Annotated in this window: 55 protein-coding genes (2 of these 55 only partly in view); 24 read left to right on the top strand and 31 right to left on the bottom strand. The window is 61.1% G+C overall.

Annotated elements, in window-relative coordinates; genetic code table 11:
* Window positions 1-211, top strand: the 3' portion of a protein-coding gene (locus D8U61_RS24905; RefSeq protein ID WP_016773071.1) for a histone deacetylase. 710 nt of this gene lie to the left of the window's left edge; the window shows 211 of its 921 coding nt (coding positions 711-921); the start codon falls outside the window, past its left edge; its stop codon occupies window positions 209-211.
* Window positions 212-504: 293 nt separating this feature from the next.
* Window positions 505-1,746: a TIGR03862 family flavoprotein gene (locus D8U61_RS24900; protein ID WP_130902268.1), complete on the top strand. Its 1,242-nt coding sequence runs from the start codon at window positions 505-507 to the stop codon at window positions 1,744-1,746.
* 203 nt (window positions 1,747-1,949) lie between these two features.
* On the opposite strand, the gene D8U61_RS24895 is transcribed toward D8U61_RS24900, so the two are convergent.
* Window positions 1,950-3,290: a DEAD/DEAH box helicase gene (locus D8U61_RS24895; protein ID WP_024014423.1), complete on the bottom strand. Its 1,341-nt coding sequence runs from the start codon at window positions 3,288-3,290 to the stop codon at window positions 1,950-1,952.
* A gap of 52 nt (window positions 3,291-3,342) precedes the next feature.
* A complete protein-coding gene (gene yedA / locus D8U61_RS24890) occupies window positions 3,343-4,278 on the bottom strand; it encodes a drug/metabolite exporter YedA (protein ID WP_130927850.1) in 936 nt (311 codons plus the stop codon).
* Between the two features lie 162 nt (window positions 4,279-4,440).
* Here yedA and D8U61_RS24885 point away from each other — a divergent pair, with 162 nt between their 5' ends.
* Window positions 4,441-4,902, top strand: a complete 462-nt coding sequence (locus D8U61_RS24885; protein WP_016773068.1) for an Lrp/AsnC family transcriptional regulator — start codon at window positions 4,441-4,443, stop codon at window positions 4,900-4,902.
* A gap of 39 nt (window positions 4,903-4,941) precedes the next feature.
* Here the strand turns inward: D8U61_RS24885 and D8U61_RS24880 are convergent, their stop codons facing one another.
* The 5 genes from D8U61_RS24880 to D8U61_RS24855 form a co-directional block, all read right to left on the bottom strand.
* Window positions 4,942-5,583, bottom strand: coding sequence for a hypothetical protein (locus D8U61_RS24880; RefSeq protein ID WP_016773067.1), 642 nt, complete (start codon window positions 5,581-5,583; stop codon window positions 4,942-4,944).
* A 17-nt stretch (window positions 5,584-5,600) separates the two neighbouring features.
* Window positions 5,601-6,983 (bottom strand): AAA family ATPase, encoded by a 1,383-nt coding sequence (locus D8U61_RS24875; RefSeq protein WP_130927849.1) that lies wholly within the window; start codon window positions 6,981-6,983, stop codon window positions 5,601-5,603.
* A 141-nt stretch (window positions 6,984-7,124) separates the two neighbouring features.
* Window positions 7,125-7,736 (bottom strand): 3'-5' exonuclease, encoded by a 612-nt coding sequence (locus tag D8U61_RS24870; protein ID WP_130927848.1) that lies wholly within the window; start codon window positions 7,734-7,736, stop codon window positions 7,125-7,127.
* Between the two features lie 35 nt (window positions 7,737-7,771).
* Window positions 7,772-8,251, bottom strand: coding sequence for an NYN domain-containing protein (locus tag D8U61_RS24865; protein ID WP_056790604.1), 480 nt, complete (start codon window positions 8,249-8,251; stop codon window positions 7,772-7,774).
* A gap of 272 nt (window positions 8,252-8,523) precedes the next feature.
* Window positions 8,524-9,285: a DUF2076 domain-containing protein gene (locus D8U61_RS24855; protein WP_130927880.1), complete on the bottom strand. Its 762-nt coding sequence runs from the start codon at window positions 9,283-9,285 to the stop codon at window positions 8,524-8,526.
* 177 nt (window positions 9,286-9,462) lie between these two features.
* Between D8U61_RS24855 and D8U61_RS24850 the strand changes: the two genes are divergently transcribed.
* Together D8U61_RS24850 and D8U61_RS24845 are read left to right on the top strand one after the other, a co-directional pair.
* The gene (locus tag D8U61_RS24850) at window positions 9,463-10,137 is read left to right on the top strand and encodes a YciC family protein (protein ID WP_016773061.1); all 675 of its coding nucleotides are present in this window, start codon (window positions 9,463-9,465) and stop codon (window positions 10,135-10,137) included.
* 75 nt (window positions 10,138-10,212) lie between these two features.
* A complete protein-coding gene (locus tag D8U61_RS24845) occupies window positions 10,213-11,292 on the top strand; it encodes an endonuclease/exonuclease/phosphatase family protein (protein WP_130927847.1) in 1,080 nt (359 codons plus the stop codon).
* A gap of 11 nt (window positions 11,293-11,303) precedes the next feature.
* Here D8U61_RS24845 and D8U61_RS24840 read toward each other — a convergent pair whose 3' ends face one another.
* The 3 genes from D8U61_RS24840 to hrpB all read right to left on the bottom strand — a co-directional run bounded on the left by D8U61_RS24840 (window position 11,304) and on the right by hrpB (window position 14,964).
* Window positions 11,304-11,729, bottom strand: a complete 426-nt coding sequence (locus D8U61_RS24840) for a hypothetical protein (RefSeq protein ID WP_071173678.1) — start codon at window positions 11,727-11,729, stop codon at window positions 11,304-11,306.
* Window positions 11,730-11,742: 13 nt separating this feature from the next.
* Window positions 11,743-12,315 carry a hypothetical protein gene (locus D8U61_RS24835; RefSeq protein WP_130927846.1) on the bottom strand — a complete coding sequence of 191 codons (573 nt, stop codon included), beginning with the start codon at window positions 12,313-12,315 and terminating at the stop codon, window positions 11,743-11,745.
* Between the two features lie 129 nt (window positions 12,316-12,444).
* A complete protein-coding gene (gene hrpB, locus D8U61_RS24830; RefSeq protein WP_130927845.1) occupies window positions 12,445-14,964 on the bottom strand; it encodes an ATP-dependent helicase HrpB in 2,520 nt (839 codons plus the stop codon).
* Window positions 14,965-15,074: 110 nt separating this feature from the next.
* Here hrpB and D8U61_RS24825 point away from each other — a divergent pair, with 110 nt between their 5' ends.
* Window positions 15,075-15,494 (top strand): hypothetical protein, encoded by a 420-nt coding sequence (locus D8U61_RS24825; RefSeq protein WP_016773056.1) that lies wholly within the window; start codon window positions 15,075-15,077, stop codon window positions 15,492-15,494.
* A 13-nt stretch (window positions 15,495-15,507) separates the two neighbouring features.
* Window positions 15,508-16,404 (top strand): cation diffusion facilitator family transporter, encoded by an 897-nt coding sequence (locus D8U61_RS24820; RefSeq protein WP_110602883.1) that lies wholly within the window; start codon window positions 15,508-15,510, stop codon window positions 16,402-16,404.
* On the opposite strand, the gene D8U61_RS24815 is transcribed toward D8U61_RS24820, so the two are convergent.
* Entirely contained in the window at window positions 16,398-17,336 is a 939-nt protein-coding gene (locus D8U61_RS24815) for a DUF6515 family protein (protein ID WP_130927844.1), read from the bottom strand. The genes D8U61_RS24820 and D8U61_RS24815 overlap by 7 nt on opposite strands.
* Window positions 17,337-17,785: 449 nt before the next feature.
* On the opposite strand from D8U61_RS24815, the gene D8U61_RS24810 reads away from it, so the two are divergent.
* Together D8U61_RS24810 and D8U61_RS24805 are read left to right on the top strand one after the other, a co-directional pair.
* Window positions 17,786-18,265 (top strand): Lrp/AsnC family transcriptional regulator, encoded by a 480-nt coding sequence (locus D8U61_RS24810; protein WP_007909658.1) that lies wholly within the window; start codon window positions 17,786-17,788, stop codon window positions 18,263-18,265.
* Window positions 18,266-18,434: 169 nt separating this feature from the next.
* A complete protein-coding gene (locus tag D8U61_RS24805; protein WP_016773053.1) occupies window positions 18,435-18,644 on the top strand; it encodes a DUF2788 domain-containing protein in 210 nt (69 codons plus the stop codon).
* On the opposite strand, the gene D8U61_RS24800 is transcribed toward D8U61_RS24805, so the two are convergent.
* From D8U61_RS24800 to D8U61_RS24785, 4 genes are all read right to left on the bottom strand, one after another.
* Window positions 18,639-19,274, bottom strand: coding sequence for a pseudouridine synthase (locus tag D8U61_RS24800; protein ID WP_130927843.1), 636 nt, complete (start codon window positions 19,272-19,274; stop codon window positions 18,639-18,641). The genes D8U61_RS24805 and D8U61_RS24800 overlap by 6 nt on opposite strands.
* 72 nt (window positions 19,275-19,346) lie before the next feature.
* Window positions 19,347-20,846, bottom strand: a complete 1,500-nt coding sequence (gene amn / locus D8U61_RS24795; RefSeq protein ID WP_016773051.1) for an AMP nucleosidase — start codon at window positions 20,844-20,846, stop codon at window positions 19,347-19,349.
* A gap of 183 nt (window positions 20,847-21,029) precedes the next feature.
* Window positions 21,030-22,679, bottom strand: coding sequence for an acyl-CoA dehydrogenase family protein (locus D8U61_RS24790; protein WP_130927842.1), 1,650 nt, complete (start codon window positions 22,677-22,679; stop codon window positions 21,030-21,032).
* Window positions 22,680-22,774: 95 nt separating this feature from the next.
* A complete protein-coding gene (locus tag D8U61_RS24785) occupies window positions 22,775-25,126 on the bottom strand; it encodes a hybrid sensor histidine kinase/response regulator (protein ID WP_130927841.1) in 2,352 nt (783 codons plus the stop codon).
* Between the two features lie 301 nt (window positions 25,127-25,427).
* Between D8U61_RS24785 and D8U61_RS24780 the strand changes: the two genes are divergently transcribed.
* From D8U61_RS24780 to D8U61_RS24765, 4 genes are all read left to right on the top strand, one after another.
* On the top strand, window positions 25,428-26,225 hold the full coding sequence (locus tag D8U61_RS24780; RefSeq protein ID WP_007909650.1) for a hydroxymethylpyrimidine/phosphomethylpyrimidine kinase: 798 nt from the start codon (window positions 25,428-25,430) through the stop codon (window positions 26,223-26,225).
* 18 nt (window positions 26,226-26,243) lie between these two features.
* Window positions 26,244-26,867, top strand: a complete 624-nt coding sequence (gene thiE / locus D8U61_RS24775) for a thiamine phosphate synthase (RefSeq protein WP_076564266.1) — start codon at window positions 26,244-26,246, stop codon at window positions 26,865-26,867.
* A gap of 15 nt (window positions 26,868-26,882) precedes the next feature.
* Window positions 26,883-28,166, top strand: a complete 1,284-nt coding sequence (gene hemL / locus D8U61_RS24770) for a glutamate-1-semialdehyde 2,1-aminomutase (protein WP_016773047.1) — start codon at window positions 26,883-26,885, stop codon at window positions 28,164-28,166.
* A gap of 224 nt (window positions 28,167-28,390) precedes the next feature.
* Window positions 28,391-28,945 carry a tetratricopeptide repeat protein gene (locus tag D8U61_RS24765; protein WP_016773046.1) on the top strand — a complete coding sequence of 185 codons (555 nt, stop codon included), beginning with the start codon at window positions 28,391-28,393 and terminating at the stop codon, window positions 28,943-28,945.
* A 175-nt stretch (window positions 28,946-29,120) separates the two neighbouring features.
* Here the strand turns inward: D8U61_RS24765 and D8U61_RS24760 are convergent, their stop codons facing one another.
* On the bottom strand, window positions 29,121-29,450 hold the full coding sequence (locus D8U61_RS24760) for a DUF1820 family protein (protein ID WP_016773045.1): 330 nt from the start codon (window positions 29,448-29,450) through the stop codon (window positions 29,121-29,123).
* A 132-nt stretch (window positions 29,451-29,582) separates the two neighbouring features.
* Between D8U61_RS24760 and miaB the strand changes: the two genes are divergently transcribed.
* The 5 genes from miaB (at window position 29,583) to lnt (ending at window position 34,988) form a co-directional block, all read left to right on the top strand.
* On the top strand, window positions 29,583-30,911 hold the full coding sequence (miaB, locus tag D8U61_RS24755; RefSeq protein ID WP_016773044.1) for a tRNA (N6-isopentenyl adenosine(37)-C2)-methylthiotransferase MiaB: 1,329 nt from the start codon (window positions 29,583-29,585) through the stop codon (window positions 30,909-30,911).
* A gap of 214 nt (window positions 30,912-31,125) precedes the next feature.
* Window positions 31,126-32,118 (top strand): PhoH family protein, encoded by a 993-nt coding sequence (locus D8U61_RS24750; RefSeq protein ID WP_016773043.1) that lies wholly within the window; start codon window positions 31,126-31,128, stop codon window positions 32,116-32,118.
* Window positions 32,111-32,605 carry an rRNA maturation RNase YbeY gene (gene ybeY, locus D8U61_RS24745; RefSeq protein WP_016773042.1) on the top strand — a complete coding sequence of 165 codons (495 nt, stop codon included), beginning with the start codon at window positions 32,111-32,113 and terminating at the stop codon, window positions 32,603-32,605. Before D8U61_RS24750 ends, ybeY begins: the two co-directional genes overlap by 8 nt.
* Window positions 32,606-32,610: 5 nt before the next feature.
* Window positions 32,611-33,450 (top strand): HlyC/CorC family transporter, encoded by an 840-nt coding sequence (locus tag D8U61_RS24740; protein WP_024014438.1) that lies wholly within the window; start codon window positions 32,611-32,613, stop codon window positions 33,448-33,450.
* A 14-nt stretch (window positions 33,451-33,464) separates the two neighbouring features.
* Window positions 33,465-34,988 (top strand): apolipoprotein N-acyltransferase, encoded by a 1,524-nt coding sequence (gene lnt, locus D8U61_RS24735; protein WP_130927840.1) that lies wholly within the window; start codon window positions 33,465-33,467, stop codon window positions 34,986-34,988.
* Between the two features lie 116 nt (window positions 34,989-35,104).
* Here the strand turns inward: lnt and D8U61_RS24730 are convergent, their stop codons facing one another.
* Window positions 35,105-35,866 (bottom strand): YdcF family protein, encoded by a 762-nt coding sequence (locus tag D8U61_RS24730; protein WP_130927839.1) that lies wholly within the window; start codon window positions 35,864-35,866, stop codon window positions 35,105-35,107.
* 104 nt (window positions 35,867-35,970) lie between these two features.
* The gene (locus D8U61_RS24725; protein WP_024014441.1) at window positions 35,971-36,294 is read right to left on the bottom strand and encodes a hypothetical protein; all 324 of its coding nucleotides are present in this window, start codon (window positions 36,292-36,294) and stop codon (window positions 35,971-35,973) included.
* Between the two features lie 255 nt (window positions 36,295-36,549).
* On the opposite strand from D8U61_RS24725, the gene leuS reads away from it, so the two are divergent.
* From leuS to D8U61_RS24700, 5 genes are all read left to right on the top strand, one after another.
* Window positions 36,550-39,156 (top strand): leucine--tRNA ligase, encoded by a 2,607-nt coding sequence (gene leuS, locus D8U61_RS24720; protein ID WP_123443276.1) that lies wholly within the window; start codon window positions 36,550-36,552, stop codon window positions 39,154-39,156.
* 88 nt (window positions 39,157-39,244) lie between these two features.
* Window positions 39,245-39,850 (top strand): LPS assembly lipoprotein LptE, encoded by a 606-nt coding sequence (lptE, locus tag D8U61_RS24715; RefSeq protein WP_130927838.1) that lies wholly within the window; start codon window positions 39,245-39,247, stop codon window positions 39,848-39,850.
* A gap of 39 nt (window positions 39,851-39,889) precedes the next feature.
* On the top strand, window positions 39,890-40,927 hold the full coding sequence (gene holA, locus D8U61_RS24710) for a DNA polymerase III subunit delta (protein WP_016773036.1): 1,038 nt from the start codon (window positions 39,890-39,892) through the stop codon (window positions 40,925-40,927).
* Window positions 40,928-41,109: 182 nt separating this feature from the next.
* Window positions 41,110-41,274, top strand: a complete 165-nt coding sequence (gene arfA / locus D8U61_RS24705) for an alternative ribosome rescue factor ArfA (RefSeq protein ID WP_016773035.1) — start codon at window positions 41,110-41,112, stop codon at window positions 41,272-41,274.
* A 60-nt stretch (window positions 41,275-41,334) separates the two neighbouring features.
* Complete coding sequence (locus D8U61_RS24700; protein WP_016773034.1) at window positions 41,335-42,657, top strand: lytic murein transglycosylase; 1,323 nt, start codon at window positions 41,335-41,337, stop codon at window positions 42,655-42,657.
* A gap of 48 nt (window positions 42,658-42,705) precedes the next feature.
* On the opposite strand, the gene D8U61_RS24695 is transcribed toward D8U61_RS24700, so the two are convergent.
* The 13 genes from D8U61_RS24695 to D8U61_RS24635 all read right to left on the bottom strand — a co-directional run bounded on the left by D8U61_RS24695 (window position 42,706) and on the right by D8U61_RS24635 (window position 55,252).
* A complete protein-coding gene (locus tag D8U61_RS24695; protein WP_130927837.1) occupies window positions 42,706-43,656 on the bottom strand; it encodes an LD-carboxypeptidase in 951 nt (316 codons plus the stop codon).
* A gap of 132 nt (window positions 43,657-43,788) precedes the next feature.
* The gene (gene lipA / locus D8U61_RS24690) at window positions 43,789-44,787 is read right to left on the bottom strand and encodes a lipoyl synthase (RefSeq protein ID WP_160768663.1); all 999 of its coding nucleotides are present in this window, start codon (window positions 44,785-44,787) and stop codon (window positions 43,789-43,791) included.
* 25 nt (window positions 44,788-44,812) lie between these two features.
* On the bottom strand, window positions 44,813-45,460 hold the full coding sequence (gene lipB / locus D8U61_RS24685; RefSeq protein WP_024014445.1) for a lipoyl(octanoyl) transferase LipB: 648 nt from the start codon (window positions 45,458-45,460) through the stop codon (window positions 44,813-44,815).
* A complete protein-coding gene (locus D8U61_RS24680; RefSeq protein ID WP_024014446.1) occupies window positions 45,460-45,735 on the bottom strand; it encodes a DUF493 domain-containing protein in 276 nt (91 codons plus the stop codon). Before D8U61_RS24680 ends, lipB begins: the two co-directional genes overlap by 1 nt.
* 86 nt (window positions 45,736-45,821) lie before the next feature.
* On the bottom strand, window positions 45,822-46,979 hold the full coding sequence (locus D8U61_RS24675; protein WP_016773028.1) for a D-alanyl-D-alanine carboxypeptidase family protein: 1,158 nt from the start codon (window positions 46,977-46,979) through the stop codon (window positions 45,822-45,824).
* 187 nt (window positions 46,980-47,166) lie between these two features.
* Window positions 47,167-48,177, bottom strand: coding sequence for a septal ring lytic transglycosylase RlpA family protein (locus tag D8U61_RS24670; RefSeq protein WP_016773027.1), 1,011 nt, complete (start codon window positions 48,175-48,177; stop codon window positions 47,167-47,169).
* A complete protein-coding gene (gene mltB / locus D8U61_RS24665; RefSeq protein ID WP_130927836.1) occupies window positions 48,177-49,187 on the bottom strand; it encodes a lytic murein transglycosylase B in 1,011 nt (336 codons plus the stop codon). Before mltB ends, D8U61_RS24670 begins: the two co-directional genes overlap by 1 nt.
* Before the next feature lie 17 nt (window positions 49,188-49,204).
* Window positions 49,205-50,308 carry a rod shape-determining protein RodA gene (gene rodA / locus D8U61_RS24660; RefSeq protein ID WP_051600793.1) on the bottom strand — a complete coding sequence of 368 codons (1,104 nt, stop codon included), beginning with the start codon at window positions 50,306-50,308 and terminating at the stop codon, window positions 49,205-49,207.
* Between the two features lie 31 nt (window positions 50,309-50,339).
* Window positions 50,340-52,235 carry a penicillin-binding protein 2 gene (gene mrdA / locus D8U61_RS24655; protein ID WP_071173699.1) on the bottom strand — a complete coding sequence of 632 codons (1,896 nt, stop codon included), beginning with the start codon at window positions 52,233-52,235 and terminating at the stop codon, window positions 50,340-50,342.
* Window positions 52,236-52,245: 10 nt separating this feature from the next.
* Window positions 52,246-52,713, bottom strand: a complete 468-nt coding sequence (gene rlmH / locus D8U61_RS24650) for a 23S rRNA (pseudouridine(1915)-N(3))-methyltransferase RlmH (RefSeq protein ID WP_011063671.1) — start codon at window positions 52,711-52,713, stop codon at window positions 52,246-52,248.
* 9 nt (window positions 52,714-52,722) lie between these two features.
* The gene (rsfS, locus tag D8U61_RS24645) at window positions 52,723-53,217 is read right to left on the bottom strand and encodes a ribosome silencing factor (RefSeq protein ID WP_016773024.1); all 495 of its coding nucleotides are present in this window, start codon (window positions 53,215-53,217) and stop codon (window positions 52,723-52,725) included.
* A 72-nt stretch (window positions 53,218-53,289) separates the two neighbouring features.
* Window positions 53,290-53,979: a nicotinate-nucleotide adenylyltransferase gene (gene nadD / locus D8U61_RS24640; protein WP_016773023.1), complete on the bottom strand. Its 690-nt coding sequence runs from the start codon at window positions 53,977-53,979 to the stop codon at window positions 53,290-53,292.
* 1 nt (window position 53,980) lies between these two features.
* Window positions 53,981-55,252, bottom strand: coding sequence for a glutamate-5-semialdehyde dehydrogenase (locus D8U61_RS24635; RefSeq protein WP_125925937.1), 1,272 nt, complete (start codon window positions 55,250-55,252; stop codon window positions 53,981-53,983).
* Between the two features lie 177 nt (window positions 55,253-55,429).
* On the opposite strand from D8U61_RS24635, the gene D8U61_RS24630 reads away from it, so the two are divergent.
* On the top strand, window positions 55,430-55,909 hold the 5' portion of the coding sequence (locus D8U61_RS24630; RefSeq protein WP_130888570.1) for a DNA-3-methyladenine glycosylase. 246 nt of this gene lie beyond the right edge of the window; 480 of the gene's 726 nt are visible here — the first part of the coding sequence; the start codon lies at window positions 55,430-55,432; its stop codon lies off the right edge, out of view.

Here is a 55,909-nt window from a genome sequence, read left to right as displayed (position 1 = left end):
CAAGGACGATGCCCTTGGTTATCTGCAACTGACCGACGAGGGCGTAGCCGAGCGCGATGAACGGGTGATGCGCCATTGCCTGGGCCGCGACATTCCGGTGGTCGGGGTGATCGGCGGCGGCTACAGCAAGGACCGCCACGCCCTCGCCCGCCGCCACGGCATCCTCCATCACAGCGCGCAACGAGTGTGGGATTCACACGGCTGTCATTGAAACGTGCTGCGTTACCCACAATCGCTGTGGAACTGCCTGTGGATAACCTGAGTGAAAGGGACTGCAGGCCATGCTGCCCAAGGCGCCCAGCGCACTGTTTATTTTTTAACCAGCCTCGAAATACACCGCAGCCCCGGTGGGAGCGAGCCTGCTCGCGAAAGCTTTAGCACCCACAACATCTAATTGACTGACAGACCGCGTTCGCGAGCAGGCTCGCTCCCACATGGTGTCTCCCACAGGGTTCAGCGCTGTTAGAATGCGCGCCTTGTCCCGCCATACCGCAGCGCACGCCCATGACCCAGAATTCCGCCCCCGCCAACACCCACGTCGCCATCATCGGCGGTGGCCCCGCCGGCCTGATGGCCGCCGAAGTGCTGAGCCAAGCCGGAATCCGCGTCGACGTGTACGACGGCATGCCCTCGGTCGGGCGCAAGTTCCTGCTGGCCGGGGTCGGCGGCATGAACATCACCCATTCCGAAGCCTACCCGGCATTCCTCTCCCGCTACGCTGAGCGCGCACCGCAGATCGCCCCGCTGCTGCGCGCATTCGATGCCGATGCGCTGTGCCAGTGGATTCATGAACTGGGCATCGAAACCTTCATCGGCAGCTCCGGCCGCGTGTTCCCCACCGACATGAAAGCCGCCCCGCTGTTACGCGCCTGGCTCAAGCGCCTGCGCGACAGCGGCGTAGTTATCCACACCCGCCATCGCTGGCTCGGCTGGGACGCAAGCGGTGCACTGCGCATCGCCAGCCCGGAAGGCGAAATCAGCGTAAACCCCGACGCCACCCTGCTCGCCCTCGGCGGCGGCAGTTGGTCGCGCCTGGGCTCGGATGGCGCGTGGATGTTGCCGCTGGAGCAGCGCGGCGTGGATCTGGCACCGTTGCAGCCAAGCAATTGCGGCTTCGAGGTGCAGGCCTGGAGCGAGCTGATGGTGAGCAAATTCGCCGGCGCACCGCTGAAAAACATTGCCATCGGTTTGAACGACGACATCCCGCGCTTGGGCGAATGCGTGATCACCGCGACCGGCATTGAAGGCAGCCTGATCTATGCGCTGTCGGCGCCGATACGCGAGGGAATCAATCGCTACGGCGCAGCGGTTATCCACATCGACCTGCTGCCCGGCCGGCCTGTGGATAAATTACAGGCAGCGCTGAGCAAACCACGTGGCTCGCGCTCGATGGCCAAGCATCTGCACAGTCAGGTGGGGATTGATGGAGTTAAGGCAGCGTTGTTGCGCGAGCTGACCGACGCCGAAACGTTCGCCGATCCGGCGCTGTTGGCGCGAGCGATCAAAGCGTTGCCGCTCACACTGGTGAAAACCCGTCCGCTGGATGAAGCGATCAGCAGTGCTGGTGGCGTGAGATTCGAAGCGATGGATGAGCGCTTGATGCTCAAGGCCCTGCCGGGGGTGTTTTGTGCGGGCGAGATGCTTGATTGGGAAGCGCCGACGGGAGGGTATTTGCTGACTGGGTGTTTTGCCAGTGGGCGGGCGGCTGGGTTGGGGATGTTGAGCTGGTTAGGGCGCGGGAACTGAGTCGCCCTCGCCCCCTCACCCCAGCCCTCTCCCCCAGGAGAGGGAGCCGACCGAGGTGTCTGACGTCATGCACGACCTGAACGATCGTGTCGATTAGGCATTCACAACTGATATATCACGTCGACGTAACTCTCAAGCATTCCCCAATCAGTCCCCTCTCCCTCCGGGAGAGGGTTAGGGTGAGGGGCTTTTGATCTTTGATCTCAAGGCTTGCGCTTGCGCGGTCCAGTATTGAACACCGGCACTTTGCGCACCGGCTTGATCGATGGCTCCGGTGCCGAGGTCTCGCCGCTGTCGACCCACTTGCCCAGATTGCGCTTACCACCGCCACCGCCCGACGCTTTCGGCTTCTTCGGTTTCTTCGGCTTCTTGATCACCTGACCGCTGGCATCGGTGTCCGGCACGCGGTGCTCGGGTTCGAAATCCGGTTCGTTCTGGCGCTTCAGGTTCTGCCGCGTCAGCATCTCGATTGCCGACAACATGTTCACTTCATCGGCACACACCAGCGAAATCGCCTCACCGGTGGCACCCGCGCGACCAGTGCGGCCGATGCGGTGAATGTAATCCTCGGCGACGATCGGCAGATCGAAGTTGACCACCAGCGGCAGATCTTCGATGTCCAAACCACGGGCGGCAACGTCGGTCGCGACCAGAATCTGCACTTCGCTGAGCTTGAACCGGTCCAGCGCGCGCTGGCGCGTAGCCTGCGGTTTGTCGCCATGGATGCCGTCAGCATTCACACCGAGGCCCTGAAGTTTTTCCACCAGCGCATCGACGCCATTGCGGGTCTTGGCGAACACCAGCACCTGCTTCCACTTGTTCTTGCGCATCAAGTGCACGAACAGTTCAGCCTTGCGCTTCTTGTCGACGGTGACGATCCACTGCTTGACCGTGTTGGCGGCGACGTTGCGCGGGCTGACTTCGACACTCAGCGGATCATTGAGCATCTGCCCGGCGAGCAGGCGGATGTCATCGGAGAAGGTCGCGGAGAACAGCAGGGTCTGGCGCTTTTTCGGCAGCATGCGGTAAATGTTCGCCAGTTCTTCGGAGAAGCCCAGGTCGAGCATACGGTCGGCTTCATCCAGCACCAGCGTTTGCAGCTGATTGAGTTTCAGCGCGTTCTGGCGGAACAGGTCGATCAAGCGACCGGGTGTGGCGACCAGCACATCGACGCCGCCGCGCAGCTTCATCATCTGCGGGTTGATGCTGACGCCGCCATACACGGCGTAAGTACGCAGCGGCAGGTTTTCCGCGTACTGGCGCACGGCTTCGTGGACCTGCTCGGCCAGTTCGCGGGTCGGCACCAGAATCAGCGCACGCGCCGAGTTGGCGGTGACTTTCGGCCCTTCCATGGCCAGCAACTGCAACAGCGGCAAGGCGAAACCGGCAGTTTTACCGGTGCCGGTCTGGGCCGCTGCCATCAGGTCGCGACCGGCCAGCACCGCCGGAATGGCTTGCGCCTGCACCGGCGTCGGGGTCTGGTAGCCGAGCGTCTCGAGGGAGCGCAGCAAGGGTTCGATCAGGCCAAGGGAGGCGAAAGTCATGGGAGTACCGTAGGAAAAAATGACGCGGGGATGCAATGCCGCGCAGTTTACCCTAATTCGTACGCGCTTCCGTCGGAACGGCTTTCGCCTCTTCCATGGGTGGCTGCGCAGGTCGACGCCACTGCGGCAGGCTGATCAGCAGCACCGCGCTGATGATCACCAGCATCGCCAGCGCTTCTTCGATGCCGATGGTCTCGCCGACAAACACCACGCCGAGCAACACCGCCACCGCCGGATTGACGTAGGCATAACTGGTCGCTGCCGCCGGGCGCACGTGTTTGAGCAGATACATGTAGGAATTGAAGGCGATGATCGAGCCAAAGAAAATCAGATAGGCCAGCGCCAGCCACCCTTCGAGCGGCGGCATGGCTTGCAGGTGCTCGCCACTCAGCGCACTGCCGATCAGCAAGACCACGCCGCCGACGAGCATTTCCACCGCACTGGCCATCGCCCCTGCTGGCAGCGGCAGATGCTTGCTCCACACCGAACCGAACGCCCAGCTCGCCGCCGCGAAAATCAGCAACATCGCACCGAGCGGGCTCGATTGCAGGTTGGAACCCATGTTGAGCATGGCGATGCCAATAATCCCCAACGCGACACCCGCCCACTCCAGCCGCGTATTGCGCGCGCCCCAGAAGTAGCCGAACAACAAGGTGAACAGTGGCACCGTCGCCACCGCCAGCGCAGCAACGCCGGAAGCCACGCCAGTGTGCTCCGCCACGCTCACAGCGCCATTCCCAAAACTGAGCAGCAGAATGCCGACCAGCCCCGCCGCTTTCCACTGCGCCCAGGTCGGCGCAGGAGCACCGCGCCAGCGCAGCCAGGCGTACATCAAGCTGCCGGCAATGACGAAGCGCACCCCGGCCAGCAACAGCGGCGGCCAGTATTCGACGCCAATGCGAATCACCAGATAGGTCGACCCCCAGATCACGTACAACGCAAAAAACGCAGCGATCAACGGCAGGGAAAAACGGCGCAAGGCAGGCATGGGCAGCTCGACAGTCAGGCTCGGTGGATGGATTATTCTAGAAAGGCGCAAGAGCAAAAATAAGTTACAAAACCTGTTTTTAGCGCCGGTACACTTTGGAAAACACGGAGATCGCCGAGTTAAGCCGCGATTTCTAAAGTCTGGCCATTTCAGGAGTTCGCCTTGGACAAATACGACCGCATGCTGCTCGGCGCACTTCTGGAAAACGGCCGCGCGTCTTACGCTGATCTGGCGCGCAAGATTAACCTCTCAGCCCCCGCCGTCGCCGAACGCGTGGCCAAACTAGAAGCGGCCGGAGTGATCACCGGTTATCAAGCAAAAATCGATATGGCGAAAATCGGCCTGCCGATCCAGTGCGTGATCGAACTGCGCCTGAACCAGCACGGCAACCAGAAGGCCTACGATGAACTGATCAAAATCCCGCAGATCACCGAATGCCATCGGGTCACCGGCGACCCGTGCGTGATCATGCAAGCGGCGGTGGCCTCGATGCCGAAGCTGGAAGAGTTGATCGATCGGGTGGCGAAGTTCGGGTTCAGCAAGACGTCGATTGTGCTTTCAAGCGCAGTCGAAAAGCGTGTGCCGTTGGAATGGCTGGTACAACATCTCAATGAAAACGATTAACTGCTCCATACTGTGTCAGGTGAAGCAGCGCCACCCAAGCTAAATATTGAGAATACCCTGAGACACCGATGTTATTTTTCGACGAAAACTTTGATAGGACGCTAAACCCCGGACAGGCCCGTCAGGATTTAAGTCAATCGTTAACCTAGCGCGCATTTCTGAAAACCGTTTTTTAAACTTAGCCAAACGAACGCCCTGTGTCTCACTGGCCTCACAAAGCGCCTCCAACAACAACTGCTTAGTATCACGCACAGATTCAAGCCGACGTAATGCGGGAATACAACCCAGACCGCCACGATAGCTCGAATTACCAGCTACCAACTTAATTGCTTCAACATCTGCCAACAACCAAGTCTCGAGCATGGTAACTGGAATGACTGGTACGATTCTAGAAAAATCAAAAACCCCATCGCTCGCCGCTTCAATCTCCTGCTCTCGAACGATAGAACCGGCGCCATCAGCATCGCGATGAACAAAGATCAAATCAACATGAGGGTAATATTTAATCAACGCTCTAAGCTTCTCTTGTACTGAGCGACCCACAGGAGGCGAAAACATACCTAAATCCGGGACTTCACCACTTACTTCGGAAAAACCCTCGCCAATCAGAATCGTCTGTATATGCTCAACCAAGCGAAGATCGGATGAGCCTTCCCCCGTTAGAATAAACCTTATTTTCATAGATGGCGTCCCTTAAATTACTCGTCAAATTCCATTGATATCTGACTGTCCGGCGGAAGGGCGAGATAGGCGATAATCGACCCTTTATCAATGCATTCAGAACCAGACTTAAATCTCCAGCTTTCCCGCAAACTTTTGCATCTAATAGTTGAAGCAGGCACCCCATCCGGGCCACGAACCTTTACAACATCCGCATAAATAAGATCATCGGGCGATTCTAGCTTAACTAAAACTGGAGAGTGCGTCGCAATCAAAATTTGGCGCATAGGATTATCCTCGCCTACAGGATAATTTGTATCGACCGCAAGTTCCTTCAGCAACGACAACATAGCGCCCATTTTAGCTGGATGAATACCATTTTCAGGTTCCTCAAAACAAAGTAACCCTTTGAAATCTGGATCTTCAGCCATGATGCATAATGCCATGAATCGCAGCGTACCATCTGAAAGAGCTCGGGCTGGCAAGAACGCACCAGAACGCTCCTTAACTTCAACTGTGAGCAGTTGCCTCACTTGATCAACATCAACCCTGACATCTGAAGTCGGAACAATTTCTGAAAGCCTACTGGCAATACGCGAGTAGACATTCGGATCTTTACGATAAAGCTTATACAAAGCCGCAGCCAATTTCCCCCCATCAGCTCCTACACTTGTGTCCTCATGCATTTTGTTAGAACGGCGCATTGCACTTGGCTCTAATGAAAGAAATCGCCAAGATTGCATTTCCCGTCGAGCAGCAAGAATTGTGGGCCAAACTGCACTATTGGTGTTTGCCACAACGGTTTTAGGGATATATCTAGCTGGAATTTTTTGTGGCTGCCCACTGCTACCGCCATCTTGATGAAGGTGAATTTCCACCACTCCATCGTCTACTTTTTGAGTGGATATGAATCCAGCGCCTTTACGTTTGTTCAAGACAACCTGATCACGAAACTGCGAAACACTAAGAGGAAAATGCAAGGAGTTCGTCGCCTCCCCCTTATTAATGTGCACTAAAGTTTCTCGTGAAAGATACAGACCTAAAGATCCTGATTTCTCTTCCGCTGGATCCCTAGCAATTTCTACTTCATAACGTAAAAAGGTGGATGTAGCTTGAGCTTTACGGCCAAAATCATCAACTATATCTAATGAAACGATCATTTCCACCGCTAGCTTTAAGCTCTCTACACGGTAGTCCCCGTTGGTCCAGAAAACATCCAGCGGATCTGTAGACTCAGAGTCTCTTACAGCTAAAGCGGCCTCGACAATAGTTTCATCACTCAACAAAGAGAGAAATTTTATCGCATCAAATATATTTGATTTCCCAACTCCATTTAGCCCCGCTATACAATTAAACGGGCCAAATGACACAGAGAAATCCAGTAAATTCTTAAATCCATGAGCTTCGAGTTTGGTAAGCATATTAGCTCTCTATTTTCGAGCAGCGGTCCGATGCTGGTGACCGGAGTATCTTGGAATTGACACATCCATTCAAGCACAAAAAATCTTCATTATTGAATTTTCTCATTACAAGATTTGTTGAGCAATATTATTGAAAATTGACTATAGCGGGGATTGTCGCTGCAGATACTCGAACACTTTTCCCGCCGAGATTTTCTGCAGTTTGCACAACAGATCATGCGATAGATCGCGCACCCCATGCTTGCCCCGCAACTCTTCCGCCAGATGCGCCATCAGATTGGCCGCCATCTCGGCGTCGGCCATGGCCCGGTGAGCCTGACCGGTATGCGGTAGCTGCGCGAAAGTGGTGAGCGTGCCGAGCTTGTGATTCGGCGCCGCCGGCATCAGGCGCCGCGCCAGCAGCAGTGAACAGGCAAAATTCTGCAGGCGTGTGCGTTTGATCTGCCCCAGTTCGAAATCCCAGAACTTCTGGTCGAACGAGGCGTTGTGCGCCAACAGCGGCGTACAACCGACGAATTCGTTGACCTCTTCCATCACCCGCTCGGCCGGCGGCGCGGTGCGCAGCATGGCGTTGCTGATGCCGGTCAGTTGCTCGATGAACGCGGGGACGCGCACGCCGGCGTTCATCAGGCTCTGGTAACGCTCGACGATGCGGCCGTTTTCCAGCATGACCACGGCGATTTCCGTGGCGCGGCAGCTGCTGTTCGGCGACAGGCCGGTGGTTTCAAAGTCGATGACTGCAATGCGTTCCAAACCGGGGTGTACTCCGTTCAAATCTGTTGTTCAGCTCAGCTCTTGAGCAACAGCGCGCCTTCGATCGGCACGTAGCGGCTGGCGGCGCGGATCAGCGAGTTGGCGGTCAGGCCGGGCACGCCGTAGGCGACTGCTTGCACGCCGTGCTTGTTGATGATGCGTTCGAGCAGCATGTCGAAATCGCCGTCACCGGAGGCCAGCACCACTTCGTCGACATGGTCGGCGGCGTCCATGATGTCCAGGGTAATGCCCACGTCCCAGTCGCCCTTGGCCGAGCCGTCGCTGCGCTGGATGTAGGGCTTGAGCTTCACGGTAAAACCGAGGTTGCGCAGGATCTGCTGAAACTGCTGCTGCTTGCTGTCGCCACGGTCGATCGCGTAGGCGTAAGCCTCGACGATCTGCCCGTTCTTGCTGATGTCGGCCCACAATGCGGCGTAGTTGAAGTGGCAACCATAGGCCTGACGCACGGTGTAGTAGAGGTTCTGCACATCGGCGAACACTGCGATTTTTTTCACCGGAGTTCCTGTGAGCGCGCAAGCGCACGAAGCGGGGTCAGGCGATCAGGCCTGAAAAAGGCGCTCAGTATGCCAGCCCGAAGGAGGGTTCCGCGAATAATCGGCCACAGGCGCAAAGGTGCTGCTGACGAGTGGTGAGTGTGGCGAGGGGATTTATCCCCGTTGGGCTGCGCAGCAGTCCTCGCTCCAATCAGGAAAAGCGGGGCTGCTGCGCAGCCCAGCGGGGATAAATCCCCTCGCCACAGTGTACATGTCAGCCTTCAGAGGCTATGTCAGACATAGGAGTCGTCGTCATCGAAGAACGACGAATTGTCGCTGCTGTAATCGGCGTCGCTGAAACCGCCCTGGTCATTGCCAGAGAAACCGTTGTCCGCCACGCGCTGCTCATCGCCCCAGCCGTTGTTGCTCTGGTCGGCGACCTGCGCCGGTTCTTCCTTGATGACCTCGACGATTTCTTCAGGTTGCTGATTGTGGTGGAACAGGCTGCCGATGCCCTGCGCCAGCATCACACCGCCGGCCACGCCTGCGGCGGTTTTCAGCGCGCCGCCGAGAAAGCTGTTGCCCGCCGCCGGGGCTGCCTGCTGCGCATAGTTGGGCGGCGCGGCGGCGAAGCTCTGTTGTGGCGCCGGTGCCTGGTAGCTCTGCTGCGGTGCCGGTTCACGCCAGCCGCCGGAGGACGACGGCGCTGCGCTCTGGCTCGGCGCCGGACGTGAATTGCCGCCACCAAAAATGCTCGACAGGAAGCCACCGCCACCGCTCGCTGACGGAGCGCCACTCTGGGCCTTGGCCGATTGCAGCTCGGCCTGCAGGCGCTGGACTTGCTGGGTCAGTTGCTTGTTCTGCTCGTCGAGGCTTTTCAGCGCGGCCTCTTGCACCAGAATCGCCTGGGTCATGAAATAACCTGCCGCCGGTTGGCGCGTCAGGTGTTCCTTGATCCGCGCCTCGGCCTGGGCGTCGCGCGGGGCTGCCTCCGTTTCGGCCTGTTGCAGCCGGGAAAACAGTCCATCGATCAGGGTTTGCTCTTCGCTGTTCATGGCGACCTCGTAGATTGCCGGTAATAACATGCCCGTGCCCACTTTGAGCGCGGTGCTCTCCTGTAATGGAGACAGTGACAAAATGTTTCAATGGCCTTTACCGAATGTTTACGTTTGTGTCGCCCCGCGTTGCATCGGTTAAAGTGAGCCACTGTTTTCGACCTGCGATACCGACTGATGAATGCCCTCGAAGTACTGCGCGACTCTTTGTATTTTTTCAAACGCCATCTGGGCAGCATCGTGCAGTTGTGCCTGCCGCTAGTGATTGTCGAAGCCTTCTTGCAGCAGGCAGTCGATCACGCCACCGGACCGGACACCTTCGCCGGCGTCAGCATCATCGTCGGCCTGCTGGTGTATCCGCTGTACACCGCCGCGCTGATCCTGTTTCTCGATGCGCGCAGCCGTGGCGAGTCGCCGCGCAACCGTGACCTGCTGGCGATGGCCGCAACCCTGTGGCCGCGCTTCGCGGTGCTGACCGCGCTCAATACCTTGCTGATTCTGCTCGGCCTGTCGTTGTACTTCCTGCCGGGCCTGATGCTGATGGTCATGCTCGCCTTCGCCGAATACCTGCTGGTGCTGCGCGGCCTCGGACCGTTGCAGGCGATGAAGGAAAGTCTGCGCCTGACCCGTGGGCACTTCTGGCGCATCCTGTTGTGCATTCTCTGCGTGATGACCCCGTTGTGGCTGCTCAAGGGCGCGACGCTGGCGGTGTACCCCGAACCGCAGAATCCGCTGATTGCCGGGCTGATCGACAGCGCCCACAGCTTCCTGCAACTGTTCACCAGTGTGGTGCTGTTCCGCCTGTTCATGCTGATCAGCGAATTGCCTGACAAACGTAACGGCGCAGTCTGACCGCGCCGTGCTTGGGCTTCGTCGCTGCCGTCAGGTATGCTCGGGGCCACTTTCTGTAACGCTATAAGCCGAGCCATGACCCGTCTGCTGCGCTACACCCTGCTCCTCGTCATCCTTGCCGTCGTCCTGTTCGGCGTACTGCTGTTCAGCCTGACCTGGCGCCCCGATGCCCGCGAAACCCTGCCGGTCAGTTGCGGCACTACCGCGCCGACGCTGGTGCCCGGGCAAGCACTGAAAGTCATGACCTGGAACGTGCAGTTCCTCGCCGGCAAGCGCTACGTGTTCTGGAATGATCTGGCCGAAGGCGACGATGAAGCGCCGACCGCCGAAGACATGGCCTTCAGCCTCGACGAAGTGGCGCGGGTGATCCGTGACGAACAACCGGATGTGGTGCTGTTGCAGGAGCTCGACGACGGCGCCAAGGCCAGTGACTACCAGAATCAGCTCAAGCTGTTGCAGGAACGCGTCGCCGACCTGTATCCGTGCAGTGCCAGCGCCTTCGACTGGAAAGCCGATTTTGTCCCCGAGCCCCACATCTACGGCAGCGTCGGCCGCCAGTTGGCCACGCTGAGCCGCTATCGCATCGAACACGCCGAACGCCTGCAACTGCCCGTGGCCCCGAGCAACTTCATCAGCCGCCAGTTCCAGCCCAAAGACGCTTTGCTCGCAGTCAAACTGCCGCTCAGCGATGGCGGACAACTGACCGTGTTCAACACCCACTTGCAGCGCGCCAGCCAGGCGGACGGCAACGTGCAGGCGCAAGTGGCTGCCGTGGCCAAAGTCCTCGACAAATATGAAAGCCAAGGCCTGCCGTGGCTGATCGGTGGCGATTTCAATCTGCTGCCGCTGGGCCAGTATCGACGCCTGCCGGTCGAGCGGCGCACGCCCTACTCTGCCGACAGCGAACTGCATCTGCTGTGGGACAAGTACCCGATGATCCCGACCAACAACGAGGCCGGCGGTATCGATCGAGCCAAATGGCTGACCCATTACCCCAACGACCCCGGCCTCAACGGCCCGGATCGCACAGTGGATTATCTGTTCTACAGCCCGAAGCTCAAACGCCTGCAAGCACAGGTGCGGCAGGACGATACCCTGCGCATCTCCGATCACTTGCCGGTGATTGCGCGGTTCCTCCTGCCCGCTGCGCCATAAGCGTTTTGCCCTTATAAACCGGGCGGAACGTAGCCCGGAACATAGCGGACATTGGCGCACTTGCCGTGCAGTATTCGCCCGTCTTCGATCAGGAACTGGGCGATCTTCTTCTGTTGATTGATCTTCGCCTGCAACTTGCAGGTAGAACTGTGACCGACCTGTTGGTAGTGCTCGGTGTACACCATGCCATTGCCGGTATGGGTCATCGAAGTGCCGGCCGCTTCGGTGGAGGTCCAGCTCGCGGACTTGTGCCAGGTCAGTACGGCCAAGGGTTCGCCGTTCGGGCCGGTTTCCTTTGCCATCGCGTCGGGCGTGCCGAACAGGTCCAGTGCTTCCTGGAGATCGCGACCTTCCCAGCGGCTCTGCGCGATGGTGGAACAGCCGCTCAAGAGCAATCCTGCCAGCAGGGTTGCCAGCCATAAACGTGTGTAAGTCATTGGATGCCTCGGCTTATTTCTTCAGTTCGAGCAGGCTGTCGATGTTGTCCATCATCTGGCTCTTCTGCTGGATCGGCGCGAGCTTGAAAAACATCTGCTGCAGCATCTCGATCATCTGCAGGTATTCCATCTTGCCCACGGCGGCCATGTCGTTTTTCGCGCGACTGCCCGGCGCACAGGCAAACTTCAGCGCTTGCTGGACCCAGAACTCTTTCGGCGCCTGCCATTGGTTGGCAACTTTCAGATGACGCATGGTGTAGGCGAGACGCTCGATGGACTGGCCATTGATAAAACGCACCTTGCCCGTAGAGCATTGGGCTTCGAGGTTATAGACGTCGATCATCGGTTTGCCCGGCTCTTCATAAACCAGAGTTACCGCGACCATGGTTGCGCCTTTGGTTTTCTGCGAAGGCACCACCGACGTCGCATCGGCGACGTACATGATGTTTTTCTGGGGCACGCCGTTGCCGTAGATAATCCACCAGTCGCCAATCGGATCGGGCTCTTCGGCCATGGCCGAACTGGAGGCGGCCAATAGCGCAGCCGACAAGAAGATCAACTCCTTGAGCTTGAAAAAAGTGGTCATGGGCAGTTCCGTTCCTTGGGCGCAAGTTGCCAGGCAACAAGGCTGTTATTGTTCAGGCGGCGATTTTGCGAGCCGGAACAACCAAGGGCAATTAGCACGGATGGGCTAATGGCGCGCAGCCATTGCGGGTCAGGTGCCGCGTGGTTTCGCCCGCGCCGTGGCTTCGGCGACCAAGGGATCGTCCGGCCAATAGTGCTTCGGATAGCGCCCCTTGAGATCCTTCTTCACCTCGGCATAGGTGCTGCGCCAGAAGTTGGCCAGGTCCTGCGTGACCTGCACCGGCCGCCGCGCCGGCGAGAGCAGATGCAGCTTGACCACTTGCCGGCCACCGGCAATCCGTGGCGTATCGGCCAGACCAAACAGCTCTTGCAAACGCACCGCGAGAATCGGTGGATGTTCGCTGTAATCCAGACGAATCGATGACCCCGACGGCACGCTCAAATGATGCGGCGCCAGTTCGTCGAGCTTCTGCGGCAGCGGCCACGGCAGCAGATTACGCACGATGCTCGACAGGTCGAGGCTGGCGAAATGGCTGAGCCGCGAGACCTTGCCCAGATACGGCATCAGCCAGTCTTCCAGGGTATTCAACAATGCCGCATCGCTGACATCCGGCCATTGGCTGTCGTCCTGAGTGTTCAGATCGAGCTGACGCAACAGCGCCACCCGCGCCTGCCACTGGCGCAGTTCCGGCGTCCACGGCAACAGCTCAAGACCCTTGCGCCGCACCAGACTGACCAGCGCCTGACTGCGCGCGTTTTCATCCAGACCGGGCAACGGTTCGCGGCTGAGAATCAGCTCGCCGACCTTACGCTGGCGCTCGGCACGCAGCACGCCTTCGCGTTCATCCCAATCGAGTTGATCGACGCTGCGCACTTGCTCGGCGAGCACCGAATCGAACAGCGCCGGATCGAAATCCGCCGCCAGATAGATGCGTTCTTCGCGCTGGCCCTGACGGCTGCCGAGGTCGGCAATAACAATCCACTCGTGCTTCATCAGGCTATCGGCCTCAGCGAACAGCGCCGCGCGACCGTTGGCCAAACGGTATTCGGCCCCGCCGGCACGCCGTTGCTGGGCGACGCGATCCGGGTAGGCCAGCGCCAACAACGCGCCGAGCCAGCGCGGATGATCGGGATCGTTTACCGGTTCGCTCGGCTTGCCACGCAGGTAACCGCGATACTGCCGAGCCAATTGCCGGGCGCGTTGCACCCCGCCCTGCGCACCACGGCCGGCACGTTCTTCGCCGGAAAGCAGGACCAACCGGCTGTGCAGATCCGCACCAGCGCCGCGCAGGATATCGCGCTCGCCGAGCAGCGCCGCCACATCGCAGGCCATTGCCGCCAGCCCCAGCGCCTGACCGCGCAACAGCAAATGCGCGATGCGCGGATGCGCCGGCAGTTCGGCCATGGCCTGGCCGTGGGCCGTCAGCGTGTCGCCGTGCAAGGCGCCGAGGCGTTGCAGCAGATCCTGCGCTTGGGCATACGCGGCGGCGGGTGGCACGTCGAGCCAGACCAGTTCGCCCGGGGTCACGCCCCAGCGCCCCAGTTGCAAAGCGAGGCTGGCCAGATCCGCCGAGAGAATTTCCGCGCTGCCATAGGCTGCCAATTGTTCGTGCTGATCCTGCGACCACAGGCGATAGCACACGCCCGGCTCCAGTCGCCCGGCGCGGCCGGCACGCTGGGTGGCGCTGGCCTTGGAGATGCGTTGGGTGTCGAGGCGGGTCATGCCGCTGCCCGGGTCGAAGCGCGGCACCCGCGCCAATCCGGCATCGATGACCACGCGTACGCCGTTGATGGTCAGGCTGGTCTCGGCAATGTTGGTTGCCAGCACCACTTTGCGCTGACCGGGCGGCGCCGGGTCGATTGCCGCGCGTTGCGCATTGAGGTCGAGTTCGCCGTGCAACGGGCACAGCAGAACGTCTTTGCGCTCGCCGATTGCGTCGACCAGTTGCTGATTTACGCGACGGATCTCCGCCTGTCCCGGCAGGAACACCAACAGGCTGCCGGTCTCGTCGTGCAGCGCTTCGAGTACGGTTTGGGTAACGCGCTGGTCGATGTATTCACCCGGTTGGAACGGCCGGCCCCAGCGCATCGTCACCGGGTACATGCGCCCTTCACTGCGCAGGATCGGCGCGTCATCGAGCAAGCCGGCCAGGCGCTCGCCTTCGAGGGTGGCCGACATCAGCAGAATCTTCAGCGGCTGTTCAGCGCGAAACAGCTCGCGACCGTTCAGACTGAGGGCCAGCGCCAGATCGGCGTCGAGACTGCGTTCATGAAATTCGTCGAAGATCAGCAGGCCCACACCCTCCAGCGCCGGGTCGTCCTGCAAGCGCCGGGTGAGAATGCCTTCGGTGACCACTTCGATACGCGTCTTCGGGCCAACCTTGCTGTCGAGGCGGATGCGATAGCCGACGGTTTCACCGACCTGCTCGCCGAGCTCGCTGGCCAAACGCTCCGCCGCCGCCCGCGCAGCCAAGCGCCGTGGTTCGAGCATGACGATGGTCTGCCCGGCCAGCCAGGCTTCGTTGAGCAAGGCCAAAGGCACGCGGGTGGTTTTACCGGCGCCGGGCGGTGCTTCGAGCACGGCTTCGTGGCGTGACGCGAGGGCTTCACGCAGGGCGGGTAAAACATCGTCGATCGGCAAAGAAATCATGCTGGCTCCCAAACAGAGGGCCGAGTATAACGGCGAACTGCCGGGCGTTCGTCAGGGTCTTAACTTCACAAGACGAAGCTTCGTTATTTGATGACTCAGGAGACATTTCCATGCGCTTACCCTCTCGCCTGATCGGCGGTGTTCTGGTTGCCACTCTGCTCACGCAACTGTCGGCGTGCGGTTCGATTTTCTACCCGGACCGGCGTGGCCAGATCGACGGCAAGATCGACCCGGCGATTGCCGTGCTCGATGCCGTCGGCCTGCTGTTCTACATCATTCCCGGGCTGATCGCGTTTGCCGTCGACTTCGCCACCGGGGCGATCTATTTCGAACCGGGCCACACCGCGCAGATCGATCCGGCCAAGCTCAAGCAAGCCATCGGCCCCGACGGTCAGGTCGACAATCACAAGTTGCAGGCGATTCTCGAGAGCGAGCTGGGCCGAGATTTTCCTCTGGATGATCCGCGCCTGATCCAGCACAAGGGCAGCACTCAGCAACTGGCGATGTTCGGCCTGCAACCGGCTGCTTGAATAAGGACGTTCAATGACCTCCAGCCCTGAACACGCCCGCCTGCTGCGGCTGGCGACCCGCGCCTCGGTGGCGGTCGCCTGCACGCTGATCGTCGCCAAGGCGATTGCCTGGTGGCTCAGCGGATCGGTGAGCATGCTCGCCGGCCTCACTGACTCGGCGCTGGATGGCGTCACTTCAATGCTCAATCTGCTGGCAGTGCATTACGCCTTGCGCCCGGCGGATGATGATCACCGTTATGGCCACGGCAAAGCCGAATCGCTGGCGGGCATGGCCCAGGCGTTGTTCATCGGTGGCAGCGCGGTGCTGATCGCGTTTCAGGCCTACCAACGCTTGCAGACGCCGGAACCGCTTGGCGCACCGTGGCTGAGCATCGGTGTGATCGTGTTTTCCCTGCTGCTGACGGCGGCGCTGCTGATGTTGCAGCACCGGGTGATCAAGCAGACCGGCTCCAACGCCGTGCGTGCCGACTCGCTGCATTACCGTTCGGACCTGCTGCTCAACGGCAGCATCCTGATCGCGCTGGTGTTGGCCGCGATGGGTTTTGCGCAACTGGATGCGTGGTTCGGGCTGGGGATCGCCGTGTACATTTTCTGGAGTGCGATTCAGATCGCCCGGGAAAGTTTTTCGGTGTTGATGGACGAGGAACTGCCGACCGATGTCAGCCAGCACATGCTCGAACTGGCATGCAGCGTCCCCGGCGTACTGGGTGCGCACGACCTGCGCACGCGGATCTCGGGCAATCACTGGTTTGTGCAATTGCACTTGGAACTGCCGGGCGAACTGACCCTGTCAGTCGCCCATGGCATCAGCGACCAAGCGGCGGCGGCGATTCACAAGGCCTATCCGAAGGCCGAAGTGCTGGTGCACGCTGACCCACAGGAAGTAGTGCTCGCCGCCCGCACTCAGTAATTGACCTGATAACCGCGACTGCTCAGGCAGTTGCCCTGCGCCTGGCGATAGGCCTGAACCACTTCGGGTGCCGGTTGATAGGTCGCGGCGCGCGGGTCGAAACCGCTTTGCTGCACCGCGTACTGAGAGCACTGGTAACCGTCCTGCTGCACTTGCTGCGGCGACTGGCCGTTGGCCGGATAGGCTTCGACGTCATAGCCCTGAGCTTGCGGTTGCGACGGTTGCTGCAGCGGCGGCTCGACCACCACGTAATCCTGCGTCGCCTCTTGATAGGCGTAATAGGAACCGGCGGCGAGGAACAGCAGCGAGCCGCCGATCCACACTTCACGGGCGTAATCCGGCAAATACTGGATGCGGATCCCGCGCGGTGGTTGCACGACGATGTAGCGCGGGCCTTGCGGGCGATACCAGTAGCCGCCGGAATAGAAGTAATCCTGACCGCGATACGGCACGCGGTAATCACGATCCGGGAAACGATCGATCACATGGCCCGGACGATACTGCGGGCCAGGACCCCAGCCATTGCCATGACCGTTCGGCCGTCCCGGCCAGCGGTTGTCATCGGGACGCGGCTGCGTCTGCCATTGCTGATTGTGGTAACCGTTCTGCGGGCGCTCGTCGCGGTAGTAACCCTGACGCGGTTCCTGGGTCTGGCGCACGGCGTCGGGTCGCGGCTGGATCGGCAGGTTGTTGCCCGGCTGGCGAGGCGGTTGCGGACGCTCATCGGCACGGTTGCGGTTCTGCCATTGACCGTCATTGTTATGCGGCTGGCCGTTGTGCTCGAACTGACGGCTGTTGTCGCCACGGATGATCCCGTCGTTCTGCGGCCCGTTGCCCGGCCCACGATTCTGCGGCTCATCGGCCAGCGCTTGCGCACTGACACCCACACACAGCAAACCAACACCGGCCAGACGCCAGATGCGCGAATTCATGCCTTTCCTCACTGCGGGAGCCTGTCGTTGGCAGGGCTTGTTGCTGAGACTCGAAACAGCCCCACCGGGTTCTGCAACAGGTTATCAGTCGCGCGACTTATTTATTGAGGCGCCAAGATGAAATCGCAGGCAAGAAAAAAGGGAGACCCGTCGGCCTCCCTTCTGAGAACTTCGTCCTGGCTCGACGCTTTTGACGTCGGCTCACCTCACGCCGTCTTCTGGACAGTGTGCAGCTCGGGGGCCGGCACATCCCCGGTGGGGGTGGCGGCCGCGGCGGGCCTGATTGGGCGGGCCGCGTGGACTGTGTTACCGAGCAGTGATTCTGGTGATAAGAATAGGCCTGAAGCCGCGACAGAGGATTGCGAAAATTGCTCAATTAAACACTGCTTGCGCAATTTTTAACCCTGGATAGATAATCCGCCGCAATAGTTACGACCAAGGACAGATTGATGAGCAAACTCGACCGGTATGACCTGAGTATTTTGGCGGAATTGCAGCGCGACGCCCGTATCTCCAACCAGGAACTGGCCGAACGCATCGGTCTGTCGCCCTCGCCTTGCTCGCGCCGGGTCAAGCAGCTGGAAGACGATGGCTATATCTCGCGCCAGGTGGCGCTGCTCGATCGCAAGATGCTCGGCTTGAGCCTGACCGCGTATGTGCTGATCGGCATGGACCGGCACACGCCGGAACGCTTCGAGAATTTCGAAGCGGCGATCCGCACATTGCCGCAAGTGCTGGAGTGCAGTCTGGTGACCGGAGTGGATGCTGACTACCAGTTGAAAGTGGTGGTGCCGGATATGGATCACTATCAGAAATTACTGCTGGGGCATCTGACCCGGATCGAGGGGGTCACCAGCGTGCGGTCGAGTTTTGTGCTGAATCAGGTGCTCAACAGCACCGAACTGCCGCTGACTCATTTGCGTAGCTGATATCGCTTTCGCGAGCAGGCTCGCTCCCACAGGGGAATGCATTTCAACCTGTGGGAGCGAGCCTGCTCGCGAAGGGGCCGGCACAGGCGACGCAGATCAATGCCACTCCACCGACCATGGCGTATACTCGCCGCCGCCCTTTCAGCCCTGTCCGCGCCGGAGATCGCCAATGGATCCAGCACTGTTCGAAGAGTGGATGATGACCGGTCTAGTCAGCATCCTGATCATTTTCATGGGTTTCATCGTCTGGGATCTGGCGAAGAAGTCCAAGGCCGGGCGGTTCGGCTCGTTCATTCTGTTTTTCGTGCTGGGCCTGGGCGTAGCCGCGTTCATCATCAAGAGTGTGGTGATCGGCCTGATCGAATCCGGCGCCTTATAAGCGCGCCGGCACTTCCCGCCACTGGCCCTGATCCAGCCCTTCAATCGTCCAGTCACCAATCCTGACTCGCACCAGACGCAACGTCGGTAATCCGACCGCTGCCGTCATGCGCCGCACCTGACGGTTGCGCCCTTCGCGAATCACCAATTCCAGCCACGAGGTCGGTATGGTCGCGCGAAAGCGTACCGGCGGATTGCGCGGCCATAACTGCGGCTCAGCCAGTTGCCGCGCTTCGGCGGGCAGGGTCATGCCGTCATTCAACTCGACGCCATCGCGCAGGCGCTGCAACTGCTCGGCCGTCGGCTCGCCCTCCACCTGCACCCAATAAGTCTTCGCCAGTTTGTGTTTCGGATCGGCGATGCGCGCCTGCAACTGGCCGTCGTTGGTCAGCAGCAACAAACCTTCGCTGTCGCGATCCAGACGTCCGGCCGGGTAAATCCCCGGCACATCGATGTAATCCTTGAGTGTCGCCCGCCCTTCACCGTCGCTGAATTGCGTCAGCACATCGAAGGGTTTGTTGAACAGGATCAGTTTCGGCTCGGCCGGTGGTGCCTTGGCAACACGGCGCGGGGCAGAAGAATGAGGCTTCACGCCGGGACGGCGGGAAGGTGGACGCGGGGGACGGGACATAAGAGACAGAACATTTAGCGATCAGGGCTGACAATGCTAGTGCCCCGACCGCCAAATGACCACGACTAACCGTTAACGGAACGGCGGCTCGTCGAAGCTGCGCAACTTGCGCGAGTGCAGCGAGTTGAGTTCGGTACGCAGCAGATCCACCGCTTCGATGCCGATTTTCAAATGCTGGCTGACCGCACGCTCATAGAAGGCGTTGGCCGAGCCAGGCAGTTTGATTTCGCTGTGCAGCGGCTTGTCCGAAACGCAGAGCAACGTGCCGTAAGGCACACGCAGGCGATAACCTTGCGCTGCAATCGTGCCGCTTTCCATATCCACCGCAACCGCGCGGGACAGGTTGATCAGCGGCCGTTCCTGAGCCCAGCGCAGTTCCCAGTTACGGTCGTCGTAGGTCAGAACCGTGCCGGTGCGCAGGCGTTTCTTCAGGTCGTCGCCCTTCTCGCCGGTGACATTCGCCGCCGCCTGCTGCAGAGCAAGCTGCACTTCGGCCAGTGCCGGGATCGGAATATTCGGCGGCACCACACGATCAAGAATGCCGTCGCGACGCATGTAAGCGTGGGCCAGCACGTAATCGCCGATGGTCTGCGACTGACGCAGGCCGCCGCAGTGGCCGATCATCAGCCAGCAATGCGGGCGCAGCACGGCCAGGTGATCGGTGATGTTCTTGGCGTTGGACGGGCCGACACCGATGTTGACCAGCGTCACGCCGTGGCCATCGCTGGCGATCAGGTGATAGGCCGGCATCTGGTAACGGTGCCAGACCACACCGGCGGCAATCGCCGAGGCTTCGCCGTGGTCCATGCTCTTCTCGATGATCACGTTGCCCGGCAGGACCATGCGCACGAAACGCGGGTCGCGGCGCAACTGCTCCAGACCATGAACGATGAACTGATCGACGTAGCGATGATAGTTGGTCAGCAGAATCCACGGCTGCACATGGCGCCAGTCACTGCCGGTGTAATGCACCAGCCGGCGCAGCGAGAAATCCACGCGCGCGGCGTCGAACAGCGCCAGTGGCAGCGGATCGGTGTTTTCCCAGTCGTAGAGGCCGTCGGCAATACCATCGGTGGCGGCGGACAGATCGGTGCTCGGGAACACCCGCGCCAGCACCGCTGCAGTGACGCCGGAACCGGCCAGTTCATCGCCCTGCTCGACCACATACGGATACGGAATGTTCTGCTGGCTGACGCCGACTTCGACGGTCACGGTGAAGTCGTGCATCAACGGCGTCAGTTGTTCGAGCAGGTATTTGCGAAACGCCGCCGGGTGGGTGACGGTGACGCTGTAAGTACCGGGCAACTGCACCTTGGCGTAAGCGCGGGTGGTCTGCGGCACTTCGCCCTGGCAGTGGTAGGTCAGACGCAGTTCGGGATAACGAAACAGGGCACGCTGTTCGGCGTCGGGCTCGACGCGGTCCTTGAGGTAACGCTTGAGGGCAGAATTCAGCGCAGTGGTGGCCCGCTCATGCAGCTCGGCCAGACGATCCACGGCTTGTTCGGCGGTTTGAACGACAATAAACGCTTCGGTCACGATCAGCTTCCTGTGTTCTGACTTGCAGAGCTTCATCTTGCCTGCATCGTGGACGCACGGGAACAGTGGCGTTGTGGCGATACTTAAATCTGCAGACCAATGATGTCCCCTGTGGGAGCGAGCCTGCTCGCGAATGCGGTGGATCATCCAATAAAGATGTCGACTGACACACCGCTTTCGCGAGCAGGCTCGCTCCCACAGGGGGAGATTTGAGGTGGGTCAGAAAAGCGGTGGAGTCGAGCGGGCGACGATCGCTTCGACGTCCAGCCCACGCGGCAACGCGCCGTAGACCCGACCGCCACCGCTCAGACGGCTGGCAATGAAGGCATCGCTGACCACGGAATTCCCAGCCTCCAGCAACAGTTTGGCCTGCAACCCAAGGGCGATGTCTTCGGTCAACTGCCGCGCCCGATACTGAATGTCACTGGTGTCCTTGAACTGCGCCTGCAACTGCTGGATATGTGCGGCGAGACGCTTGTCGCCATGGCCATCGCCCAATTCGCTGAACAGCACATCCAACACACCCGGCTCCTTCGACAACGCGCGCAGCACATCCAGACATTGCACATTCCCCGAACCTTCCCACGTCGAGTTCACCGGCGCTTCGCGGTACAGGCGCGGCAGGATGCTGTCCTCGACGTATCCAGCACCGCCCATGCATTCGGCGGCTTCGTTGATCATTCCTGGCGCGCGCTTGCAGATCCAGTATTTGCCCACTGCCGTCACCAGCCGCGCGAACTGCGCTTCGTGGCGATCATTCAGATGGTCCAGCGCCTTGCCCATGCGCAGACTCAGCGCCAACGCCGCTTCGCTCTCCAGCGCCAGATCGGCGAGTACGTTTTGCATCAGCGGCTGCTCGCTGAGCAGTTTGCCGCCGACCTTGCGGTGCGCGCAGTGATGGCTGGCCTGGGTCAGCGCCTGGCGCATCAGCGAGCTGGAGCCGACCATGCAATCGAAACGGGTCATCGCCACCATCTCGATAATGGTCGGCACGCCGCGTCCTTCTTCGCCGATCATCCATGCCAGTGCGCCACGAAATTCCACTTCGCTGGAGGCGTTGGACTGGTTGCCGAGTTTGTTTTTCAGACGCTGGATGTAGAACTGATTGCGCGTGTCGTCCGGACGATGGCGCGGCAGCAGGAAGCAACTCAAGCCCTTGTCGGTTTGCGCCAATGTCAGGAAGGCGTCGCACATCGGCGCCGAACAGAACCACTTGTGCCCGACCAGTTCATAGGCCTGACCCGGGCCGCTGGCGCCGACCGGGTAAGCCTTGGTGGTGTTGGCGCGGACATCGGTGCCGCCCTGCTTCTCGGTCATCGCCATGCCGATGGTCACGCCGGCCTTGTGCGCCATGCCGACGTTGCGCGGATCGTAGTCGGTGGCGAGGACTTTCGGCAGCCACTGCTCAGCCAGCTCCGGCTGCAAGCGCAGGGCCGGCACGCTGGCGAAGGTCATGGTCAGCGGGCAACCACTGCCGGCCTCGGCCTGGCTGTGCAGATAGGTCATCGAAGCGCGGGCGACATGCGCGCCGTCCTGCGGGTGTGCCCAAGGCAGCGAGGTCAGGCCATGTTCGATCGCCGTGCGCATGAGCTCATGGTAAGCCGGGTGAAACTCGACCAGATCGATGCGATGGCCGTAGCGATCATGGCTGGCAAACACCGGTTTGTTCTGGTTGGCGAGAAACCCCGCCTCCATCAGCGGCCCACCCGCGAGTGCGCCATAGGCATCGATGCGCGACTCGGCCCAACCGGCGCCAAAACGCCGCGACCACTCCTGCAGCGGCAGGTCGATGCGGTACAGGTTGGCGCCGTCCAGCGACGGCGGCTGATTGGTGACTTCGTGGGTTTCGGCGAACTGATGCAGGTTCATGACGGCGCTCCGTGTTCAGCAATGGCACCAGTTAAGCACTGGTGCTTTTTTGAACAAAGTGTCATAGCCGCCGTTTTTGCGGCGCTTTTACCCCATCAGCAACTCAGCACGCGGCGCTGCAACGCAGCCTGCAGATCCTCGAATTTCACTGGTTTGTGCAGATAGTCGATAGGCGCGCCCGGGGCGCATTGCTCGCGGTCAGCGCTCAGCGCCAGCATGAACACCGGCAGGTTTGCACAGCCTGGCAATGCATGGATCTGGCAGCACAGCGATGCGCCGTCGTGGTTGGGCAACTGGCAATCGATCAGCACTGCATCGAAGCTTTCCCGTTGCAGGCAGTCCAGCGCGGCGGCGCCGTTATCCGCGCTGCGCACGCGGAAACCGAGCTTGAGCAACATGCCGCGCATCACCAATTGATTGACGCTGTTGTCGTCCACCAGCAGCACTGTGCAGTCCTGCGGCGCACGAATGCAATCGCGAGGCGGCTGATCCGCAGGCGCTTCGATCACCGGCAGTTCGAATTCGACATCGAGCTGGAAGCGGCTGCCGCGTCCCGGCTCGGAGCGATGGGTGAGTTTGCCGCCGAGCAATTCGACCAGTTGCCGACAGATCGCCAGACCAACACCGAGACCGCCGTATTCGCGAGTCATCGAACCGTCGAGCTGGAAGAAACGCTGATACAGGGTCGCCTCACCCAGGTCAGTGAAACCGATACCGGTGTCGATCACCGCAAACGACAGCGCCATGCGCTCATCCGCCGACGGCCGCCCGGTGACGCGCAGCGCCAACCCGCCGACGCGGGTGAACTTGATCGCATTGTCCAGCAGGCATTCCAGGCACTGCGCCAGTTTCGCGCTGTCCCCGAGCAAGCGATCCGGCAAGGTCGGCAGCACCTCGACTTTGAAGTCCAGCGACTTGCTCGCCGCATTACCTTCGAACTGCACGCGCAACGCCTCGACCACTGCGCGCAGGCTGAAACTGCCCGGCGTCGCCTTGAGCTTGCCGGCCTGCAATTCAGTGAGCGTGAGGATGCCATTGACCATGCGCATCATGTCGCGGGCGGAACCGGCGGCGGTCTGTTGATATTGCTCAAGCTCGGGATCGAGGTCGACGGTCTGCATCAGCTCCAGCGAACCGATCACGCCGTTCATCGGCGTGCGCAGTTCGTGGGTCAGCGTCGCGAGGAATTCATCCTTGAGCTTGTTGCTGTGGGCCAGTTGCTGGTTGAGCACTTCGAGTTTCTGCCCGGCGTCGAACAAGGTCTGCGCCTGTTGTTCGCGCATGGCGTTGATGCGATCGGCCAGCGCCAGCGACAGCAGCGCCACCTCGATCGCCGAGCCGATCTGGCTGGCGTACATGGTCAGGAACACGTTGGGCAGCAGGCCCAGCACCATCAGCGTATTGACGATGCCGCCGAGCAGGAACGCCGACCAGGCGATGATGAAGTAACGCGCCACGCGCAAGCCGCGCCACCAGGCAAGAATCCCGGCGGCGAAGATCACCACGGCGAAGGTCAGCGCCAGTGTGGTCGCCAGGCGCAGGGCCAGGGCGTAACTGGTCATCAGCGACAGGCCGATCACCAGCGCACTGAAGGCAATCAGGCCGATCAGCAAGCGATCCAGCCAGGGGCTGTGGGTCTTGGTCTGCAGGAAACTGCGGGCGAACTGGCTGCCGAACAGCCCGGCGCAACCGATGAAGAATGGCGTCGCGGCGTTGGCCCACCATGGGTTGTCCGGCCAGAAATACTCAACCGCCGCGCCGTTCACCGACAATTGATAGAGGCCGAACGAGCCGATATAGAAGATGTAATAGAGGTAGCTGGTATCGCGCACGCTCAGGTAGATGAACAGGTTGTAGACCAGCATCCCCAACAGCACGCCATAAATGATGCCGAGCACATACAGGCGCACCGGTTGGTCTTCGAGGTACGCGGTGCTCGACCACAACGTCACCGGCGCCTGGATCGAGCCTTCGCTGGCCAATCGCAGGTACAGCGTCTGCTGTTGATGCGGTTTGAACGGCAAGTCGAACAGGTAATTGTTCTGGCGGATCTCGCGACTGGCGAAGGGCAAGGCATCGCCGGTCTGGCGCACCAGTCGGTATGCACCGGTGGCATCAGGCAAGTAAAGATCGAGGTGATCGAGTGGCGGATACGCCAGTTCCAGTAGCCAGGTGCGCTGGGCGGCCGGGTTGCTCGGGCGGTAATGCAGGTCGATCTTCAGCCAGAACGCCGAACGCGAGTAACCGGCGTTGAGCGTGGCTTTGTCGTGAGCTTTGAACTGGCCGGCGGCGTCTTGCGCACGGACGTCGGCAATCGTCGCCTGACCGCTCGGGTCTTCGAACACTTGCAGCGATCGGCCCAGTGGCAGGCTCTGGGTGAATTCGTCGAATTCGACGGCGCTCGCCATAAGGGGCAAGCAGAACAGCAACATCAGCAAATAGCGCATTGAAGCCCCAGCGTGGCTCGTCCGGTTGTGTCAGGAAGCCCCCCATTCCCTTTGAGTAGACGTAAAACCGGTATTACCTGTGATTGTTTGGATCCAGCCTAGCATAGCCGTTGATGGCCATTGAGCACCATGGAAATTTTTCCTACAACGGCTCTAGAACGGGCGTTACAGGGCAAAGCACCGAGATAGAGCTGTTGGAATGGTCAGGAACGTCAAAGATCGCAGCCTCCGGCAGCTCCTGCATTTATCTTGCTCTGCCACCCACACCCCAAAATCAGCTTTGGTGGTAAGCTCGCGCACCATGAATATCTACAGCTCCCGCCCCGTTGTCCTCTGTCTCTCCGGCCACGACCCCAGTGGTGGCGCCGGCTTGCAGGCAGATATCGAAGCCCTGCTCGCGCAGGGTTGCCATGCGGCTCCGGCCGTCACCGCCCTGACCGTGCAAGACACCGTCAACGTCACTGACTTCCGCGTCCTCGACCGTGAGTGGGTACTGGCCCAGGCCAATGCCGTGCTCAATGACTCCGAAGTCGCCGCAGTGAAACTGGGCATGCTCGGTTCGCTGGAGATGGTCGACACCGTGGTCGAACTGCTCTCGGCGCACCCGCACCTGCCAGTGGTCTGCGACCCGGTGCTGCGTGCCGGCGGCGGCGGACGCCTGGGCAAGGACGAGGTCGGCTACGCGATGCGCGAGCGTCTGCTGCCGCTGTCGATCATTGCCACGCCCAATCTTCCTGAAGCGCGCATCCTCGCCGAACTGCCCGAAGGCACGGCCGACGAGTGCGCGGAAAAACTCCTGCCATTCGTCAAAAACCTGCTGATTACCGGCGGCCATGGCGACGAAACTGAAATCCACAACCGCGTGTACAGCCGCGACGGCCTGCGCGAAACCTTTATCTGCCAACGCCTGCCGGGCAGCTATCACGGCTCCGGTTGCACGCTGGCCAGCGCTTTGGCCGGGCGACTCGCTCAGGGCGAACACCTGGCCAGTGCCGTGCGCAGTGCGCTGGATTACACCTGGCGCACTTTGCGCGATGCCGAACAACTGGGCAAAGGCCAGTTCGTGCCGCGTCGCCTGCCGCTGGATTTCTGCTCGTAACGTCGTGAGGTCTGCCCGATGAAACTCCGTGGCCTGTATGCCATTACCGACAGCCAGTTGCTCGCCGGCAAGTTTCTGTCTTACGTGGAGGCGGCGCTCGACGGCGGCGTCACCCTGCTCCAATACCGCGACAAGAGCAGCGACGAGGCCCGCCGCCTGCGCGAGGCCGAGGCGTTGCGCAACCTGTGCGAGCGCTACAAGACGCAACTGATCATCAACGATGACGCCGAGCTGGCCGCACGCCTCAACGTCGGCGTGCACCTCGGGCAGACCGACGGCCCGCTGTCGCCGACCCGCGCCCTGCTCGGTTCGAAAGCGATCATCGGTTCGACCTGCCACGGGCAAATCGCCCTGGCCGAACAGGCTGCCAAAGAAGGCGCGAGTTACGTTGCCTTCGGCCGCTTCTTCAATTCCACCACCAAACCCGGTGCGCCGAGTTGCAGCCTCGACTTGCTCGACGAAGCCAAACGCACGCTGCACTTGCCGATCTGCGCGATCGGCGGGATCACCCTCGATAACGCCGCGCCACTGGTCGAGCACGGTGTCGATCTGCTCGCCGTGATCCACGGTTTGTTCGGCGCCGAGAGCAGCGCCGAAGTGACCCGCCGCGCCCGCGCCTTCAACGAACTTCTGAAAATCTGATTTGAGAGCCCGATCATGTCTCGTTCCGAAACCCTGTTTGCCAATGCTCAGAAACACATCCCCGGCGGCGTCAACTCGCCGGTGCGCGCGTTCAAGAGCGTCGGCGGCACCCCGCTGTTCTTCAAACACGCCGAAGGCGCTTACGTCACCGACGAAGATGACAAGCGTTATGTCGATTACGTGGGTTCGTGGGGGCCGATGATCCTTGGCCACAGCCATCCGGACGTGCTCGACGCGGTGCGCAATCAGCTGCAACACGGCCTGTCCTACGGTGCACCGACGTCGATGGAAACCGAGATGGCCGATCTGGTCTGCTCGCTGGTGCCGTCGATGGACATGGTGCGCATGGTCAGCTCCGGCACCGAAGCGACCATGAGCGCGATCCGTCTGGCCCGTGGTTACACCGGTCGCGACAGCATCATCAAATTCGAAGGCTGCTACCACGGCCACTCCGACAGCCTGCTGGTCAAGGCCGGTTCCGGCGCTCTGACCCAGGGCGTACCGAGCTCGGCCGGCGTGCCGGCAGCGTTCGCCAAACACACCCTGACCCTGCCGTTCAACGACATCGACGCGGTTGAAGCGATGCTGGCTGAAGTGGGTGAGGACGTGGCGTGCATCATCGTCGAACCGGTCGCCGGCAACATGAACTGCGTGCCGCCAGCGCCGGGCTTCCTCGAAGGCCTGCGTTCGCTGTGCGACAAGCACGGCGTGGTGTTGATTTTCGACGAAGTGATGACCGGTTTCCGCGTCGCCCTCGGCGGTGCCCAGGCGCACTACGGCGTGACGCCGGACCTGACCACGTTCGGCAAGATCATCGGCGGCGGTATGCCGGTGGGCTGCTTCGGTGGCAAACGCGAGATCATGCAGCGCATCGCCCCGCTCGGTCCGGTGTATCAGGCCGGTACGTTGTCGGGTAATCCGCTGGCGATGGCTGCCGGTCTGACGACCCTGCGTCTGATCAGCCGCCCGGGCTTCCACGCCGAACTGACCGACTACACCGCGCGCATGCTCGACGGTCTGCAACAGCGTGCCGATGCTGCGGGCATCCCGTTCGTGACCACTCAGGCCGGCGGCATGTTCGGTCTGTACTTCAGCGGCGCCGACGACATCGTCACCTTCGACGACGTGATGGCCAGCGACGCGGCAATGTTCGGTCGCTTCTTCCACTTGATGCTGGAAGGTGGCGTGTACCTGGCGCCGAGCGCTTTCGAAGCCGGTTTCACCTCGATCGCCCACGGCGAAGCCGAGTTGCAACTGACGCTGGACGCTGCCGAGCGCGCCTTCGCCGCATTGAAATAGTCGCCGTACCGCTGACGTTGGCTATGGCCAGCGTCAGCTTTCGCCTACATCCGCTCGGCTTTTCCGACGCGTCTGCGAAAATCCTGCCTGAATCGGGCGATATATTCCCCACGCAGCAGAAAAACGAGTAAAGACTTTGTAAGGTTGGCCCTGCTTATTTCATAATGCGCGCTTATTGGATCCCTCGACGGGTCCGCCTGCCCTTCAGAGGTAAGTCGATTCCCATGAACCGCACCGGCCGCACCCTTGCATTGGGCTGCCTGTTGCTCCTTCAGCCCCTGCTCGCGCATGCACAAGCAGGCGGCAACTCGTTGTTGATCCCGGCGATGGGTCGTTGCACCCTCAATACTCAGCCGCAAGACGTCACGCAGGCATTGGCCGCCTGCCAGAAAGCGGCGGACGAAGGGGACGCGCAAGCGCAATACGAGTTGGGTGAGTTCTACTACGACGGCAAGAACGCGCCGCGCGACCTCAATCAAGCCCTGAGCTATTTCGAAAAGGCCTCGCTGCAAGGCCACGCCCAGGCGCAATTCAAGCTCGGCAGCATGTTCTTCCACGGCGAAGGCGTGCAGGCCAACAATATCCAGGCCTACATCGTGCTGAAGATGGCAGCGGTCAACGGTGCTGAAGAGGCATTGGACACGGCTGACGAAGTCTCGGAAAAAATGTCCCGCGAAGATCTCGAAACCGCCACTCAGGTGCTCGGGCAGATTTTCCGCAAATACCTGATGGAACTGCAGAACGCCGACGGGCGCACGCCATTCTCCCCACTGCCCTAAAGGCTGTGGAGATGACCTGTGGCGAGGGGATTCATCCCCGTTGAGCTGCGAAGCAGCCCCAAACCCTGCAACCCGGTTCTGTCTGACACATATTGCTGGATGGATTGCGACTGCTTCGCAGCCGAGCGGGGATAAATCCCCTCACCACAAACTCATTCCAATCCAGAATCCGCTGTTACTTTTCAGGCATCGGCATCGGAAACGGCATGACATTGCCGACCGCGCCCCGGGCCTCGCTGATTTTCGGCGTGCCCAGACGTTCCACTTCGTCGATGCGCACGATCGAATGCATCGGCACAAAACTGCGCACCACGCCTTCGAATTGCGCCTTGAGCTTTTCTTCGCTCGGATCGACGACCATTTGCGTGCGCTCGCCAAAGACGAATTCTTCAACTTCCAGGAAACCCCACAGATCACTTTGATAGATCTGCTTGGCGTACATTTCGAACACCTGGCCCTGGTTGAGGAAAATCACCTTGTAGATTGGAGCTTCGCGTTTGGTCATGGCGGGCGGATAACATCGGGGTAAAAATGAGGGCGCGAACTATAGCATAGCCACCGGACGCACAGCGGTAGGAACCTGACGGCTTGTTCCCTATAATGCGCGGTTCTTTGAATCACGTGACGACCCGAATCCATGGCCAAGAAGCTTTACATCGAAACCCACGGTTGCCAGATGAACGAGTACGACAGCTCGCGCATGGTCGATCTGCTGGGCGAACATCAGGCCCTGGAAGTCACCGCCCGCGCGGAAGACGCCGACGTGATTCTGCTCAACACCTGCTCGATCCGCGAACGTGCGCAAGACCGCGTGTATTCGCAACTCGGCCGCTGGCGCGAACTGAAGCTGGCCAACCCCGATATGGTCATCGCCGTCGGCGGTTGCGTGGCCAGTCAGGAAGGGGCGGCGATCCGCGATCGCGCTCCTTACGTTGACGTGGTGTTCGGCCCGCAGACCCTGCACCGTCTGCCGGAGATGATCGACGCCGCGCGCAGCAGCAAGCTGCCGCAGGTCGACGTGTCGTTCCCGGAAATCGAAAAATTCGACCACCTGCCGGAGCCGCGTATCGACGGCCCGAGCGCTTATGTGTCAGTGATGGAAGGTTGCAGCAAGTACTGCACGTTCTGCGTGGTGCCGTACACCCGTGGCGAAGAGGTCAGCCGACCGTTCGACGACGTGATCGCGGAAATCATTCACCTGGCCGAACACGGCGTGCGTGAAGTGACCTTGCTCGGGCAGAACGTCAACGGCTATCGCGGCCAGACCCATGACGGTCGTCTGGCCGATCTGGCCGAACTGATCCGCGTGGTCGCCGCTGTCGATGGCATCGACCGCATCCGCTACACCACGTCGCACCCGCTGGAGTTCTCCGACAGCCTGATCCAGGCCCACGCCGAAGTGCCGGAACTGGTCAAGCACCTGCACTTGCCGGTGCAGTCGGGCTCGGACCGGATTCTCGCGGCGATGAAGCGTAACCACACGGCGCTGGAGTACAAATCCAAGCTGCGCAAATTGCGCGCCGCCGTACCGGGGATCTGCATCAGTTCGGACTTCATCGTCGGTTTCCCCGGCGAAACCGAAAAGGACTTCGAACAGACCATGAAGCTGATTGCCGATGTCGGCTTCGATTTCTCCTACTCGTTCGTCTATAGCCAGCGCCCGGGCACGCCCGCTGCCGATCTGGCCGACGACACGCCGGAAGAATTGAAGAAAGAACGCCTGAACGCGCTGCAACATCGTCTGAATCAGCAGGGCTTCGAGATCAGCCGACAAATGGTCGGCTCGATCCAGCGCATTCTGGTGACCGATTACTCGAAGAAAGACCCGGGCGAGCTGCAAGGCCGCACCGAGAATAACCGTATCGTCAACTTCCGCTGCGACAATCCCACCCTGATTGGCCAGTTCGCCGACGTGCACATCGACGCCGCGCAACCGCACTCACTGCGTGGTTCTTTAATTCAATAACGCCGCATTTCTCCTGTGGGAGCGAGCCTGCTCGCGAAGGCGGTCTGTCAGACACATCAATTTTGAATGTGTCGCCGCCTTCGCGAGCAGGCTCGCTCCCACAGGTAAAGCGCAGCGGCGCTGATCGGCTGAGATATTTAAGAGCTTTCGCACCCACGCCACTGGCGTTATCCTTGATTTCATCCTAATTGCCCCAGGGCGGCTAAATACGACCTTGAACGCACCCATCGAACCACATCGTTTTCTCCTCGAGCCTTTTGAGGCTCGCCGCTTCGCCAATCTGTGCGGGCAATTCGACGAGCATTTGCGCTTGATCGAACAGCGCCTGGCCATCGAGATCCGCAACCGCGGAAACCAGTTCGAGTTGATTGGCGATCCAAAACTCACCACGTCCGCGGAAAACCTGCTGCGCCGCCTGTACCGGGAAACCAAGGGTACCGAGCTGTCGCCAGACCTGGTGCACCTGTTCATTCAGGAATCAGCAGATATCGACAACCCGGCCCCTGCCGAAGCGACCGTCGCCCTGCGCACCAAGAAAGGCATGATTCGCCCGCGCGGCTTGAATCAGCAACGCTACGTGAAGGAAATCCTCGGCAACGACATCAACTTCGGCATCGGCCCGGCCGGTACCGGCAAGACCTATCTGGCCGTGGCCTGCGCGGTAGATGCGCTGGAGCGCGAGCAGATCCGCCGCATCCTGCTGGTGCGTCCGGCGGTCGAAGCGGGGGAAAAACTCGGCTTCCTGCCCGGCGACCTGTCGCAGAAAATCGACCCGTACCTGCGCCCGCTCTACGACGCGCTGTACGAAATGCTCGGTTTCGAATACGTCGCCAAGCTGATCGAGAAACAGGTGATCGAAGTCGCGCCGCTGGCCTACATGCGCGGTCGTACGCTGAACAACAGCTTCATCATTCTCGACGAGAGCCAGAACACCACCGTCGAGCAGATGAAGATGTTCCTCACGCGCATCGGCTTCGGCTCCACCGCCGTGATCACCGGCGACATCACCCAGGTCGACCTGCCGCGCGGCACCAAGTCCGGCCTGCACCATGTGATCGAAGTGCTCAAAGACGTGCCGGGCATCAGCTTCACCCATTTCCAGCCCAAAGACGTCGTGCGCCACCCGTTGGTGCAGCGGATCGTCGAGGCCTACGAGCGCTTCGAGACCCGTGCCGAAGCTGCGAAGGAAGCCTCGCGCGATGCTTGAGCTGGATCTGCAAATCGCCACCGAGGCCAGCGCGCCGAGTGAAGCCGAGTTCCGCCAGTGGTGCGAACTGGCCCTGCGCCAGCGCAGCGCTGATTCGGAAATGACCATTCGTCTGGTCGACGAGGAAGAAGGCCGCGAGCTCAATCACACCTGGCGCCACAAGGACTACGCGACCAATGTGTTGTCGTTCCCGGCGGAAGTGCCTGACGAGTTTCTCGATATTCCGCTGCTCGGCGATCTGGTGATCTGCGTGGCCGTGGTCGAACGCGAAGCCGCCGAGCAGGGCAAGGAACTAAAGGCCCACTGGGCACATCTGGTCATTCACGGCTGCTTGCATCTGCTCGGTTACGACCATATAGATGACGACGAAGCCGAAGAAATGGAAGCACTGGAACGCGAGTTGCTTGCTGAACTGGGCTATCCCGATCCGTACGCGGATGACGAAACCGAACACTCCCCCATCGTTACAACAAAGGATTCAGAGTAATCGCTATGAGCGAAGATCGATCGAGCAACGGGCAGAAGTCATGGCTGGGTAAACTGACCCAGGCTTTTGCCCACGAGCCGAAGAACCGTCAGGAGCTCCTCGAGCTGCTGCGTGATGCACATCAGAACAAACTGCTGGACAGCGAAGCGCTGGCCATCGTCGAAGGCGCCATCCAGGTGGCTGACCTGCAAGTGCGCGACATCATGGTGCCGCGCTCGCAGATGGTCAGCATCAAGGCGACCCAGACACCCCGCGAATTCCTCCCTGCCGTGGTCGACTCGGCCCACTCGCGCTATCCGGTCATCGGCGAAAGCCATGACGACGTGATGGGCGTGCTGCTGGCCAAGGATCTGCTGCCGCTGATCCTCAAGGAGAACGGCGACAGCTTCAACATCAAGGACCTGCTGCGCCCGGCCACCTTCGTGCCGGAGTCCAAGCGTCTGAACGTGTTGCTGCGTGAATTCCGTGCCAACCACAACCACATGGCCATCGTCATCGACGAATACGGCGGCGTGGCCGGTCTGGTGACCATCGAAGACGTGCTCGAGCAGATCGTCGGCGACATCGAGGACGAGCACGACGTCGAAGAAGACAGCTACATCAAGCCGCTGCCCAGCGGCGATTTCCTGATCAAGGCGCTGACGCCAATCGAGAACTTCAATGAGTTCTTCGACAGCGAGTTCTCCGACGACGAGTTCGACACCGTCGGCGGCCTGGTGATGAGCGCGTTCGGGCACTTGCCAAAACGCAACGAAACCACTGAAATCGGCGCTTATCGTTTCCGCATCCTGAACGCCGACAGCCGTCGGATTCATTTGCTGCGACTGACGCCTATCGCTCGTTAATTCTAAGGACTGAAATGCGCTGGACAACCCGCCCCGGCTGGCCCGGTAACCTGCTGGCCGTGGCGGCCGGTGCAATCACCACATTCGCTCTCGCACCGTTCGACATCTGGCCGCTGGCATTGCTGGCGGTCGGTTTGTTCTACGCCGGCTTGCGTGAGCTGAGCCCGCGCCAGGCGCTCGGCCGTGGCTGGTGCTTCGGCTTCGGTCTGTTCGGTGCCGGCACCAGTTGGATCTATTACAGCATTCATCATTTCGGTGGTGCTTCGGTGTTGCTCGCCGGGTTCCTGATGCTGCTGTTCACCGCGGCGATTGCCTGGTTCTTCGCCCTGCCCGCGTGGCTGTGGGCGCGCTGGTTGCGGCGTAACGAAGCACCGCTGGCAGATGCCTTGGCCTTTGCTGCGCTGTGGGTCGGCCAGGAAGCGTTTCGCGGCTGGTTCCTTACCGGTTTCCCGTGGCTTTATTCCGGTTACAGCCAGCTCGACGGCCCGCTGGCCGGGCTCGCGCCGGTGGGCGGGATGTGGCTGGTCTCGTTTGTTCTGGCACTGACCGCAGCGCTGTTCTACAACGCGCCGCGCTTGTTGCAGGCGCGCCGCAAGGGTTTTATCGCGGCCGGCGTGGTACTTCTGGCGGGGCCTTGGGTAGCAGGCATCGCCCTCAAAGGCCACGCGTGGACCAGCCCGTCCGGCGCACCGCTGACCGTGGCCGCAATTCAGGGCAACGTCGCGCAGAGCATGAAATGGGACCCGGCCGAGCTCAACGCGCAACTGGCGCTGTACCGTGATCTCAGTTTCCGCTCCAAACCGGTCGATCTGCTGATCTGGCCGGAAACCGCCGTGCCGGTGTTGAAGGAGTCCGCCGAGGGCTATCTGACGATGATGGGCAACTTCGCCGCCGAGCGTAAATCAGCGTTGATCACCGGTGTGCCGATTCGCCAGACCGTGCATCACGAGCGGCGCTTCTTCAACGGCATCACCGTGGTCGGCGAAGGCGATGGCACTTACCTGAAGCAGAAACTGGTGCCGTTCGGCGAGTACGTGCCGTTGCAGGACGTGTTGCGCGGCTTGATCGCGTTCTTCGACCTGCCGATGTCGGACTTCGCGCGCGGCCCGTCGGATCAAGCGCTCTTGCAAGCCAAGGGTTACCAGATCGCACCGTTTATCTGCTACGAAGTGGTCTATCCGGAATTCGCCGCCGGCCTGTCGGCACGCAGTGATCTGCTGCTGACGATCAGCAACGACACCTGGTTCGGCACGTCCATCGGCCCGCTGCAGCATTTGCAGATGGCGCAGATGCGCGCGCTGGAAGCCGGACGCTGGATGATCCGCGCGACCAACAACGGCGTTACCGGCCTGATCAATCCGTTCGGGCAGATCACCGAGCAGATTCCGCAGTTCGAACAAGGCGTGTTGTATGGCGAAGTGGTACCGATGCACGACCTGACGCCGTACCTGCAATGGCGTTCGTGGCCGCTGATCGTGTTGTGCCTGCTGCTGTTTGGCTGGGCGTTGATGGCCAGCCGCATGTCGAAGACCCTCTGAGAAATGTGGCGAGGGGATTTATCCCCGCTGGAGTGCGCAGCAGTCCCCTCTTCTGAAGGCAAGAGAGGGGCCGCTACGCGCCCCATCGGGGATAAATCCCCTCGCCACAATGATCTTCAGCGGTAAAACAACGAATACCCCACCTGCCCCACCGCTTCATTGAGCAACTGCCCGCTCTGCCAGATCGACTTGAACTCCGGCAGCCAGCCGCCAAATGGCCGTGCGTTATCGGTACCGAGGAAACCCACCGGTGCCGGCACCACCTCAAAACCCGCCTGCTCAAAGCTCCACACCGCACGCGGCATGTGCCACGCCTGCGTCACCACGACAACCCGCTTGAGCCCCTGGGGCAAGAGAATATCTGCCGTCATCTTCGCGTTCTCCCATGTGGTGCGGCTCTCGCCTTCCTGCCAGCGCACGCTCACGTCGAAGTCATCACGCAACGAATCCGCCATCAACTTCGCCTCGGTCGGGGGCGTGCCGTAATGCAGGCCGCCGCTGGTCAGAATCGGCAGGCCCGAGGCCTTGGCCAGGCGTGCGGCGTAACGCTGACGCTCAAGGCCGACGCCGGTCGGCTGGTCTTCGCCCCAGGCCAGATCACCGCGCTCACGCCCCGAGCCCAGCACCACAATCGCATCGGCACGTTGCGCCAGGGTCGTCCATTCTGACCGCGCCAGCGGCGGCTCACGCTCCAGCGCCTTGGCGCTCCACTGCACGACCACCGGCAGGCTCATCAGCAGCAGGCCACCAAATCCGAAGGCAAAACATACGCCAGCCAGACGCGGCCGCGAGCGGCGCAGCCACCAGGCCGCCAGCAACAGCAGCAAAAGAATGCCGGGCGGCAGTAAAAGTTGTTTGATGAAATAGCGAAAGGGCATCGGGCATCTCCAAAGATGCCCGAAGCCTAAGAGTGTTGATTACGCGTTACAACCAGTAGGCCGGATCCGGTTGCAAAAGATCCGTTTCATGACCTGCCATGCGCTTACTTGGCCTGCACAGAACGCACCTTGCCGGTGTCTCTGCGCGGCGCCTTGTCCTTGAGCCAGATGACCTTGGCCGAATGTGCTGCATCGAGCTGCTTCACTGCTTGAGACAGGCATCCCTGCGTTTCACGTTCACTGCGATCCAGATAGGCCTTGACCAGTTTGAACTCGGCGGGACTCAAGCCACGCAATTCCAGTTCCAGGGGGCGCTCGTCGCGCAGCCGGTCGGCGGTTTTCACGGCGTCCAGCGCCATGCCCAGACGATCGATCAACCTTTCATACAACTCGGGTTTCGTTACGTTCTTTTTCCGTTGCTCCACCATCCCTCACCTCATTGAAGATAAGACTCACTCCCCAATTAGAGCTTAGCTTCGCTGCACGAACCGGCTACACGCCGCGACCAACGGCCCTCGTCGCCCAAAAGCTCGGGCAAACAGCTGTAATCAGGGTTTCCCTCGGCCAAGCGCGGTCATGTATGCTACGGCGCTTCCTGTCATTCCACTTCCAGCGCACCCGGGCCATCCCGTATGCCGCCGTCGAAGAGGATTAGGCCACCCCTATCCAGTACAAAAGTAGCCATGCACGAACAATATCAGCCACGTGAGATCGAAGCCGCCGCCCAGTCGTTCTGGGATGAGCAAAAGTCCTTTGAAGTCAGTGAACAGCCAGGCAAGGAAACCTACTACTGCCTGTCGATGTTCCCTTACCCCAGCGGCAAGCTGCACATGGGCCACGTGCGCAACTACACCATTGGCGACGTGATCTCGCGCTACCAGCGCATGCAGGGCAAGAATGTTCTGCAGCCCATGGGTTGGGATGCGTTCGGCATGCCGGCGGAAAACGCCGCAATGAAAAACAACGTAGCGCCCGCCAAGTGGACCTACGAGAACATCGCCTACATGAAGTCGCAGCTGCGCAGCCTCGGCCTCGCGGTGGACTGGTCCCGTGAAGTGACCACCTGCAAGCCGGACTACTACCGCTGGGAACAATGGCTGTTCACCCGCCTGTTCGAAAAAGGCGTGATCTACCGTAAAAACGGCACCGTGAACTGGGACCCGGTCGACCAGACCGTTCTGGCCAACGAGCAAGTCATCGACGGCCGTGGCTGGCGCTCCGGCGCGCTGATCGAAAAGCGCGAAATCCCGATGTACTACTTCAAGATCACCGCTTACGCCGACGAGCTGCTGGAAAGCCTCGATGAACTGACTGGCTGGCCGGAACAGGTCAAGACCATGCAGCGCAACTGGATCGGCAAGTCCCGTGGCATGGAAGTGCAGTTCCCGTACAACGTCGATTCGATCGGCGAAGCCGGCACCCTGAAAGTCTTCACCACCCGTCCGGACACCCTGATGGGCGCGACCTACGTCGCCGTGGCTGCCGAGCACCCGCTGGCCACCCTGGCCGCGCAGAACAATGCCGAGCTGCAAGCGTTCATCGCTGAATGCAAGGGCGGCAGCGTCGCTGAAGCCGATGTCGCCACCCAGGAAAAGAAAGGCCTGCCGACCGGCCTGTTCGTCGAGCACCCGCTGACCGGCGAGAAGCTGCCGGTGTGGGTCGCCAACTACGTGCTGATGCACTACGGCGACGGCGCGGTCATGGCGGTTCCGGCGCACGACGAGCGCGATTTCGAATTCGCGCACAAGTACAATCTGCCGGTGAAATCGGTGGTGCGCACCAGCTCCGGTGATACCAACCCGGCGCCATGGCAAGACGCCTATGGCGAGCACGGCACGCTGATCAACTCCGGTGAATTCGACGGCCTCGACTTCGCCGGCGCGTTCGACGCCATGGAAGTGGCCCTGATCAAGAAACAACTCGGCGCCTCGCGCACCCAGTTCCGCCTGCGCGACTGGGGCATCAGCCGCCAGCGCTACTGGGGCTGCCCGATCCCGATCATCCACTGCGCCACCTGCGGCGACGTGCCGGTGCCGGAAGATCAACTGCCGGTCGTATTGCCGGAAGACGTGGTGCCGGACGGCGCCGGTTCGCCGCTGGCGCGCATGCCCGAGTTCTACGAGTGCAGCTGCCCGAAATGCGGCGCGCCGGCCAAACGTGAAACCGACACCATGGACACCTTCGTCGAGTCGTCGTGGTACTACGCCCGTTACGCCTCGCCGCACTTTGAAGGTGGCCTGGTGGAAAAATCCGCGGCCGATCACTGGCTGCCGGTGGATCAGTACATCGGTGGTATCGAACACGCCATTCTGCACCTGCTCTACGCGCGCTTCTTCCACAAGTTGATGCGCGACGAAGGTCTGGTCAGCTCCAACGAGCCGTTCAAGAACCTGCTGACCCAGGGCATGGTGATCGCCGAGACCTACTATCGTCGCGAAGCCAACGGTGCTTACACCTGGTTCAACCCGGCAGACGTAGAACTTGAGCGTGACAGCAAAGCCAAGGTGATCAGCGCCAAGCTGAAGTCCGACGGCCTGCCGGTGGAAATCGGCGGTACCGAGAAGATGGCCAAGTCGAAGAACAACGGCGTCGACCCGCAGTCGATGATCGACCAGTTCGGTGCCGACACCTGCCGCCTGTTCATGATGTTCGCCTCGCCGCCTGACATGAGCGCGGAATGGTCCGATTCCGGCGTTGAAGGTTCGCACCGTTTCCTCAAGCGCGTCTGGCGTCTGGCGCAAGCCCACGTGACCCAGGGCCTGCCGGGCAAACTGGATATCGCCGCTCTGAACGACGAGCAGAAAACCGTGCGTCGTGCGATTCACCTGGCGATCAAGCAGGCCAGCCATGACGTCGGCCAGAACCACAAATTCAACACGGCCATCGCTCAGGTGATGACGCTGATGAACGTGCTGGAAAAAGCCGCCCAAGGCACCGAACAGGACCGTGCGCTGCTGCACGAAGGTCTGGAAGCGGTGACCCTGCTGCTGGCACCGATCACCCCGCACATCAGCCACGAACTGTGGAAGCAGTTGGGTCACGCCGATGCGGTGATCGATGCAGGCTGGCCGGCCGTGGACGAAAGTGCCTTGGTGCAGGACAACCTGACCCTGGTCATTCAGGTCAACGGCAAGCTGCGCGGGCAGATCGAAATGCCGGCCAGCGCCACCCGCGAAGAGATCGAAGCCGCTGCACGCATCAACGAAAACGTGCTGCGTTTCGTCGACGGCCTGACCATTCGCAAAGTGATCGTGGTGCCGGGCAAACTGGTCAACATCGTCGCCAGCTAAATTGGATCGGCTGCCAGGCTCGCCTGGCAGCCAGTAAAACCTTTCGGGCCGCAGAGTCGGCTCACCTGGTTTCAAGGGGAGCAACACAATGATCAAACGCAATCTGCTGGTGATGGGCCTCGCCGTTCTGCTGAGCGCCTGCGGTTTCCAGTTGCGTGGTACCGGCACCAACGAACTGTCGATCAAGGAAATCGACCTGAGCGCGCGTAACGCTTATGGCGAAACCGTAAGACAGCTGCGTCAGACGCTGGAGTCCAGCGGCGTCAAGGTTTACAGCGGCGCGCCGTACAAGCTGTATCTGGCTGACGAGCAGGAAAGCCAGCGCATCCTCAGCTATGCCGGTGCCGGGCGCACAGGCGAGTATCAGGTCAACACCGTGCTGAGCTATGACATCCGCGGCGAGAAAAACCTGTCGCTGATCAGCGACAAGCTCGAAGTGCAGAAGGTGTTCATTCACGACGGCAACAACCTTGTCGGCTCCGATCAGGAAGCCAACGACGCCCGTCATGAAATCCGTCGCGAGCTGGTGCAACGCATGATGCTGCGCCTGTCGCAGCTGACCCCGGGCCAGTTGCAGCAACTGCAGCAAACCGCCAATGACCGCGCCAAGGCTGAAGCCGATGCGCTGGAAGCGGCGCAGAAGGCTGAGGCGGAAACTCCGCGTCAGTCGCCGCTCGAAATCCCGCAGCAGTAAGACGGTCGGGGCGCTCAGGCGCCCCGCTCGCCCTTCTTTATGAAGCTCGCACCCGCGCAACTCGGCAAACACCTGCAAGGCGCACTCGCGCCGGTCTACATCATCAGCGGCGATGATCCGTTGCTGTGTCAGGAAGCCGCCGACGCCATCCGCACCGCTGCCCGTCAGCAAGGTTTCGACGAACGTCAGGTGTTCGCCGCCGATGCCAATTTCGATTGGGGTACGTTGTTGCAGGCCGGCGCAAGCATGTCGCTGTTCGCCGAAAAACGCCTGCTGGAACTGCGCCTGCCATCCGGTAAACCTGGCGACAAAGGCGCCGCCGCGCTGATCGAATATTGCTCACGTCCTGCGGAAGACACGGTCCTGCTGATCAGCTTGCCGAAGCTCGATGGCAGCGCGCAGAAAACCAAGTGGGGCAAGGCGCTGGTCGAAGGCCAACAGACCCAGTTTGTGCAGATCTGGCCGGTGGATGCCAATCAGCTGCCGAGCTGGATTCGTCAGCGCCTGTCCCAGGCCGGTCTGTCGGCCAGTCAGGACGCGGTCGAATTGATTGCCGCGCGTGTCGAAGGCAACCTGCTCGCCGCCGCCCAGGAAATCGAAAAGCTCAAACTGATGGCCGAAGGTGGGCAGATCACCGTTGAAACCGTGCAGGCCGCCGTGGCCGACAGTGCCCGGTTCGACGTGTTCGGCCTGACCGACGCGGTACTCAACGGCGAACCGGCCCACGCCTTGCGCATGCTTGAGGGTTTGCGCGGCGAAGGCGTCGAACCGCCGGTGATCCTCTGGGCACTGGCGCGGGAGTTGCGCCTGCTGGCCAACATCTCCCTGCAATACAGCCAGGGCACGCCACTGGACAAGTGTTTCAGCCAGTCGAAACCGCCGGTCTGGGACAAGCGCAAGCCGTTGATGAGCAAGGCTTTGCAACGCTACTCGGCGCAACGCTGGGCGCAATTGCTGCTTGAAGCGCAGCGTATCGACGCGCAGATCAAGGGCCAGGCGGCGGGTTCGCCGTGGATGAGCTTGAGTCGTCTGGCGTTGTTGATGGCAGGCCAGCGCCTGACACTTCCTGCCGAATAACCTGTTTCCCGCATAACGGCCATTCGCGAGCAAGCTCGCTCCCACATTGAAATGCATTCCAAATGTGGGAGCGAGCTTGCTCGCGAAAGCGCCAGAACATTCCTACACAACAGGCACTGGACAGACGCCCAACATCGGCAGATTATTTGCCGCGCCAAACCCACTCAATCCAGAGAACCCTCATGAGCAAAAAGCCAGCAAAGCATGGCCCCAACAAGGCCAAATCAATCGTCGCCCAGCCCTTGTTCCGCAGCCGCCAGGAACGACCCGCCAAGGGCAAAGGCAGCTACCGCCGCGAAGCCTTCCGGTCTGACAACCGGGAGGCTTTTTACTTTCTGGCTGCCTGAAGCGCACTACCCCTCGCTCATGTTAAGGTCTGCACCTGATTCGTTTCCCTGGAACTGTGCATGCCCCCAAGTCTTTCCCGTCGTTGGCCCGTGCGCCAATTGATCGCTGCCTCCAGCTTCATCCTGCTTGTCGCCTGCGCGGAAAAACCCACCGCCGCCGATGCACAACCGCTTCAAGCCGCCCCGGTTACCACGGCCCCAGCGATTATTCCGCCGGTAGTGCCGTCCGCCGACCCGCTCGATATTCAACCGACCCAGACCTTTGCCGAATGGCAGGCGGGCTTCCGCAAGGACGCCCTCGCCGCCGGGATTCGCCCCGAGCTGTTCGATCAGGCATTTGCCAACATCAGCTTCGACGCCAGCGTGATCCGTGCCGATCGCAGTCAGCCGGAGTTTTCCCGCCCGGTGTGGGAATACCTCGACGGTGCGCTGTCGCCACTGCGCGTGCGCAAAGGCCAGGCGTTGATCAATCAGTACGCCGACATTCTGCAAAGCATCGAGCAGCGTTATGGCGTTGATCGCCAGGCGCTGGTGTCGGTGTGGGGCATGGAAAGCAATTTCGGTCAGTTTCAGGGCAGCAAGTCGGTGATCAACTCGCTGGCCACCCTTGCCTACGAAGGCCGTCGTCCTGGCTTTGCTCACGCGCAACTGATCGCCGCCCTGCAGATTCTGCAACAGGGCGATATCACCCCGGAGAAAATGCTCGGCTCCTGGGCCGGCGCGATGGGCCAGACCCAGTTCATTCCGACCACTTACAACACCCACGCCGTGGACTTTGACGGTGACGGTCGCCGCGACATCTGGGGCAGCCCGGCCGATGCGCTGGCCTCCACCGCGCATTATCTGCAAAGCTCGGGCTGGCAACGCGGCCAGCCGTGGGGTTTCGAAGTGCAATTGCCGAGCGGTTTCAACTACACGCTGGCCGATGGCGCGATTCGTAAAAGCGTCGCCGAATGGCGGCAACTGGGCGTGAACCTGCCCAATGGCGCGCAGGTGCCAGCCGGTTCCGAACAACTGTCGGCCGCCCTGCTGCTGCCGGCCGGTTATCGCGGCCCGGCGTTCCTGATCCTCGACAACTTCCGGGCGATTCTCAAGTACAACAATTCGTCGTCGTATGCGCTGGCGGTGAGCCTGTTGTCCGAGCGCTTTGAAGGCGCGGGCCTGATCAATGGCGACTGGCCGAAAGATGATCTGCCGCTGAGCCGCACCGAGCGCATCGAACTGCAGACGCTATTAAGCGCGCGTAATTACGACGCCGGCACGGCGGACGGGATTATCGGCGCCAATACCCGCAAGGCCATTCGCAGTGCCCAGCAGGCGCTGGGCTGGCCGGCGGATGGGTATCCGACGCACAAGTTGCTTGAGAGCCTGCGCGCCCAATAAAAGCTTCGCGGGCTTGCCCGCGATGACTGACTGTCAGGCGACCAATTTCTAGACTTTGATCACCACATCCTGCTCCAGCAGCAACTCCTGCTTCCCCGCATCCAGGCGCACCAGCGCGCCCAACGGCAGTGTCAGGTTCGGGTCGCAATGGCCACTGCGCCAACCCGACAACACCGGAATCCGCAACGGCTCAAAGGTTTGCTTGAGCAGCCGATTCAGCGCGTCGACCTCCACCCCGGCGATATCACCGACCAGCACACCGCGCAGTCGGGCCAGCTTGCCGGCCAGACGCATCTGGGTCAGCAGGCGATCAATGCGATACAGCGGCTCGTTGATGTCCTCGATGAACAGAACTGCGCCTTCGACATCAATCTCGTAGGGCGTGCCGAGGGTTGCAGCAATCATTGCCAGGTTGCCGCCGAGCAAACGCCCGTGAGCGATGCCCGGTTCGACGGTGGATAACGGATAAGCCGCCGGATGGCTCAGCACACTCCCTGACTTCATTTGCCCGCGCAGCATGGCGAAGAATGAGGTGACGGTCGGCGGCTCCTTGTCGCCGAGCAGGTCGGCATTGAGCAGCGGGCCGTGAAAGGTCACAAACCCGGCGTAGCGACTGATGGCCAGGTGCAGCGCGGTGATGTCGCTATAGCCGACAAACGGCTTGGCATGCCGGCTGAGCAGGTCGTAATCGATTCGGTCGAGCAGACGCGGCGTGCCGTAGCCGCCGCGCAGGCAAATGATCGCGTCGACTTCAGGATCAGCGAATGCCGCGTGCAGATCGCGCAGGCGTACGTCGTCACTGCCGGCCAGATAGCCGTCCTTCTCATAGACACCCGGAAACACCTTCAGCCCATAGCCGCGCGCGCGCATCCATTGCAGCGTTTTTTCAGTATCGAGGGCGCCGGGGCCGGCAGGCGCGATGACGCCAATCGTCCCTTCGGAGGGCAGCGCCGGTACGGGTCGGTGGGCAATCAGGGTGTGGCTCGGTCGAACGGTCATCCTTGGGCTCCAGCGGTAAAGTCATGCACACACAGTAGTCAGCTGAAGAGACAAACAAAAGCCCCTTGTCTCAGGCAAAAAAATGCCCGCCGAGGAACTGTCCTCGGCGGGCATTTTTACATCAGCAGTGAATCAGGAACCCAGCAGCTCGGCCTTGACCAGCTTCGCCTGCTCGTCGGCGTGGTACGAGGAACGTACCAGCGGGCCCGAAGCGACGTTCTTGAAGCCCATCTTGTAACCTTCTTCGGCGAACCAGGCGAAAGTGTCCGGGTGCACGAAACGCTGCACCGGCAAGTGACTGCGCGACGGTTGCAGGTACTGCCCGAGGGTCAGCATGTCGATGTCGTGTTCGCGCATGCGCTTCATGACTTCGATGACTTCCTCGTCGGTCTCGCCCAGACCCAGCATCAGGCCGGACTTGGTCGGAATGTGCGGCATCATCTGCTTGAAGCGTTGCAGCAGGGTCAGCGACCACTGGTAATCCGAGCCCGGACGCGCAGCCTTGTACAGGCGCGGCACGGTTTCCAGATTGTGGTTGAACACATCCGGCGGCTCGGCAGCGGTGATTTCCAGGGCGATGTCCATGCGCCCACGGTAGTCCGGGACCAGGGTCTCGAGCTGCACGTTTGGCGACAGTTTGCGGATTTCGCGGATGCAGTCGGCAAAGTGCTGGGCACCGCCGTCACGCAGGTCGTCGCGGTCCACCGACGTGATCACCACGTATTTGAGCTTGAGGTCGGCGATGGCGATGGCCAGGCTTTCCGGCTCGTTGACGTCCAGTGGCTTCGGACGACCGTGGCCAACGTCGCAGAACGGGCAGCGACGAGTGCAGATGTCGCCCATGATCATGAAGGTTGCGGTGCCGCCGGAGAAGCATTCGCCGAGGTTCGGGCAGGACGCTTCTTCGCAGACACTGTGCAGCTTGTGCTTGCGCAGCAGGCTCTTGATGCGATCGACTTCCGGCGAAACCGGGATGCGCACGCGGATCCAGTCGGGTTTCTTCGGCAGTTCGGTGGTCGGAATGATCTTGACCGGGATGCGTGCAACCTTCTCGGCGCCGCGCAGCTTGACGCCGGCTTCAACCTTGGGACGCGGGGCCGGGCGCTCGGTCACGTCGAGCGTCGGGATCATGGTTTGCACTGCATCAGTAGTCATATCAGTCGATTCCGCCCGTGAGGGTCGTCTGCTCAGCATAGTCGAGGTGTTTGACGAGCTGCGCGCGCAGCCGGGCACTTACCTCGGCAAATTCAATCGATCCTGCGTGATCGCTCAGCTGGGTCATGGCCAGCCCGGCGTAGCCGCAGGGATTAATCCGTCGAAACGGTTCCAGGTTCATATCCACGTTCAGGGCCAGGCCATGAAAGGAACAACCGTGGCGAATGCGCAAACCCAGAGAAGCGATTTTCGCTCCATCGACGTATACGCCGGGAGCATCTGGCTTGGCGGCGGCGGTGACGCCGTAGCTGGCCAGCAGTTCGATCAGGCAGGCTTCCATGCGGCTGACCAGATCACGCACGCCGAAACCCAGCTTGCGTACATCCAGTAACAGATAAGCCACCAGCTGCCCGGGGCCATGATAAGTCACTTGGCCGCCACGATCGACCTGCACCACCGGAATATCTCCCGGCAGCAACAGGTGTTCAGCCTTGCCGGCCTGGCCCTGGGTGAACACTGGCGGGTGTTCGACGAGCCAGATTTCGTCGGCGGCAGCATTGCCGCGTTCGTTGGTAAAGCGCTGCATGGCATGCCAGACCGGCTCGTAAGCCATCTGGCCCAGCTCGCGAAAGCCCAGCGTGCCGTGCATCACAACACCATGTGCACGATGCCGGAAGCCCGCAGTTCGCTGTTGATGTTGTACAGCTGATCCTGGTCGGTGGCGACGATGTGCAACTGGATGGTGGTGTATTTGCCGTTGCTGCTTTGACGCTCGTCGATGCGCTCATCATTGATGGTCGCGTGTTTCAGGACGATCGCGATGATCTTGTCCTTGTTGCCAACACCCGTATCACTGATCACCTTGATCGGATAATCGGTCTGGGGAAATTCGATCTTTGGCGCCTTTACTTCGGTATCGGTCATGGCGTAACGGCCTCTAGAGTGCAAGCCGTGGTAACGCACATGGCCCCGCACCGGATCGGGGCGGGGCCATGCAGGTCAACACAAAATCAGTTGAACAAGCCGTAGAAGAATAGACGGATGCTATCCCACATGCGGCGGAAGATACCACCCTCCTCGACGCCATCCAGAGCGATCAGGTCGGCGCTGTGCACTACCTTGTCTTCCAGTTTGACTTCGACTTTACCGATCACGTCGCCCTTGGCGATTGGCGCAACCAGTTGCGGGTTCATGGTCATGCTGGCAGCGAGCTTCTTCAGCTGGCCTTTTGGCAGAGTCATGGTCAGGTCTTGCGCCAGGCCGGCCTTGACCTGGCTGGTGGTGCCTTTCCATACCGGCGCCTGCGCCAGTTCGGTGCCCTTCTGGTAGAAGGTCTGGGTTTCGAAGAAGCGGAAACCGTAGGTCAGCAGCTTCTGGGTTTCAGCCGCGCGGGCCACTTCGCTGTTGGTGCCGAACACCACGGCGATCAGACGCTGGCCGTCACGTACCGCCGAGGACACCATGCAGTAGCCGGCTTCATCAGTGTGGCCGGTTTTCAGACCGTCAACGGTCTTGTCGCGCCACAGCAGCAGGTTGCGGTTAGGCTGCTTGATGCCGTTCCAGAAGAACTCTTTCTGCGAGTAGATCGCATAGTGAGCCGGGTCTTCGTGGATGATCGCACGGGCCAGAATCGCCATGTCGTGCGCCGACGAGTAGTGCTCAGGGTTTGGCAGACCGGTCGGGTTCATGAAGTGGGTATTGGTCATGCCCAGTTCGGTGACGGTCTTGTTCATCAGATCGGCGAACGCGTCTTCGCTGCCGGCGATGTGCTCGGCCAAGGCGACGCTGGCGTCGTTACCCGACTGGATGATGATGCCGTGCAGCAGGTCGCTGACAGTCACCTGCGAACCGACCTTGATGAACATCCGCGAACCGCCGGTGCGCCAGGCGTTTTCGCTGACGGTCACCGGATCGTTTTCACCGATCTGACCGCGACGGATTTCCAGGGTCGCGATGTACGCGGTCATCAGCTTGGTCAGGCTGGCCGGTGGCAGACGCTGGTCGCCGTTGTTTTCGACCAGCACGTTACCGCTGCTGGCGTCCATCAGAACATAGGCCTTGGCGGCCAGTTGTGGTGGCGACGGCATCATCTCGGCCGCGAAGGCGGCTGGCGAGAGGAGCAGCGGGACTAGCAGACACAGGCGTTTGGCAAAGGTGGTGATGTTCATCCGTCTCTCGAAATCGCTAATGGAAACTTGCCCGAAGGCAAAACTTATTCAGACAGCCTTCTAACGGGCCATCGCGTGTTCAGTTGCTCACTCCAGTCACCCTTGCCGGGCTTTTGTTCTTCGACGAGCCAACAACCTGGTTCACCCCCCGAATACCGCAAGTGAACCGTCAATCAAGGTCTACGTGTTACTCGGTGACCACGCTGGGCGAACCCAGATTGGCCAGCCGCACACTGTTCTGCACCTGGGCGATCTCACCCGGCGAGCCGATCGGCCCCAGGCGTACCCGGTGCAGGGTCTGCTGATTGCGCACGATCGAGCTGATGAACACCGGCGCGCTCACCATCCCGCTGAGCTTCGACCTCAGCAGTTCGGCAGCGTCCGGGTTGGCGAACGCGCCCACCTGCAGATACTGGCCAGACGCTGGTGCAGAAGCGTTTTTTTTTGCATCGATCTGCACGGGCACCACGGCCGCGGCGTGTTGCTGCGGCGGCGGTGTCCATTGCTCGACGGTGCCGGCCGAAGCCGTAATCACTGGCGCGCTATTCTGCGCCACTTGCGGCTCGTTGAGCATCAGCGGCGCCGGACGGCCCTTGGCCGCCCACCACTGCTGCGGATCGATGCCTTCGACCTTGACCCGCGCGGTGCCGGTTTCGGCATAGCCGAGCTTCTTCGCCGCTGCGTAGGACAAGTCGATGATGCGATCGGAGTAGAACGGCCCACGGTCGTTGACGCGCAGGATCACGGTCTTGTTGTTGTCCAGGTTGGTCACCCGGACGTAACTTGGCAGCGGCAAGGTCTTGTGCGCGGCACTCATGCCGTACAGGTCATACACTTCGCCGTTGGCGGTGTTCTGGCCATGGAACTTGGTGCCGTACCAGGACGCTGTGCCCGAAGCCACGTAGGTCTTGGATTCCTGCAACGGAAAATAGGTCTTGCCCAGCACGGTGTACGGGTTGGCCTTGTACGGGCCGGTGTGCAGGGTCGGTGTCGCATCCGGGATGCGCGAAACATCGACATCCCACCACGGCGCGCCGTCTTTGTGCGCGCGGTTGATGTCCAGGCCCGGTTGGGCGCGGACAGCGGTGGACGGGGTTTTCTGCGTCGGTGTACGGCTGGTCGTGCAACTGGCGACCAGGACTGCCAACGCAGCGAAAGCCACCAGCTTCAGGGGTTTATTGTTAGGCAATGCCTGCATTACTTGACGCCCCGTGCTTGTACCAGCTGTTCAGACAGTTGATGTACGGCCATGGCGTACATCACGCTGCGGTTATAACGCGTGATCGCGTAGAAATTCTGCAGGCCCATCCAGTATTCAGGGCCGTTGTCGCCTTCGAGGCGAAATGCGGTAACCGGCATATCATCGCGCAGCGCATCATGACTTGACCAGCCCAGCGCCCGCAACTCTGCGACCGTCTTCACCGGTTCGATACCGGTGGTCAGGCCTTCATCGGCCTGCTCGCCGCGCACATCGGCGCGGCTGACCACCGGCTCGCCGGCGACCCAGCCGTGACGCTTGAAGTAGCTGGCGACGCTGCCAATCGCATCGTCCGGGTTGTTCCAGATATTGATGTGGCCATCACCGTCGAAGTCCACCGCGTAGGCGCGAAAGCTGCTCGGCATGAACTGCGGCAGGCCCATGGCCCCGGCGTACGAGCCTTTCAGGGTCAGCGGGTCGACCTGCTCTTCACGGGCCAGCAGGAGGAACTCACGCAGTTCCTTGCGGAAAAATTCGGCACGGGGAGGATAGTCGAAGCCGAGGGTCGACAATGCATCGATCACGCGGAAATTACCGGTATTACGTCCGAAAAAGGTCTCCACGCCGATGATCGACACGATCACTTGTGCCGGCACGCCGTATTCCTGCTCGGCACGGGCCAGGGTCGCCTCGTGCTGACGCCAGAAGTCGACACCCCGGGCGATGCGCGCGTCAGTGATGAACATCGGGCGATATTCATTCCACTGCTTGACCCGTTCGGCGGGTCTGGAGATGGCGTCGAGAATCGACTGCTTGCGTTGCGCCTCGCGGAACACACCCATCAGTTGTTCACCGGCGAAACCGTAGTCGCGGGTCATTTCGCCGACGAATTCGGCCACCTGCGGCGAGCCTTCATAGTCGCCGGCCAGCGCTTCCTGCACGCTACCCAGCAGGCCCACCAGGCCAACCAGCGGCGCGCATCGAGTCGCCCAGCCACGCATTACTTGCATTGCACTCTTCACCTTATTCAAACCTGTGCGATCCACTTGCGATGGGTATGGATCGACATCAAAACCCCAAACGCTGACAGCAGCGTCACCAGCGAAGTTCCTCCGTAGCTAATGAACGGCAACGGCACCCCCACGACCGGCAACAGGCCACTGACCATACCGATGTTGACGAAAACGTAAACAAAAAAAGTCATGGTCAACGCGCCGGCGAGCAATTTGCCGAACAGCGTTTGCGCCTGGGCGGTGATCACCAGCCCGCGACCGATCAACAACAGATAGATCAGCAGCAGCGCGCAAATCCCCACCAGACCGAACTCTTCACCAAGCACAGCAATGATGAAGTCGGTGTGGCTTTCCGGGAGAAAGTCCAGGTGTGACTGGGTGCCGAGCAGCCAGCCTTTGCCGAATACGCCACCGGAACCGATCGCGGCTTTGGACTGAATGATGTTCCAGCCGGTACCGAGCGGATCGCTTTCCGGGTCGAGGAAAGTCAGGACACGCTGCTTCTGATAGTCGTGCATGACGAAAAACCACATCGCCACCGATACCGGCACCGCCGCCGCCAGCACGCTGAGAATCCAGCGCCAGCGCAGGCCGCCCATGAACAGGACGAAGGCGCCACCGGCGAGAATCAGCAGCGAGGTACCGAGATCCGGCTGGCGCACGATCAGAATGAACGGCACGCCAATCAGCATCAGGCTGATGCCGACGTGCTTGAGCTGCGGCGGCAAGGTGCGTTTGGACAGATACCAGGCGATGGTCGCCGGCATCAGGATCTTCATGAATTCCGAGGGCTGGAAGCGGATCACCCCGGGGATGTTGATCCAGCGCGTGGCGCCCATGGCGTTGTGGCCCATGATGTCGACGACAATCAGCAAGACCACGCCGATCACGTAACCGAGCGGCACCCAGCGGGCCATGAAACGCGGTTCGAACTGGGCGATGACGATCATTGCCACCAGACCGATGCCGAAAGATGTGGCCTGCTTGCCGAGCAAATCCCAGCTCTTGCCGCTGGCCGAATACAGCACGAACAGGCTGCCGGCGGCGAGGATCAGCAACAGGATCAACAGCGGGCCATCGATATGCAGTCTTTGCAGCAACGTCGCGCGGCGACGCATCACATCCTCGCTGGAGAGCATGCGATCGAAATTATTCATCACGGGCCGGGGCCTCCGCAGTGATAGGGCTGGCGTACTCGGCTTTCAGGTGGCCGTCCTGGTCGAGCAACCAGGCGTCCATGACCTGGCGCACCACCGGCGCGGCAACGCCGGAACCGGACTCACCGTTCTCGACCATCACCGAGACGACGATTTTCGGATCATCGGCCGGGGCGAATCCGACGAACAGGGCGTGGTCGCGGTGGCGTTCCTGGACCTTGGAGCGGTCGTATTTCTCGCCCTGCTTGATCGCCACCACCTGCGCGGTACCGGACTTGCCGGCGATGCGGTATTGCGCGCCGATCGCCGCTTTGCGCGCGGTACCCCGGGCACCGTGCATCACTTGCTGCATGCCGTGGTTGACCTTGTTCCAGTCGGACGGGTCGCGCAGGACGATGTTCGGCATCGGGTTTTCATCCACTGGTTTGACCCCGTCGAGGGACTTGGCCAGGTGCGGACGATTCCAGATGCCCTTGTTGGCCACCAGCGCCGTGGCCTGGGCCAATTGCAGCGGCGTCGATTGCATGTAGCCCTGGCCGATGCCGAGAATCAGGGTTTCGCCGGGGAACCACGCCTGTTTGCGCGTCGCCCGTTTCCATTCGCGCGACGGCATCAGGCCGGGGGATTCTTCGAACATGTCCAGCGAGACCTTCTGGCCGATGCCGAACTTGTTCATATAGGTCGACAGCCGATCGATGCCGAGCTTGTGCGCCAGGTCATAGAAGTAGGTGTCGTTGGACCGCATGATCGCCGTGTCGAGGTCGACGAAGCCGTCACCGGTACGGTTCCAGTTGCGATACTTGTGGTCGTAGTTGGGCAGCATGTAATAGCCCGGGTCGAACACCCGGCTCGAAGCCGTGACCACGCCGGCGTCGAGACCGGCAATCGCCACCGCCGGTTTGATCGTCGAGCCCGGCGGGTACAGACCACGCAGCACGCGGTTGAACAGCGGCCGGTCGATGGAATCACGCAATTCGGCATAGGCCTTGAAGCTGATCCCGGTAACGAACAGGTTGGGGTCGAAACTCGGCTGACTGACCATCGCCAGCACTTCACCGGTCTTCGGATCGAGCGCCACCACCGCGCCACGTCGCCCGCCCAGCGCGGCCTCGGCGGCTTCCTGCAACTTGATGTCGAGGCTCAGGACGATGTCCTTGCCGGGAATCGGATCGGTGCGCTTGAGCACCCGCAACACGCGGCCACGGGCGTTGGTCTCGACTTCCTCGTAACCGACCTGACCGTGCAATTCCGGCTCGTAGAACCGCTCGATGCCGGTCTTGCCGATGTGGTGGGTGCCGCTGTAGTTGACCGGATCCAGCGACTTCAGCTCTTTCTCGTTGATCCGTCCCATGTAGCCCACCGAGTGCGCAAAATGCGCGCCCTGCGGGTAATGCCGGACCAGTTGCGCGACCACTTCCACGCCGGGCAGGCGGAACTGGTTCACCGCAATGCGGGCGATCTGCTCTTCGGTCAGCTCGAACAGTATTGGCACCGGCTCGAACGGCCGGCGCCCCTGACGCATGCGTTTCTCGAAGATCACCCGGTCCTCGGGCGTCAGCTCCAGGACCTCGACGATGACATCGAGCACCTGCTGCCAGTCGCCGGAGCGCTCGCGGGTCATGCTCAGGCTGAAGCTCGGCCGGTTGTCGGCCACGACTACGCCGTTGCGGTCGAAAATCAGCCCGCGCGTCGGCGGAATCGGCTGCACATGGACGCGGTTGTTTTCCGAGAGGGTCGAGTGGTACTCGTACTGGATCACCTGCAGGTAATACAGACGCGCGATCAACACACAGATCAGCGCCACGATCACGATCGCACCGAACACGACACGGCTGCGCACCAGACGGGCGTCCTTTTCGTGGTCCTTGATGCGGATCGGCTGAGACATGAGGGCAGGCTTACTTGTGGTAAGGGTGGCCGGACAACACGGTCCAGGCACGGTACAACTGTTCGCCGATCAGGATCCGCACCAGCGGGTGCGGCAAGGTCAGCGGCGACAATGACCAGCGCTGGTCAGCGCGGGCACAGACTTCCGGTGCCAGCCCTTCCGGGCCGCCGACCATGAAGTTGACCGTGCGCGAATCCAGGCGCCAGCGATCGAGTTCGACCGCCAGTTGCTCGGTGCTCCACGGCTTGCCGTGAACCTCCAGCGTGACGATCCGCTCGTTGTGCCCGACCTTGGCCAGCATGGCTTCGCCTTCCTGGCGGATGAAACGGGCCACGTCGGCATTCTTGCCACGGGTGTTGAGCGGAATTTCCACCAGTTCCAGCGCCAGCTCGGACGGAAGACGCTTGGCATATTCATGCCAGCCTTCTTCCACCCACTTGGGCATGCGTGAACCGACGGCGATCAGGCGCAGTCGCACAGCGATCCCTTAGAACTGGTCTTTGTTGAGCTTGGTGAAATGCTCGTGGGTGTTTTCCGGGCTGTGGTGCTTGGCATCGGCCGCACGGCTTTGCTCGGCACCGGCCCACAGGCGCTCCAGGTCGTAGAACTGACGCGCCGAGGCAGTCATCATGTGCACGATCACCAGATCGAGGTCGAGCAGAACCCAGTCGCTGTCGCCCTTGCCTTCTTCGCCCAGCGGCTTGGCGCCCTGCTTCTTCACTTCCTCGCGGACCTTGTCCAGCATCGCGTTGATCTGGCGATTGGAGGTACCGGTGGCGATGATCATGTAGTCAGTGATGCTCTGCTTGTCGCGCACATCAATGATCTGGATGTCCTGGGCCTTGACGTCTTCCAGCGCAGCGACGGCAATCTTGACCAGTTCGTCGCCCTTGAGCGGCTCGTTGGTGTTGACGGCTTCCGGCAGTGGTGCGCTCTTGAACGTGCCTTTGCGCTTTACTTTCGGTAGATCTTTATCAGTCATATGTAACTCGTTTTGCTCATGTATTCGGCGGCTTGGGGATACGGTGATTCGTATCAGTGAAGCACGCCTTGTTCAGTTCGACGCACGATACAGACCGTGCGCATCGATGTAGGCCAGGACCGCGTCGGGCACCAGGAAACGTACCGACTTACCGCTGGCCAGCAGTTGACGGATCTGGGTGGCGGAAACCGCGAGCGGTGTCTGCCAGACGAATGCAATCTGTCCGCTCGGCCCTTTCAGGGCCAGCGGGTCGCTCACCGAACGCGCTGCCAGCAGGTTGCGCAAGGCATCCGGCGGTTCGCTGTCGGCGTCCGGGCGCTGTAGCACCAGGATGTGGCAATGCTGGAGCAACTCTTCCCAGCGGTGCCAAGTGGGCAGGCCGCAAAATGCGTCCCAGCCCAAAAGCAGAAAAACCTGGGTCTCGGCGGGCATCTCTGCGCGCAGCGACTCCAGGGTATCGATGGTCCAGGACGGTTTGTCCCGCTGCAATTCGCGGGCGTCCACCACCAGCGGCGGCAATCCGGCCACCGCGCACTCGACCATCGCCAGCCGATCCTGCGCCGACACCTGCGGCGTCCCGCGATGTGGCGGGCGCGCGTTCGGCATCAGGCGCAACTCATCCAGCGCCAGCGCTTCGACAACTTCCAGCGCGCCACGCAAATGGCCGATGTGCACCGGGTCGAACGTACCGCCCAGCACGCCAATGCGTTGCGGGCGCGACTCGCTGCCGGTGTGCGGCGCTGTCAGGTCGAGGTCGGTCAAGTCAGACCGTCGCCTGGCCGCGCAACTGGCCATCACCGACCACGATGTACTTCTCGCAGGTCAGCCCCTCGAGCCCGACCGGGCCGCGGGCGTGCAGCTTATCAGTAGAAATGCCGATCTCGGCACCCAATCCGTATTCAAATCCATCGGCAAAGCAGGTCGGCGTGTTGATCATCACCGAGGCCGAGTCGACTTCCGCCACGAACCGCCGGGTGTCGGCGAGGTTTTCGCTGACGATCGAGTCGGTGTGATGGGAGCCGTAATGGTTGATGTGTTCGATCGCCTGCTCCAGACCGTCGACCACGCGGATCGACAGAATCGGCGCCAGGTACTCGGTGTGCCAGTCGTCTTCGCTGGCCGCGACCGCTTCGATGATCGCCCGGGTGCGCTCGCAACCGCGCAGTTCGACGCCTTTGTCGCGGAACTGCGCAGCCATCGACGGCAGGAAATCCCTGGCAACAGCCTGATCGACCAGCAGGGTTTCCATCGCGCCGCAGATACCATAACGGTAAGTCTTGGCGTTGAAAGCGATGCGCTGGGCTTTGGCCAGATCGGCATGTTCGCTGACGTAAACGTGGCAGATGCCGTCCAGATGCTTGATCACCGGCACGCGGGCATCGCGGCTGATGCGTTCGATCAGGCCACGACCGCCACGGGGCACGATGACGTCGACGTATTCCGGCATGCTGATCAGCGCGCCGACAGCGGCACGGTCAGTGGTTTCGACCACTTGCACCACGGCGGCGGGCAATTCGGCTTCGGCCAGACCGCGCTGAATGCACGCGGCAATCGCGCGATTGGAATGAATCGCCTCGGAGCCGCCGCGCAGGATGGTCGCGTTGCCGGACTTCAGGCACAGGCTGGCGGCATCGATGGTCACGTTCGGACGGGATTCGTAGATGATCCCGATCACGCCCAGCGGCACGCGCATCTTGCCGACCTGAATGCCCGACGGACGGAAGCTCATGTCGCGGATCGCGCCGACCGGATCCGCCAGTGCAGCGACCTGACGCAAGCCGACGATCATGCCGTCGATGCGTGCCGGGGTCAGTTCCAGACGTTCCAGCAGCGCCGGCTCCAGACCGCTGGCGCGACCGGCAGCCAGATCCAGCTCATTGGCTGCGGCCAGCTCGGCGCGTGCAGCATCCAGAGCATTGGCGGCAGCCTGCAAGGCGCGGTTTTTCTGCGCGGTGCTGGCGCGACCGATGACCCGGGAGGCAGCGCGGGCGGCGCGACCCAATCGGGTCATGTAGTCAAGAACGGACTCAGTCATGGTCTGCTGGGGTCTTGGCAAAGAGGAAAGCGGCAGATTATAGCTGTCGCGTCCCGGGACTAACAGCGGTGACGGGCGGATGGTCGAAATGAGCTGCGTTTGCCCGTCGTTCAGACGTAATTAAGCTCAGCGTTGTTATCATCACGACCTCTTGAGCCTGGATAAACCTTGCCCATCATGACCAACGTGCCCCTTTGCCCCGAGTCCGCGCGCCTGCCCGTGGGCCTGCCGGACAGTTTTTTCGACCGCGACGCCCAGGTTCTGGCGCAGGCGCTGCTCGGCAAAGTCATCCGCCATCGCGTCGGTGATCTGTGGCTGAGTGCGCGAATCATCGAGACTGAAGCCTATTACTTCGCGGAAAAAGGCAGTCATGCCTCGCTCGGTTACACAGAAAAGCGTAAGGCTTTGTTTCTGGATGGCGGCCACATCTATATGTACTACGCCCGCGGCGGTGATTCGCTGAACTTCAGTGCGCAAGGTCCGGGCAATGCCGTGCTGATCAAATCCGCCTATCCGTGGGTCGACGAGGTCAGCGGCCCGGCGAGTCTGGCGCAGATGCTGCTGAACAATCCCGATGCCCAGGGGCGACCGCGGCCGACGCAGAAGTTGTGCGCCGGGCAGACGTTGCTGTGCAAGGCATTGGGTTTGAAAGTACCG

It is taken from the genome of Pseudomonas sp. Sample_14 (genome assembly GCF_004307515.1).
Taxonomy (GTDB): domain Bacteria; phylum Pseudomonadota; class Gammaproteobacteria; order Pseudomonadales; family Pseudomonadaceae; genus Aquipseudomonas; species Aquipseudomonas atacamensis.
The sequence above is the reverse complement of the archived record's forward strand: the minus strand, read 5'-3'. Positions and strand labels throughout refer to the sequence as shown.

What these genes read in the sequence shown, in the direction of transcription:
- D8U61_RS24825 (WP_016773056.1), top strand. Translation starts at nt 15,075, where the DNA reads ATGCGCTTACCCTCTCGCCTGATCGGCGGTGTTCTGGTTGCCACTCTG.
- hrpB (WP_130927845.1), bottom strand. Translation starts at nt 14,964, where the DNA reads ATGATTTCTTTGCCGATCGACGATGTTTTACCCGCCCTGCGTGAAGCC.
- D8U61_RS24835 (WP_130927846.1), bottom strand. Translation starts at nt 12,315, where the DNA reads ATGACCACTTTTTTCAAGCTCAAGGAGTTGATCTTCTTGTCGGCTGCG.
- lptE (WP_130927838.1), top strand. Translation starts at nt 39,245, where the DNA reads ATGATCAAACGCAATCTGCTGGTGATGGGCCTCGCCGTTCTGCTGAGC.
- D8U61_RS24845 (WP_130927847.1), top strand. Translation starts at nt 10,213, where the DNA reads ATGACCCGTCTGCTGCGCTACACCCTGCTCCTCGTCATCCTTGCCGTC.
- lipA (WP_160768663.1), bottom strand. Translation starts at nt 44,787, where the DNA reads ATGATCCCGACGCTCGACGTGACCGAGCGCCCGGCCCCGCGTCCCAAG.
- D8U61_RS24695 (WP_130927837.1), bottom strand. Translation starts at nt 43,656, where the DNA reads ATGACCGTTCGACCGAGCCACACCCTGATTGCCCACCGACCCGTACCG.
- rodA (WP_051600793.1), bottom strand. Translation starts at nt 50,308, where the DNA reads ATGCGTCGCCGCGCGACGTTGCTGCAAAGACTGCATATCGATGGCCCG.
- D8U61_RS24670 (WP_016773027.1), bottom strand. Translation starts at nt 48,177, where the DNA reads ATGCAGGCATTGCCTAACAATAAACCCCTGAAGCTGGTGGCTTTCGCT.
- D8U61_RS24680 (WP_024014446.1), bottom strand. Translation starts at nt 45,735, where the DNA reads ATGACCGATACCGAAGTAAAGGCGCCAAAGATCGAATTTCCCCAGACC.
- D8U61_RS24900 (WP_130902268.1), top strand. Translation starts at nt 505, where the DNA reads ATGACCCAGAATTCCGCCCCCGCCAACACCCACGTCGCCATCATCGGC.
- D8U61_RS24895 (WP_024014423.1), bottom strand. Translation starts at nt 3,290, where the DNA reads ATGACTTTCGCCTCCCTTGGCCTGATCGAACCCTTGCTGCGCTCCCTC.
- mltB (WP_130927836.1), bottom strand. Translation starts at nt 49,187, where the DNA reads ATGCAAGTAATGCGTGGCTGGGCGACTCGATGCGCGCCGCTGGTTGGC.
- hemL (WP_016773047.1), top strand. Translation starts at nt 26,883, where the DNA reads ATGTCTCGTTCCGAAACCCTGTTTGCCAATGCTCAGAAACACATCCCC.
- yedA (WP_130927850.1), bottom strand. Translation starts at nt 4,278, where the DNA reads ATGCCTGCCTTGCGCCGTTTTTCCCTGCCGTTGATCGCTGCGTTTTTT.
- D8U61_RS24880 (WP_016773067.1), bottom strand. Translation starts at nt 5,583, where the DNA reads ATGAAAATAAGGTTTATTCTAACGGGGGAAGGCTCATCCGATCTTCGC.
- D8U61_RS24850 (WP_016773061.1), top strand. Translation starts at nt 9,463, where the DNA reads ATGAATGCCCTCGAAGTACTGCGCGACTCTTTGTATTTTTTCAAACGC.
- thiE (WP_076564266.1), top strand. Translation starts at nt 26,244, where the DNA reads ATGAAACTCCGTGGCCTGTATGCCATTACCGACAGCCAGTTGCTCGCC.
- arfA (WP_016773035.1), top strand. Translation starts at nt 41,110, where the DNA reads ATGAGCAAAAAGCCAGCAAAGCATGGCCCCAACAAGGCCAAATCAATC.
- ybeY (WP_016773042.1), top strand. Translation starts at nt 32,111, where the DNA reads ATGCTTGAGCTGGATCTGCAAATCGCCACCGAGGCCAGCGCGCCGAGT.
- rsfS (WP_016773024.1), bottom strand. Translation starts at nt 53,217, where the DNA reads ATGACTGATAAAGATCTACCGAAAGTAAAGCGCAAAGGCACGTTCAAG.
- holA (WP_016773036.1), top strand. Translation starts at nt 39,890, where the DNA reads ATGAAGCTCGCACCCGCGCAACTCGGCAAACACCTGCAAGGCGCACTC.
- D8U61_RS24840 (WP_071173678.1), bottom strand. Translation starts at nt 11,729, where the DNA reads ATGACTTACACACGTTTATGGCTGGCAACCCTGCTGGCAGGATTGCTC.
- lnt (WP_130927840.1), top strand. Translation starts at nt 33,465, where the DNA reads ATGCGCTGGACAACCCGCCCCGGCTGGCCCGGTAACCTGCTGGCCGTG.
- D8U61_RS24730 (WP_130927839.1), bottom strand. Translation starts at nt 35,866, where the DNA reads ATGCCCTTTCGCTATTTCATCAAACAACTTTTACTGCCGCCCGGCATT.
- D8U61_RS24780 (WP_007909650.1), top strand. Translation starts at nt 25,428, where the DNA reads ATGAATATCTACAGCTCCCGCCCCGTTGTCCTCTGTCTCTCCGGCCAC.
- D8U61_RS24765 (WP_016773046.1), top strand. Translation starts at nt 28,391, where the DNA reads ATGAACCGCACCGGCCGCACCCTTGCATTGGGCTGCCTGTTGCTCCTT.
- D8U61_RS24635 (WP_125925937.1), bottom strand. Translation starts at nt 55,252, where the DNA reads ATGACTGAGTCCGTTCTTGACTACATGACCCGATTGGGTCGCGCCGCC.
- lipB (WP_024014445.1), bottom strand. Translation starts at nt 45,460, where the DNA reads ATGCACGGCACGCTGGGCTTTCGCGAGCTGGGCCAGATGGCTTACGAG.
- miaB (WP_016773044.1), top strand. Translation starts at nt 29,583, where the DNA reads ATGGCCAAGAAGCTTTACATCGAAACCCACGGTTGCCAGATGAACGAG.
- D8U61_RS24855 (WP_130927880.1), bottom strand. Translation starts at nt 9,285, where the DNA reads ATGAACAGCGAAGAGCAAACCCTGATCGATGGACTGTTTTCCCGGCTG.
- D8U61_RS24740 (WP_024014438.1), top strand. Translation starts at nt 32,611, where the DNA reads ATGAGCGAAGATCGATCGAGCAACGGGCAGAAGTCATGGCTGGGTAAA.
- leuS (WP_123443276.1), top strand. Translation starts at nt 36,550, where the DNA reads ATGCACGAACAATATCAGCCACGTGAGATCGAAGCCGCCGCCCAGTCG.
- D8U61_RS24675 (WP_016773028.1), bottom strand. Translation starts at nt 46,979, where the DNA reads ATGAACATCACCACCTTTGCCAAACGCCTGTGTCTGCTAGTCCCGCTG.
- D8U61_RS24805 (WP_016773053.1), top strand. Translation starts at nt 18,435, where the DNA reads ATGGATCCAGCACTGTTCGAAGAGTGGATGATGACCGGTCTAGTCAGC.
- D8U61_RS24725 (WP_024014441.1), bottom strand. Translation starts at nt 36,294, where the DNA reads ATGGTGGAGCAACGGAAAAAGAACGTAACGAAACCCGAGTTGTATGAA.
- amn (WP_016773051.1), bottom strand. Translation starts at nt 20,846, where the DNA reads ATGAAGCTCTGCAAGTCAGAACACAGGAAGCTGATCGTGACCGAAGCG.
- D8U61_RS24875 (WP_130927849.1), bottom strand. Translation starts at nt 6,983, where the DNA reads ATGCTTACCAAACTCGAAGCTCATGGATTTAAGAATTTACTGGATTTC.
- D8U61_RS24700 (WP_016773034.1), top strand. Translation starts at nt 41,335, where the DNA reads ATGCCCCCAAGTCTTTCCCGTCGTTGGCCCGTGCGCCAATTGATCGCT.
- D8U61_RS24810 (WP_007909658.1), top strand. Translation starts at nt 17,786, where the DNA reads ATGAGCAAACTCGACCGGTATGACCTGAGTATTTTGGCGGAATTGCAG.
- D8U61_RS24790 (WP_130927842.1), bottom strand. Translation starts at nt 22,679, where the DNA reads ATGAACCTGCATCAGTTCGCCGAAACCCACGAAGTCACCAATCAGCCG.
- D8U61_RS24785 (WP_130927841.1), bottom strand. Translation starts at nt 25,126, where the DNA reads ATGCGCTATTTGCTGATGTTGCTGTTCTGCTTGCCCCTTATGGCGAGC.
- D8U61_RS24820 (WP_110602883.1), top strand. Translation starts at nt 15,508, where the DNA reads ATGACCTCCAGCCCTGAACACGCCCGCCTGCTGCGGCTGGCGACCCGC.
- D8U61_RS24815 (WP_130927844.1), bottom strand. Translation starts at nt 17,336, where the DNA reads ATGAATTCGCGCATCTGGCGTCTGGCCGGTGTTGGTTTGCTGTGTGTG.
- D8U61_RS24760 (WP_016773045.1), bottom strand. Translation starts at nt 29,450, where the DNA reads ATGACCAAACGCGAAGCTCCAATCTACAAGGTGATTTTCCTCAACCAG.
- D8U61_RS24800 (WP_130927843.1), bottom strand. Translation starts at nt 19,274, where the DNA reads ATGTCCCGTCCCCCGCGTCCACCTTCCCGCCGTCCCGGCGTGAAGCCT.
- mrdA (WP_071173699.1), bottom strand. Translation starts at nt 52,235, where the DNA reads ATGTCTCAGCCGATCCGCATCAAGGACCACGAAAAGGACGCCCGTCTG.